We start from the raw sequence: 56,841 nt of genomic DNA on the forward strand, positions 1-56,841 counted from the left end.
TCGGTGCAATAGCCGTCGCGCACGCGCACGAAGTCGGCGCACGCGGTGGTGGGCCGGTACGGATCGGCGGATTGCGCACCGGGATAGACAACGACTACACCCGACGAAGCCGCCTCCGGCGAATCGGCCGAGTTCGACTCCGTCGACTCACCAGTCGCACCGGCGTCGGGTCGCGAACGCTCGGCCTGACGCGACTGTGCGTCGCCCTCGTCTTCACCGGCCGACGAGTCCGACTCTGCGGCAACACGTATGGGTGCCGTGCGGACAGGGGTGATGGGTTTGATGATCGCGTCGGGCCGGGCGGCGAGGTCGCGAATGTGTTCATCGGAGATGACGCCGTGACCGTCGACCCAGGCGATACCGGGCGCACCGTCGAGGGTGGCGGGGTCGGTGACGGCGTGGATCACGATCTCGGTACTCACCGACCGGACAACCTCAGCCGGGTCGGGGATGTCGGCGTCGCAGTCCTCCCGCTGGCACTGACACTCGAAAGCGGTGCCGGTCAACAGCGCGAACATGGCATCAGAGTTCCGCTGGTTCCGCGTGCGACCATCATGGGCGCAGACGGTGTCGGCCAACGCTTTCACCGCTTTCTCGGCGATGCGCACGTTTTCGGCGGCCATGACGCCGGTGATCTCGCCGGTGCCGTCGGCGAAGTTCTCCGTCCACATGCCGCGTTTGTCCAAGGCTTCGCGGCGACGTTCCCGCACCGCGTCGGGGTCGTGACGGAAGACCAGGCGATCAACCATGTCGCGCAGTCGCACTGTGGTCCACGCGCCCGTGCGGCTGCGCAGGATGCGTTCGATCTCGGCGTCGAGGTCGGCCATGATCGTGTCGTCGGAGATCAGGTCAGTGCGGGAGACGACGGTCTGGATCAACTGGCGTGAGAGGATGCCGTCGCGCAGGGTGGTCAACACCTTCGGCAGCCGCTCGCGCAGACCGAGTGCTTCGCCGACCCACTGATCGGCCTGGTAGCGGGTGATGGCGTCTTCGCGGCACACTCGGGTGACCATCTCGGTGTAGCGGTCGATGAAGAACCCGCCGCGGCTGTTGAGGACGAGTTGGTCGTAGACGGTGGCGATCGACTGGTAGCGACACCAGGCCAGGAAGGCTTCGCCGTGGCGGATCGACCGCATCCGTTCCATATGTGTTGCGGTGTCGGACGATTCGGGGTGGGCAGGATCGACCCCGGCGAAGAACTCGCCCGGTAGATCGGTCCACCTGTTCGACACGCTGCCCCCACAACGTCTACAGCCCAACCTGGATGGCTGAATCTGTTACCAACCAAGGTAGAACACCCCACCGACAAGAACAGATGTCCATCCACAGACGGCGTGACCACGGGGTTGTGCAGCAATCGGTTACGCCTGACTGACGTCGCGTGCGACCTCAGTCCGACGTGCGCTCCAGGACCTGATCGATCGCCCGCGCGGTGGCGGCGACGTGCGGTGGGCGGATCACCGAGATGTGGTCGCCGTCGACGTCGACGAACTCGACCCGGCCCGAGGTGAAATGGCCCCACAATGCCGGATCGTCGGTGTTGGTGCGGGCCCGGATGACCGTGATCGGACCGGAGTAGGGGCTCGGTCGGTGCCGTCGGATCATCTCGGTGCCGAGCCGGAAGAAGACCACCCACTGCACGGACGTGGACAACGGCACGAGTCCGGCGGTGAGCACCAGCACCTTGAGGGCGATCTGCTGCAGCGCGTGCTGCAGAGGTGAGCCGCCGGGCTTGCTGTCCTCATCGCTACCGGTCCGGTCGGGCAGGGTCTCCTTCGCGGCGGTGAGTGAGCGCAGCGAGCTGCGGATCCGCTGGATCAGGTTCGGGCGTTCGCCGGAGAGTCGCTGCGCCAGAGCGGGATCGATCACGGAGTCGAGCACCGCCACGGTGTGGCAGGTCTCGCCCGCCTTGGTGAGGCGTGCAGCCACCTCGACGGCGATGAATCCGCCCAGCGAGTATCCGCCGACCTGGTATGGGCCGCGCGGTTGCACCGAGCGGATGTCGGTGATCGCGCGGCGTGCAGCAGCACGGACGGAATGGTCTGCGCGGCCCCGCTTCTCGACGCCCCGGGACTGGATGCCGTAGACGGGACGGTCGCCGGAGAGTGCCCGGACGATGGGCGTCAGGCTCGTCGCGAGACTGCCGGCGCCGGCCATGAGGAAGATCGGGTCGCCGGTGCCCTTCCGCAACGGGATCAGAGTGGCGCCCGAGGCGTTCTTCGACCGCTCCTTCGCCGCGGCCTCGATCCGGGCGGCGAACCGAGCGATCGTCGGCGCCTCGGCGAGCATCGCGGTGTTCACGTCCAACTGGAGATGGTGTCCCACCTCGGCGAGCATCTTCGCGGCGGCGAGCGAGTCGCCACCGAGTTCGACGAAATCCTCGTTGCGTCCGATGCTCTCGAGTCCCAGGATGTCGCACCAGACTTGGTGCAACGCAAACTCGGTCAGCCCTCGAGGGGGTTCCGGAGCCGGCCGCGGCGGCGGTGGTGGTAGCTCCGCGCGGACGACCTTGCCGCGCTCGTTGCGCGGGAGTTCGGACAGCACGATGATGTCCCGTGGGATCATCCACGGCGTCAACGACTTCCCGAGCTCGAGTCGGATCTCGGCCGGCGATGGCGACCATTTCGCCGGATCGACCGCGACATGTGCGGTCAGGCGTCCCTCGTTCCGGTTCGCGGTGACCACCGCATCGACCGTCCAGGGCAGGGCGAGGAGTGCGGCCTCCACTTCCAGCGGCTCGACGAGGTAGCCGCGGACCTTGACGGCGTCGTCATCTCGTCCGAGCAGCGAGAGCTCGCCGTTCTCGTCGAGGCGGCCCAGGTCGCCGGTGCGGTAGCGCGTCCGACCATCGGGCAGCGAGGTGAATCGCCGGGCCGTCAGTTCCGGATTCGCGTGGTAGCCGGAAGCGATGTGCGCGGACTCGACGACGACCTCTCCGGTGACGCCTGTGGGCACGTCTGCGTCGTGCTCGTCGACGATGCGGACGCGTTTGTCCGACGCGGGACTGCCGACCGGTATGGCGCCGGCCTCGACGTCCCGCTCGGGCGGGAAGAGGTTGAAGGCGAGGTTTCCGACCTCCGACGCCCCTGCCCAGCAACAGAACTCGCCGCGTGGGAGGATCGTCCGGCGTGCGCGCAGGACGTCGTCCCCGTGAGCGGGTTCCCCGCAGGTGGACAACAGGCGTAGTGATCCGATGGCGTCGTCGGCGGAGAGTTCGCCCAGCCATGAGCGCAGAAGTGACGGCGTGCAGTGTGCGGTCGTCGCGCCCGTCGCGGACAGCCAGTCCCGCAACCCGGTGGTGGTGCGGCGGCGCACATCCCAGAGCAGCATGGTCGCGCCGTTCAGCAGGCTCATCGTGAGCGCGTCCAACCCGCCGCCGAAGCTCAGCGGGAGCAGGACCGCAGCCCGATCGTCGGGGCCCAGACGCAAGAACCGACGTCCGTCACGCGCATGGTTCACCGGCATCCGCTGGGGCAGCACCACACCCTTGGGGGCGCCGGTGGAGCCGGAGGTGAACAGCAGCACCGCCGGGTCGTCGGGTCCCGGCTCGACGACCGTCCGCCCGCGGGCCTCGTCCCCGGTGGGAGCCGGTGCGGTCGACGGTGTCGGCGGGTTGACCCCGGACAGTCGCAGGATGTTCGCGCGCCGATCTTCGGGCAGGAACGGATCGAGCAGGACGAGACGTCGTCCCGAGCACCAGACCGCCAGCATAGAGATCACCGAGTCGATGTCGGACTCGATCTCGACGGGGACGGCCTCGCCAGGCTCGGTGCTCGCGACGATCCGGTCGGCGAGCAGCTCCACGCGGGACGCCGCCTCGGCGAAGGTGATCGACGCCTCTGGTGTGCGGACTGCGACGGCGTCGCCACGGCTCGCGGCGACGGCTCGCCATCGGGCGGCGACGGTGCTCGACTCGGGGGGTTCCGATGATCCGGGTGTGGGAGACGGACTGGAATCCAGGTGCTTGTCGCCGTTCATGTCCTCGAACTTTCCCCCGTGCGCGCCGCTTTGTGAGGTAAACCTACCCTTTGTTCGGGCAGGCGGCACGGTCACCCCGGGAGAACGTGGCAGGGCTAACAGTCGCGAGGCCATGGCTCAGTAGGGTGGAGACGGCCGCCCGTCGGATGCCGGATGGGGCCGGGGCTCGATGAGAGGTTGACGATGCAGTTCGACGAAGTGATTCTGGGACGCCGCAGCATTCGCGGTTTCACACCGGATCCCGTGCCCCGAGAACTGATCGAGGAAGTTCTCGCGCTGGCCATGCGGGCCCCGTCCTCGATGAACACCCAGCCCTGGAACTTCCATGTGATCACGGGCGAACCGCTGGATCGCATCCGTGCGGGAAACACCGAACGCAACCTGGCTGGTGTGCCGCACTCTCGCGAGTTCCGGACCGGGGCGGAACGGTTCACCGGCGTACATCGCGATCGTCAGGTCGGCGTGGCGAAGCAACTGTTCGCCGCGATGGGCATCGCCCGCGACGACACGGAGATGCGGCAGGACTGGGTCCTGCGAGGATTCCGTCAGTTCGATGCGCCGGTCTGCGTGATCGTGACCTACGACCGGATCCTGGACGGCAGCGACGACACGCCCTTCGATTGCGGAGCGGTTTCCACCGCGTTGGTCAATGCCGCCTGGTCCCGCGGTCTGGGTGCAGTGATCAACAGTCAGGGCATCATGCAGTCGCCCGTCGTGCGAGAGCACGCCGGAATCCCGGACGATCAGGTCATCATGAAAAGCATCGCGCTGGGCTGGCCGGACGAGACCTTCCCCGCCAACGCAGTGGTCTCCGAGCGCAAGTCGGTCGAGGAAGCCGCACGGTTCGTGGGTTTCGGGGAATAGCTCAGAGCGCGAGCGCTCGGCGGCTATTCAGAGCGCGAGCGCTCGGCGGCGATTCACAGCGCGAGCGCTCGGCGGGCCGCGTCGGCGACCCTGCCGCGATACAGCGGGCCGTGACCGGCGAGTAGCAGGTCGGCCTCGAGACCGGTGAACCGCTCGACACTGCGACGAGCGGTGGGCTCGTCGTGCTGGAACGGCGACGGAATGCACTGTGGGCCGGCGATCGCCGACACCTCATGACCGCTGACCAGTGCGTCGCCGGAGACCAGCGCCCGCCCGTCGCCGACCAGATAGGCGCTGTGGCCGTCGGTGTGTCCGGGACTCGCCACCGGCACCGGCGAACCCGGCAGATCGAGCGGCTCCGGGAACGGTGCTGCCGCCGACAATCCCGACCGGCTCAACACCCCGAGGGGCAGGGTCTTCGCCAGCCACGTCCACAAACCCGGACGGACTGCGAGCGGTGCGAGGTCCAGCGGCGTGGCCTGCTGGAGGTGATGGCGCAGTGCGTGATCGACCTCGACGGGTTCCATGAACACGTCGAAGCCGTACCGCGACTGCAACTTCGCCAGCCCGCCGAGGTGGTCGACGTGCGCATGTGTCAGCAGTGCGCCGCGGATGTCCTCCGGACGCCGCCCGATCCGTTCGATCGACTCGACGACCTGACCGGCCTGCCCGGGGTAACCGCCGTCGATGAGGGTGAGCTCACCGTCCTGTTCCAGCAGTACCCAGTTCACGACGTCGGTGTGGACGAAATGCGTTGTCGACGAGTCGCCGTCGATCCGCGTGATCTCCATCGGCCGGGTGCGCATGGGTCGACGCATCGGTCACCTCCGGACGACGAGGACGAACGGACCGATCTCGGTGACCTCGAACCTCGGGTCGTCGAAGACCGTGGGGTCGAAGGTGACGGTGTAGCGCTTCACGTTCGGATCGTTCGGGTAGACGTCCTCGGCGAGACGCAGCGTGTATCCGTCGGCGCTGTACCGGAACAGGAAGACGTCGGGGGCCTTCCACGGCGACTCGTCGAGGTGCCGGACCAGCTGATCGGCGTCCTCCGACTTCGCCCACCGCGCGATGGCCGCGGCGCGCTTGTCGAACTCGGCCAGCGGATTCGCGTAGTGCGAGGTCAGTCCCTGGAAACCCCAGTACGGGTAGATCGAGAGGAATCCGTAATCGGCGGTGAGGACGACGTTCTCGGTCTGTGGTCGGCCGGTCTGCGCGGCGATGCGTTTGTCGATCTCGGCGAAATACGATTCGGCGCCGGCCGGTCGTGCATCCGCACGCTCTCCGTATCCGTCGGTGTCGGTGTACGCGGTGGTGATCTCCGTGCCGAGATGGCCCGGAATGCTCTGCGCCGCTGCGATCGCGGCGAGTACGGCCACCGCACTTACGACCACGCGTACGTCACCGAACCTGCGCACGGCCCAGTGGGCGATGTCGACGACACCGAAGACGCCCGCAGCGGCCAGCGCGCACACCAGGATCGGTTCGAGCCGGAAGGACAGCAGCGTGGTGCCCATCGCGGTCAACAGCATCGACAACAGGCAGAAGAGGTACACCGTGACGACGGTTGCGCCCATCGCCACCGCGACGGTGCGGGTTCGGAAGCGCAGCAGGATCCACAGGAGGCCGATCAGCGTGATCGCGCCGACGAGATTGACACCGAACATCGGCAGCGGGAACACCGAACCGCGCTCGGGAAGGTAGTGCTCGGCGGTCCCGCCGCTGGCCGGGGCGCTGGACAGGCGCTTCAGCAGATACGGCGCCCACACCAGTAGCGCGATGAGCCCGGCGATCACCCCGACCGACACAAGACGACCGATGACGGCGACCACGATCTCGCGCCGGTGTGCCTTGACCGTCGCGGCCGGCGTCGACTTGTTGGTCGCCGCCAGCCAGCCCTGTACGAGGAAGTAGCAGGCCAGCACAACCGCGGTCAGCGCGAACAACCCGGTGTAGAGGGTGTAGGTCGCAGCCGACACCCCGAGGAACACACCCGCGGCGACCACCGCGGGCCAACTCGTCGCGCCCCGCAACGGCCCGGCCGGTCCGTCGGCCGCACGCGTGCGGCCCCGCAGTGCGTAGGTGAGGACGATCATCATCGGCACACCGACGATCACGAGGATCGCGGCGTACGGTTCCGGCGAGGCGTACAGCAGCGCCATGGTTGTCACCGCGAGTCCCAGTGCCACACCACGATCCGCGCCGAACATCCGGTTGAACAGGACGACGCCGAGTGCGGCCGCCACCGCCATCGAGACGATGGCCCAGGGCTTGTAGGCCTCCCACCCGGGCTGGCCGAGTAGATTCGCGAACCGACCGCCCCACCAGAACCAGCCGGCCGGGTAGTACGGCGGCAGATCCGGGTAGGTCATGTCCGCAAGCCGAGGACTCGACGTCATCCGCGTCAGGTACTCGGTGCGGAACTCCTGGTCGACCGACAGGCCGAACAGGTAGAGACGCGTTGCCCCCAAGGGCATTCCGATGGTGACCGTCACGAACGCCGACATGGCCGCCGCCGACAGGACCGGGATCAATACCCGGCCCTTGCCGTAGCGGTACAGCAGCGCGACGACCACCAGCACCGCGATCGCGAGGACCTGACCGGCGGTCGTGAGCGACCGGGTCACGTTCGACGAGTTGAAGGCCGGCCAGTTGACGGTGTCGATCGCCTCGAGACCGACGAGCGACACCACCGCACCGACCACCACCGCCGTCAGCAGAAGCAGCGCCGCGTGGCCGTAGCGTTCCCCTGCTCCCTGAGGTGCGAGCGGAGCGAGCCTCGAAGGGTCGCCAGGTTTTTCAGCGGTCACAGAGGGCGTCATCACGTCGCAATCAGTCGGCGCGGGCAGTACTCAGATGGGCAGCTTGCGAAAGATCGGGCGCGGGATGTGGCGCAGGACCATCATGATGTAGCGGAAAGGTCCCGGGACCCAGACGATTTCCTTGCCCTTGGTGGCCGCCGCCACCGCGAGGCGTCCCACATCCTCCTTCTCGACGGTCAGCGGTGCTTCCTTCACATGCGCCGACAGTCGAGTGCGGACCTGTCCCGGACGGATCACGAGGACACGAGGGCCGAAGGGGCGCAACGCCTCACCGAGTCCGAGGTAGAAGCCGTCGAGGCCGGCCTTGGTGGAGCCGTAGACGAAGTTGCTGCGACGGACGCGCTCACCGGCGACGGAGCTCATCGCGATGATCTGGCCGTGGCCCTGGGCGCGCATCTTCTCGCCGAGCAGAACGCCGACGGAAACCGCTGCGGTGTAGTTGATCTCGGCCTCGGCGACCGCGAGTCCGTGATCCTGCCAGGCCTGCTCGTCGTCGCCCTGGATACCGAACGCGACGATCGCCACGTCGACGTCGCCGTCGGCGAAGGCCTTCTCGATGACGTCGCGGTGGGTGTCGGTGGCGCGGGCGTCGAAGTCGATCACGGTGACCTCGGTGGCGCCGGCGTTCTTGGCCTTCTCCACCGCGGCCGCGGCGGTGGGATCACCCGGCAGGGTGGCGAGGATGACCCGCGCCGGACCCTTGCTCAGGTACCCGGCGGTGATGGCGAGCCCGATCTCCGAGCTCCCGCCCAGGACCAGGATGGACTGTGGGACGCCGACGGCGTTCATCATCTTCGGTCTTCTCGCTTTCGGTCTGCGGCCGGTGTGCGGCAGCGGTGGTGTGGAGGGTCGGAGCCGGTTGAGGGTCAGGCGAGTTCGAGGCGGCGGCCCATGTCGGACATGAACACCCGGTTGGGGTCGATACGACGACGCGTGGCGATCCACTCGCCGATGCGCGGGTACATCGCGTGGAAGTTCGCCGCCGACGTCCGCGAGTCCTTCGCGGTGTAGAGGCGTCCGCCCATCGCCATCACACGACGGTCCAGGTCGTTGAGGAACTCGGCGAGTCCGGCCTTCACCGGGAAGTCCAGGCAGACGTTCCAGCCCTTGAACGGGAAGCTGAGCGGGGCCTTGTTGCCGTCGCCGAACAGCTTGATCACATTGAGGAAGCTGACGTGGCCCGATGCCTGGATGTGCTCGATGAGGTTGGTGAACTCGGCCTCGTTGCCCGTGGGCACGATGAACTGGTACTGGCAGAAACCACCGCCGCGGCCGTAGGCGTTGTTCCAGTCACCGAACACGTCGAGCATGTGGTAGAACTGCGCCAGATTCTTGACCTTGCCCTCGCTGGGCGGGCCGATCCGGTAATACGCCTCACCGACCGCGGAGAAGCTGAGCTTGTTGGCCAGCCCGCGCGGGAAGACGTCCGGGAACCGGACGAGCGGCTTGTTGTTGAACGACAACGGGTTGTCGCGGTACTTCTCCGGGAGTTCGTCGACGCGCGCGAGGTTGCCGCGCGAGAAGGTGCCACGCCCGAGCTTCGGCGGTGCGCTGATGGTGTCGAACCAGCCCGACGCGTACTCGTAGCCGTCTTCGAAACCGTCCTGAAGGTGCAGGTCGAGCGTCTCCTGCAGCGATCCGGTGCGCGCGGTGTCGGCGATGAAGTAGGCACTCTCGGTGCGCTTCATCTGGATCTTCGCGCGCAGCACGATGCCGGTCAGGCCGATGCCGCCGACCGTCGCCCAGAACAGTTCGCCCGTCGGGTCGTCGCCGGAGCCGTCCGGGGTGAGCGTCAGGATGCGACCGTCGGCCACGAGCAGCTGCATCTCGACGACGTGGTTGCCGAAGCTGCCCTGGCTGTGGTGGTTCTTGCCGTGGATGTCGTGCGCGATCGCACCGCCCACGGTGACCTGGCGGGTACCCGGGAGCACCGGCACCCAGAGGCCGTACGGGAGCGCGGCCTGCATGAGGGTGTCGAGGGAGACGCCGGCGTCGAGGTCGACCGTCGCGGTCTCCGCGTCGATGGCGTAGATCCTGGTCAGCGGGGTCATGTCGATCGTGAGACCGCCGCTGTTCTGGCCCGACTCGTTGTAGGAACGGCCGAGCCCACGGGCGATGACACCGCGCTTGAGGTAGTCCGGCTTGTCCGCGTTGTCGTCGGCGACGCGGGCCACCGCCTCGGCGATGACCTCGGGGTACGGCGTGGACAGGACGTGGCCCTCGATCGGGGTGGTGCGAGACCAGCCCACCAGCTTGCGGGTCGTGATCGGCAGCAACTCTTCAGTAGACATCGCTGAAGAGAGTACTCGGCCGCCGTGGGTCGACGATGAGAGACGACGTGCGAGGAGCGTCGCACCTCGGGTGCGCCTGTGGCGGCCGGCTATGGCGCGGCGGCGAGTGCTTCGACTCCCAGCACCGCGGCCGCGGCGTTGCGGCCCGGGATGCCGCTCACCCCGCCGCCTCGTCGTGCGCCGGCGCCGCACAGCAGCAGCCGCGGGTGCCGGGTCTCGACGCCCCACGTGCCGACCTCCGACGCCGTCTCCGCCCACGGCCACCGCAACGACTGATGGAAGATGTTGCCGCCGGGCAGCCCGAGCATCTCCTCGAGGTCCTGCGGGGTCTTGGTCTCGATACACGGGCGGCCGTCGAGGTCGTGGGCGATGACGTTCTGGATCGGTTCGGCGAGGAGCGCGTTGAGCGAGGCGAAGGTCGCGCCCACCGCGTGCTCGACGGCGCCCGGCTCGTCGAACACGTCGGGTGGCATGTGCAGACCGAACAGCGTGAGCGTGTGTTTGCCGTCGAGTTCGGGTCCGAGGATGGACCGGTCGGAGAGGGTGTGGCAGTAGATCTCACACGGCGGCAGTTCCGGGACCTCGCCGCGCGCGGCCTGTCGCCAGGCCTCGTGGAGCTGGCTCGCGGTCTCGTTGATGTGGAAGGTGCCGGCGAACGCCGCCTCCGGTGACACCGATTCGTCGCGCAGCCGAGGGAGACGGTCGAGGAGGAGGTTGATCTTCAGCTGCGAGCCCCGGGGCTGCGCCTCACAGACGACCGGCTCGTCGAGCAGCGTGTTGAGGACCCGCGGAGCGCACGCCGCGTGGAGCGTCGAGCTGCGCACGGTGCGCGGGCCGTGGGCCGGGTCGGTGAGTTCGACCGTGCCGTCCGCGGGATCGACACCGGTCACGGTGATGCCGGTGCAGATCTCGGCACCCGCCGACGCGGCAGCCTGGTAGAGCGCACCCGACACCGCGCCCATGCCCCCGACCGGGACGTCCCAGTCGCCCGTCCCGCCACCGATCACGTGGTAGAGGAAGCAGATGTTCTGCCGCAGCGACGGGTCGTCGAGGTCGGCGAAGGTGCCGATCAGGCCGTCGGTGGCGGCGATGCCGCGCAGCAGGTCGTCGTCGAAGTACTGACCGAGCAGGGTGCCGAGCGGCAGGGTGGTGAGCGCCTCCCACAGCTCGGCGTCGGAGGTGTCGGTGCCGACGGCGAGTTCGTGCATGTCGGCGGCGGTGCGCAGCGGCTCGGTCAGGGTCGGGAAGACGCGCTGCGCGATGGTCCCGACACGGCGGTAGAAGGACTGCCACGCCACGAAACCGGCGTTGGAGAATCCCACGGCGTCGGCTCCGACGCGGTCGGCGCGCAACACGCGGCGGAAGGATTCCGCGGTCGCCTCGTCGTCCTGTGTGTCGATGAGGATGCCGCGCGTCGGATCGGCGGGCAACGGAGTGTACGAGGAGTAGCGGCGGCGGATCAGTGAGATGTCGAGGTCGAGGTCGACGATGATCTCGCGTGGCATCAGCGAGACCAGATAGGAGAACCGCGACAGCCGTGCCGCCAGGCCGGGGAACGGCATCGCCGAGACGGTCGCCCCGCCGACGTGGTCGGAGCGCTCCAGGACGAGGACCCGGCGTCCGGCGCGCGCCAGGTACGCGGCGGCGGTCAGGCCGTTGTGTCCCGCGCCGATGATGACGTCGTCGTAAGAAGCAACTGCGGTGCCCATCGATCCTGTGCCCATCCGTTAAAGGGTCTCAGATCGACGGACACCGCAGCGGTGATTCCGGGTCAGCGCAGGATGCGGGCCACGAACGGCGTCGAGTCCTTCATCGAGGCCAGGACCGCACTGGAGTGGTCGTCCTCGGGGTAGACGAACAGCTCGACCGGCTGGTTGTTGGCCTTCATCTGTGCGTACAGCGACAGCGCCGACGGTGCCGGAACGTCGACGTCACGCAGGCCCTGTCCGAGGAAGATCGGACGGTCGTAGCCCTTGTACGGCGTCGCCATGTACTCGTGCAGCGCCGGGCTCAGACCGGGGATCGACATCAGCGGCGCGCGGAACCAAGTCCGCACGTCGTCACCGGCGAGTGCCTTCTTGAGGATCGGGTAGCAGGTGGTGCGACCCTCGGCCAGGCGCTCGATGCCCTTCGGCGTCATCACCTTGGTGATGTTCATGTCGGGACGGGTGTCGTCGAAACCGGCCAGGATGTACGCGGTGTAGGCGTTCAGGCCACCGGGCAGGTTCACCGGCGGGACGACCGGGCCCAGGTTCTGGTACAGGTATTCGAGGTTGGCCGGGATGCCGGTGGCGACGACGCCGCGGTAATCCAGACCCGATCCACGGCTGAACTCGGTGGCGTAACGCGCGCCGTTCAGCGCGGCGGCCGCACCCTGCGACTGTCCGATGATGGCCCAGCGCTTGGCCAGCGGCAGATCCATCTGATGCGATGCGACGACGATGTCGACGATCGCGTGCGCTGCGGTCACGCCGTTCAGGTAGGCCATCAGACCGGGGGTACCCAGCCCGACATAGTCGGCCGCGACCACCGCGTATCCCTGGTTCAGCCAGTGGCCGAGGTACTTCTGGTCCCGCTCGCTGCGCGGGAAGGCCGACGGAGTGCAGTCGTCGTTCATGCCGACGGTGCCGTGCGCCCAGGAGATGATCGGCCAGCCACCGGCCGGGGCGTCGCCCTTCGGCAGGAACACCGCGCCGGTGCCCGTCGCCATCTTGCCGTGCTGGTTCAGCGACGAGTACTGGATTCGGTAGGCCTTGCCGGCCGCCGGCAGGTTGAGCGACTCGGCCAGGGGGACCTGCGTGATGAGGGTGCCCGCCTTGGCCGGGATGGGACCGGCGTACTCGGTGACGTCCAGACCCGACCAGTTCGGGATGCCCACGGAAACCGCGTCGTCCGCGTGCGCCGGGGCGGTGGTCCCGAGCAGGACCATGCCGAGGCCGGCGAGGACGGAGACGAGTGTTCGCATGGTGCGTGACACAGGTGATCTGGACGTGAGGGCAGACATGTTCAGAACAGTAAGGGGAGTCGTGCGTGGCGCACAGTGCGGGTCGGCGAGGATTCGTGCCGTTCGGGAGCGCTGATTCGTGCCACCCAGGGTTGCCACTTGGTCTCGGCGAAGCGTCCGAGGGGGTGTCCGACCTATCCTGGTCAGGTGGACATCCCCTCGGTCGAGCTCAGCAACGGTTCCTCGATCCCCATGGTGGGACTCGGGACCTACAACATGCTCGGCCGGCCGTGCGTCGGTGCGGTCAGCACGGCGATCAAGGCGGGCTACCGGCTTCTCGACACCGCTCCTCGGTACAGCAACGAACTCAGTGTCGGGATGGGAGTGCACGGTTCGGGTGTCCGGCGTGACGAGGTGATCGTCCAGACCAAGCTCAGCGGTGGCGACCACGGGTTCGACGAGGCGATCACCGCCGCCAAGGAGAGCGCCCGCCGACTCGGCGTCGGCTACCTCGACGTGTATCTCATCCACTGGCCGTGCCCGAGTCTCGGACGCATGGTCGACTCGTGGAAAGCGCTGCTCACGCTCACCGACGAGGGTTACGTCCGCACGCCCGGCGTCTCGAACTTCAAACCCCATCAGTTGCAGACGCTCTTCGACGCGACCGGACGGTGGCCGGTGCTCAACCAGATCCAGTGCTCGCCGGCGCTGCCCCGGACCGAACTCCGGGAATTCATGGCCGACAAGGGGATTCATGCGCAGGCGTGGCATCCGACCGGCCGCAAGGAAGGTGTCCTCGGCGATCCGGTGATCCTGCGGATCGCCCGCAAGTACGGCAAGTCGCCCACTCAGATCGCCTTGCGGTGGGCCGTCCAGCACGGAATCAGCGTCGTGCCCAAGTCCTCGCACGCCGGCCGTCAGCTCGAGAACGCCGACCTCTTCGACTTCGCCCTCGACGACGCGGACCTGGCCGAGCTCGCCACGCTGGACCGCGGTGAACGTGCCGCTCGGGACTCGGACGTCGACGAGGAGTTCTGATCCTCGGCTAGGGTGTCAGCGTGTCTCGACGCGACCCCGGCAACGACGAACCCGCAGGCGAGTTCCCTCATGACCATCACGAGGACTTCAAGACGCGTCATGCTCCGATGCCGATCGAGTTGCCTCTCGACGACGAAGAGGCGTCGACCGATGTCGACCTGAAGACTCAGCTGATCCGGTTCGTGGTCACCGGTGCGGGTTCGGCCGTCCTGGACTTCGCGCTCACACTGTTTCTGCAGTACGTCGTCGGCACCCCCGAGGCCGTCGCCAAGGCAGGCGGCTTCATCCTCGGAACCACCGTCGCGTACCTGATCAACCGGCGCTGGACCTTCCGCGCGGAGCCGAGCGCCGCCCGCTTCATCGCGGTCGTGATCCTCTACCTGGTCACCTTCGTGGTCAACGTCGGTCTCTACAGCTGGTTGTCGTCGCTGTGGGAGGAGACCGCCCTCTACTCGGCGATCGCCTTCGTCATCGCGCAGGGCACGGCGACGGTCATCAACTTCGTGGTCCAGCGGGCGGTCATCTTCAAAATCCGCTGAGGCGGGTGGCGGTCACCGCTGGGCGGATGGCGGTCCGGATTGATGTCGCATGCGAGCTCGCTCCGGCCGCACGACCTCGGCCGACGTCGGACAGACGGATTGATGTCGCACGCGACGTGATTGGACGGCGTCGGGGCCGGGCGGTCGAAAATCTCGTCCACCTCGGGGGCTTCCGAGGGCAATATGCCCTCGGATGGTGCTCACGGGGACGAGATTTTCTGCGGCGGAGCCAACTAGGGCCCTTGAGATTGTCTTCGTGGTCCAGCGGACGGGCATCCTAGAGATCCGCTGATGCGGTTGCCGGCCGCGGGCGGGCGTAGATGTGTCGCACCGGTCAGCAAGTCCGGATTGATGTCGCATGCGACATCGTTCCGGCTGCTCGACCTCGGCCGAAGTCGTACATACGGATCGATGTCGCACGCGACGTCGTTTCGGCGTCTGAACTCCGCGCGTCACGCCCGCTGCGGGACCTCGGGCGGGATCGCGGCGAGAAGACTTCGCGTGTAATCGGTTTCGGGATCGTGCAGGATGCGCGACGCCGGGCCGGTCTCGACGACCTTGCCGTTCTGCATCACCGCGACGGTGTCACTGATCTGCTCGACGACCGCGAGGTCGTGTGCGATGAAGAGGAACGTGAGGCCCTTCTCCTGTTGCAGCCCGGAGAGAAGGCCGAGGACACCGGCCTGCACGGAGACGTCGAGTGACGCGGTCGACTCGTCGAGGATGAGGATCTCCGGCTCGGAGGCCAGGGCTCGCGCGATGCAGACGCGTTGGCGCTGTCCGCCGGACATCTCGTGCGGGTAGCGACCGAGGAACGACGAGTCGAGGCTGACGTCGGCCAGCAACTGCTCTGCACGGCCGCGCATCTCGTCCCGTCCGGAGACCAATCCGTGCGCGCGGAGAGGTTCGGTGATCGACGAGGCCACTGTCATCCGCGGGTCCAGGGAAGCGGTCGGGTCCTGGAAGACCATCGCGACCCGGCGTCGGAGAAGTGCTTCGTCGGTGCCGCGGACACCCACCGCTTCGACCTCGCGGCCGTCGACCGACACCGTCACGCTCCCGGTCACCGTCGTTCCCTGACCGGACTCGATCAGGCCGGTGACGACCCCGGCGACCGTGGACTTCCCCGAACCCGATTCGCCGACGATGCCGAGAGTCCGACCCCGGGCGACCTGTAGGTCCACGCCGTCGATCGCATGCACCACGCTGCGGCCGGTCGGCCCGCGCACCACGTACTCGACGCCGAGTCCGTGGGCCTGCAACGCAGGCGTCTCGTCGATCTGTTTCGTCAGACCCGCACCGGCGTCGCGTTCCTCCACCTTGCTCAACAGCGGTCGCGAATCGAGGAGCTTCTTGCTGTACGCGTCCTGCGGGTCGTCGAAGAGTGCTGCCACATCGCGGCTTTCGACGATCCGTCCCGAACGCATGACCATGACGCGGTCGGCGATGCGGCCGATCACGCCGAGGTCGTGGCTGATCCACACGACGGCCATGCCCCGTTTGCGTTGCAGGTCGGCGACGAGATCGATGATCTGCGCCTGGGTGGTCACGTCGAGCGCGGTGGTGGCCTCGTCGGCGATGAGCAGTTCGGGGTCGCAGGCGAGTGCGATCGCGATCATCACCCGCTGGCGCTGTCCGCCCGACAGTTGGTGCGGGTATGCGCCCAAACGGCTTTCGGGGTCGGGGAGGTTCACATCGCGCAACAGCTGCAGCGCACGCTCGCGCGCCTCGGCGCGGTTGAGCCCGAGGTGTCGGCGTGGTCCCTCGGCGAGTTGCTGCTCGATGGTGAGCAGCGGATTGAGACTCAACGACGGGTCCTGGAAGACGAAACCGACGCGCGTCCCGTGGAGGGCACGAAGCGTCGACGGGGTGGCGCCGACGATCTCGGTACGGCCGAGAAGTGCCGACCCGCGCACGTAGGCACTGGGAGCGTCGAACAGGCCCGTCGCCGACAACACACTCAACGACTTGCCCGAACCGCTCTCGCCGACGATGCCGAGCGTCTCGCCGCGCGCGACCGTGAAACTGATGCCGTGCACGATCTCTCGCGGTCCGACCCCGACGACGAGGTTCTCCACGTCCAGCACCGAATCGTCGGCGACGGCGCGTGCGGGCCTCGGCGTCACCGTCGCGACGGCGACAGACCTGCGGTCGTACCCCCGGTTGCGCAGCAGCGTGCGCTGTCGCGGATCGAGCACATCGCGCACCCCGTCGCCGACCAGGTTGAACGCGAACACGGTGAACAGGATCGCGAGTCCGGGGAACACGCCCATCCACCACGCGGTCGTGATGAATCCCTGCGCATCGAAGAGCATCCGGCCCCACGACGGATCGGGCGGTTGCACACCGAGTCCCAGGAAGGACAGCGCCGCCTCCGACAGGATGGCGAACGCCAGGGAGATGGACGTCTGGACGATCACCGGACCCGAGATGTTCGGCAGCACATGGCTGAACAGGATGCGGGACGTGCGGACCCCCATCGTCCGCGCCGACTGTACGTACTGGGTCTGCCGCACCCGCAACGTGTCCGCACGTGCGACGCGGGCGAAGATCGGGATGTAGACGATGCCGATCGCGATCATCGCCGACGTGACGCCGGGCCCCAGGACCGCGACGATCGCGAGTGCCAGGAGAAGGACCGGGAAAGAGAACACGACGTCGACGATGCGCATGAGGGCGGTGTCGAGCACACCGCCCGCGAAACCCGCCACCATTCCGAGGATCACGCCGACGGTGAGGGAGATGGCGACCGCGATCACGGCCACCCGCAAGCTCACCGACGCCGCGAGCACGACCCGGGAGAAGACGTCACGACCGAGGTCGTCGGTCCCGAACAGGTGCGACCAGCTCGGTGCCTGCAGGGCGTTCGGCACGTCGATCTCGTTGGCGCCGTCGGGCGCGATCAGCGGTCCGAAGACGGCAGCGATCACGACGATCGCGATGATGACCAGCCCGACGACGGACGCCCGGTTGCGGAGCAGCAACCGCCAGGCCGAATCCGTCGCGGGGTCCGGCTCCACAGGCTCGACGACGGCGGAGGACTCGGGAGGTTCGGGTGCGGTGAGGGTCATGACAACCGGATCCTCGGATCGATGACGGCGTAGAGGATGTCCACGAGGAGATTCACGAACAGGAAGATCACCGCGATCAGCAGGATCGCGCCCTGCAGCACCGGATAGTCGCGAGCCGCGACCGAGTCGTAGACCAGCCGTCCCAGACCAGGCCAGGCGAAGACCACCTCGACGACGATGACACCACCGAGGAGTCCCGCCAACTGGATGCCGGAGATGGTGAGGACGGGCACCAGGGCGTTGCGTCCGACGTGGTCCCGCATGATCTTCTTCCTGCTCAGCCCCTTTGATTCCGCGGTGGTGACGAACGGCGTGTTCACGACCTCGAGCACCGAGGACCGGACGTAGCGCGTCATGATCGCGCCGGTGACGACCCCGACCGTGACGGCGGGCAGGACGAGATGCTCGAACCAGCCGAGCGGACCGTCGGCGAAGGGCTGGTAGCCCGCCGACGGCAGCCATCCCAGTGCGGTCGAGAAGAGACCGATCAGCAGGATGCCCATCCAGAAGTCGGGGACCGAGATGCCGAACTGGCTGATGACACGAATGACGTTGTCGGCCAGGCGGCCTTCGCGGAGAGCAGCCCACGAACCCAGTGGGATCGCGATGAGCAGCGCCACGACGATGGCGGCGAGTGCGAGGGTGATGGTCGCCGGTAACCGGTCGAACAGCATCGTCGTGACGGGTTCGCTGTTGCGGAAGCTGACACCGAGATCGCCGGTGAAGGCATTGCCGACGTAGGCGACGAGCTGGTTGGGCAGCGGCTGGTCCAGGCCGGACGCACTGCGCAGCGCCGCATACGATTCCGGTGTGTAGCGAGTGCCGAGCGCGATGCGGACCGGGTCGCCGGGCACGATCTGGATCAGGAAGAACACCGCGACGATCACCCCGAGCAGAACGGCGACCGTGTACGCGAGCCGGATGAGGATGAAGCGCAGCAGCGGGGAACGGATCGCGGTCACGTCAGCTCCTCTCCAGCCGGGCGGACCGGAACCGGACGGCTTTGTCGGACCGGACCGTGTACCCCTGGAGGTTCTTCGAAAACGCTTGCGTGGCAGAGGGGTTGTACAGGTACAGGTAACTCACGTCATCGGCTATCCGGCGGGCGGCGTCCGCGTAGACAGCCTTGCGGGCTGGGACGTCGAGCTCGGTACGTCCCCGGTCGAGCAGTGCGTCCACCTGAAAGTTCGAATACTTCTGCGCGTTCGACGTGCCCTTCGAATGATGCTGTGCGTAGTAGAAGTCGTCGGGATCGATGTTGCCGAGCCAGCCGAGCAGCAGGGCGTCGAAGTCGCCGGAGGCCTGGCGGTCGAGCCAGGCACCGAAGTCGAGTTGCTCGATCTTGACGGTGACGCCGATGTCCTCGAGGTTCGACGCGATGACCTGCGCGGCGGTCACGGTCTCGGGATACTCGGTGGTGACCATGAGCCGCATGTCCATCGACCCGATACCCGCCTGGCGCAACAGGTCTTTCGCCTTGTCGACGGCCTGAGCACGGTCGAGGCCCGCGGTGTAGCGGTCGTAGGGCGCGAACCACGGACTGGTCGACGGGATCGCGAGTTCGTTGGGTGTCGCGGTGCCGTACCCGACGACCTGCGCGATCGACCGGCGGTCGATGGCGTAGGCGACGGCCTGACGGACGCGGGTGTCCGCGAAGGGCTTGGCGTCGAAGTTCATCGTGATGTACCAGTAGTCGTTCGCCACCACGGTGCCCACCTCGAGCGTGTCGTCCCGCGACAAGATACTCAGCTGTTGTGCGGGAATCGCGTCCGTCCAGTCGATCTCGCCGGAGCGGAGTGCCGACACCGCCGTCGTCCCCTGGGAGATGAAGGTGTAGTTCACGCCGTCGATCGCGGGCGGACCGCCCCAATAATCGGGGTTCGACTTCAGCACGATCGACGCGCCGGGGGAGCGGGAGACGAACGAGAACGGGCCGGTGCCCACGGGTTTTGTCGCGATCTCGCCGGATTGGACGTTGCGCCGGTTGACGATCGCCAGTCCTTTGAAGCCGCCGATGTTGGTCAGCAGGTTCGGGGTGGGTTCGCGGACCGTGAATCGTACGCGCCGGTCGTCGAGGGCGGTGATCGACTCGACGGCCTCGAGTTTCCAGGCGTTGGACAGTTCTTCGTCGAGGATGCGACGGAACGAGGACTCGACATCGGCGGCCGTCAGGGGATCGCCGTTGTGGAACGTGACCCCCGGTCGCAACAGGAACGTCCACTGTCGGGCGTCGGGGCTGACGTCCCAGCTCTGCGCGAGAGCCGGCTGCATCTGCAGGTTCTCGTCGGGTTCGACGAGGGTGTCGAAGACGTTCTCGAGGACCTCGAAGGTGAAGTACGAGCTGGATTTCTGCGGATCGAGCTGGTCGGGTTCGCCGGCGATGGCCACCCGCAGCGTGTTGGGCGAGACCGACGACCCGCCGCATGCGGCCAGTGCCGACGCGCCGAGGAGCGCGGTACCGGTGACCCCCGCGGCCTTGAAGAAGGTACGCCTGCTCAGGCGAGATGGACGATTCACCCGACCGGCCCCCTGCGTCGACCACGAGGCCGACCCACCGGGTGAATCGGTCATCGCTGTCCTCCCACCCGGTGATCGTGAGTGTTCACTCGCTCGGTCACACCTGGGGTCTGCATTGTCCGTGTTCTGCAGTGTGCCTCAGCGGGAGGACCCGTGCAACCGCGCCGGTCCGGGGTTGACGAACTCAGGGTTCGCGGCGAATAGGGTTGACGACCAATCGAATCAGCCGTTGACCTTCGCGATCACGTTGTCCGCGTACCAGTTCAGGTGATCGATCTTGGTCTGGAGTGGCTCGGTGTCCTGACCCATCACATAGGGCAGGCGGAAACCGACGATCACATCGGTGATTCCCTTGTCCTCCAGACGTTTACAGCCATCAACGGTGTATGCGTCCATCGAGATCACGTGGATCTCGAACGGATCGTCGATCTTGCCCTCGGCCTTGCGGATCTCGTTGATGCGGTCCAGGAGGGCATCGAGTTCCTCCGGCGGGCCGCCGCCGTGCATCCAGCCGTCGCCGCGGATCACTGCGCGACGGAGCGCGGCATCGGCGTGACCGCCCACCAGCAGCGGGATCGGCTCGGTGGGGGCGGGCGTCATCTTGATCTTCGGGATGTCGTAGAACTCGCCGTGGAACTCGAAGTACTCGCCCGTGGTGAGTCCGCGGATGATGTCCATGCATTCGTCCATGCGCTTGCCGCGGCGACGGAAGTCGACGCCCATGAAGTCGTAGTCCTCGGGCCACGGACTCGTGCCGACGCCGAGCGCGAGGCGATTGCCGGTGAGGTACGCGACCGAACTCGCCTGCTTGGCGACCAGGGCCGGCGGCCGGACGGGGAGTTTGAGCACGAACGGGGTGAACCGGATGGTCGAGGTGACCGCGCCCAGTGCGGCGGCCTGGATGAAGGTCTCGATGAACGCCTTACCGTCGAGGAACTCGCGGTTGCCGTCGGGTGTGTACGGATACTTGGCGTCCGATTCCTCGGGGTAGGCGAGGGAGTCGGGAATGGTGAAGCCGGCGTAGCCCGCTTTCTCCGCGGCCTGCGCGAGCGGCGCGTAGTACGACGGATCGGTCATGGCCTCGGCGAAGGTGAACCGCATCTTGCTCCTCGGGACGTGCAGACGGAACTCTCCCCACAGTAGAACACGTTCTAATTCGGTGGCGAAGGTTTGCACTCCCGCGCAGTTCAGGAGGGTTGGACGCCGCGCTCCCGCAGTCCGTTGAGCGGATTGTTCTCCCGTGCACCCGGACCGGGGTGGACGCGGAGGTCGGCCAGTTCGACCCGCTCCCCGCAGGCCGAGCAATGTGGCTCGACGGTCATCGTGCTGCCGCAGCTGTGGGTGGACTCCACGGGCGGACCGCCGTCGGTGGCCCACTTGTCGCCCCACTGCCGCAGTGCGGTGATCACCGTCCAGAGGTCACGCCCCTTGTCGGTGAGGCGGTAGTCGTAGCGGACCGGATTGTCCTGGTAGGGCTCTTTGGTCATCACCCCGTGGTCGACGAGGGTGTCCAGTCGCTGGGTCAGGACGTTGCGTGCGATTCCGAGCCGCATGGAGAACTCGTCGAATCGCGTCACGCCGAAGAGTGCGTCTCGAACGATCAGCAGCGTCCACCATTCGCCGACGATCTCCAGGCTCTGGGCGACCGAGCAGTTCATGTCGGTGAAAGAGGCGCGACGCATGTCCCCGACGATAGTGGGTTGCGTGAAGCAACTCAACCTGCTTGCATGAGTTGCATGAAACAACTCAGCAGGCAGCGCGATGCTGTCGATGGATTGGCAGAAGAATTCGGGGCACTACGAGTCGGCCGCGGGAAGTAGGCGGCGACGATCGACCGGAGCTGGTGGGGATGGTCGGGCCCGTTCGGCGGTGCGATCGTCGCGCTGGCGGTGCGCGTCGCGGCCGACGCGGTCCCGGGGGCGTCGGTCCGGACGGTGGACCTGCGGTTCGTCGGCAAACCGGCCGGCGGTGAGATTCTCCTGACGTCATCGGTGCGCGAGGTCGGACGTCACACGCGGATCGTCGACGTTGCCGTGACCCAGGGAACCGCCGAGATCGGGGTCGCATCGGTGACGGCGGGACGGGTCGGCGAGGCCGATGACGGCGACATCGTCGACGTCGCGGAGCTCGTGCCGGGTCCGGAGGAGCTCGCGCAGTTCAGCATCCCGCCGGAGATCGTCCCCATGGGCGGTCACCTCGACCTCCGTCCGGTCGACGGTCCGCTACCGCTCACCGGCGCGGACGAGGCGTGGATGCGCGCATGGATCGTCACGCGTACTCCCATGGCGCTCGACGCCGCGTACCTCGGTCTGCTCGCCGATTGTCTGCCGCCCGCCGTCTTCCCCACGTTGGCCGCGCCGCTCGCCATCCCGACCGTCGCCTTCTCCATGCACATCACCGCGCCGCTCGACGACCCCGAACCCGCACCGGTCCTGGTGCACACCCGCAACATCTCGACCTCGGGCGGCTGGTCCGTCGACGACACCACCCTCCGTGACCGCGGCGGCCGGCTCCTCGCCTCCGCCCGCCAGAGTCGCCGCGTCGTCGGGTGGTCCGCCCGATGACCACCACACCGACCGAAACCAGTTCGCCCGCTGCGTCATCGACTCTCGCCCGGCCCGGGCTCACACTCCTCATCTTGTCCGGCGCCGCGTTCATGGCCAGCCTGGACGTGTTCATCGTCAATGTCGCCTTCGTCAACATCAGTTCGGACTTCGACGGCTCGACCCTTTCCCAGATGTCCTGGGTCCTCAACGCCTACGCGATTCTCTATGCGGCGCTACTCGTTCCGGCGGGGCGGATCGTCGACCGTTACGGGCGTAAGGGTGGCTTTCTGTTCGGTCTCGCACTCTTCACGGTCGCGAGTGCGGCGTGCGCTGCGGCTCAGGGTGTTTGGTGGCTGGTCGCGTTCCGTGCGCTGCAGGCCGTCGGTGCGGCGATCCTGACGCCGGCCAGTCTCGGACTGGTGGTGTCGACGCTGCCGCCGGAGCGTCGTGCCCGTGGGGTGAAGATCTGGGCGGCGACCGGCGCGCTCGCCGCCGCGTTCGGCCCGGCGGTCGGTGGTGTCCTGGTCGAGGCGTCGTGGCGGTGGGTGTTCCTGGTGAACATCCCGGTGGGCATCGCGGCACTGGTCGCGGGTGCGATCATCCTCGTGCGCTCCCGAAACGACGCCGTGACAGCGTTTCCCGACGCACTGGGGGCTGCGCTGCTGGTGGTCTCGGTGGGTGCGTTGACCCTGGGCCTGGTTCAGGGCAGTGACTGGGGATGGTCGGACCCCCGGATCGCCGGCGCGTGGATCGTGGCGCTGGTGGCGTTCGCCGGGTTCGTGTTGAGTTCACGACGCCACGCCGAACCGGTCATCGACCCGGCACTGCTCCGGATTCGCACGTTCTCCTCCGCCAACATCGCCATGCTGCTCTTCTCGATCCCGTTCGCCGGCGCCCTGCTCGCCAACATCCTGTGGCTGCAACAGGTCTGGGGATTCTCGGCGATCGCCACCGGGCTGGCCGTGTCCACCGGACCGCTGATGGTCCCGATCTTCGCCGCCGTCGCCGACCGCCTGAGCTCACGGGTCCCGGTGGGTGTCATCGTGGCCGCCGGGTGCGTCCTGTTCGCCGTCGGGATCGGGATGGTCGCGCTGTCGGTCGACGCCACTCCGGATTTTGCGACCGAGATGCTACCGGGCTGGCTCATCGGCGGCGTCGGTGTCGGGTTCGCGCTCCCGTCGATCCTGTCCTCCGCGACCGCCGATCTACCGGCACATCAGGCGGCCACCGGTAGTGCGGTCGTCAACATGAGCCGTCAGCTCGGGATGTCGTTGGGAGTCAGCCTGTTCGTCGCGATCGTCGGAACCGCGGTGAACTACGACGACCTACACGACGCCTTCGTGTCGGCGTGGTGGGTGCTCGCTGCGATCGGGGTGGTCGGTGGGGTGGTCGCGCTCGGCACGACCCCGCGTGCCGGTCGCTGATTTCCCGCGCTCCCTGAGGTGCGAGGAGCGATAGCGACGAGCCTCGAAGGGCTGGTGAGATGAAGTCGCTGGCCCTTAGTGGCTCGATTCGCTCACACCTCAGGGAGCAGGGGATGTCGAGGCGTGGCTCAGGGACGCGTGAACCGCTCGCGCCGGCCCAGCCCCCGGAGTCGCACCCACTCGGCGAACCCCTTCGGATCACGTTGCTGCACAAGGAAGAACCAGCCGAAGCGGGCGTATTCCTGGGGGAGCAGCCTGCGCATGCCGGGCTGGCTCATCAGGTAACCGCGGTTGCGGTACGTGAAGTACCGCTTCACCGCGTTGTCTGGGTACTGGGTGTGCATGCGGCCGCCCAGGATCGGGCGGAACTCGGCGGAACCGTCCGGATGCAGATAGCCGGCGCGCAGGCAGGTCCCGAACTTCACACCGGAACGCACCAGGCGCCGGTGCACCTCGACCTCGTCGCCGCGGAAGAAGAGCCGGAGGTCGGGGACGCCGACCTGCTCGAGGCACTCCGCCGAGAACAGAGCGCCATTGAACAGCGAGGCGATGCCGGGCAACAGATCGTCCTCTTGCGCTTCACCGTCGGCAACATTCGACCCGCTCGCTCCGCTCCCGGCGTCGGAAAAGAGCTCAGAACGCTTGCGGCGCCACACGAGTCCGCGGCGCAGCGGGAAGGCGAGGGTGTCGGGATCGTCGAGGTTGGCGACGACCGGTGACACCTCGTCGAGGTCGTGACGCTTCGCGCAGTCGAGCAGCGTCGAGAGCACCGCCGGCCCGTCGGGCCGCCCGTCGTCGTCGGCGCACCAGACCCAGTCGGCGCCGAGAGCGAGTGCGTGGAGCATACCCAGCGCGAAGCCGCCAGCGCCGCCGAGGTTGCGCTGCGAACCGAGATAGGTGGTGGGAACCGGCTGAGCCGCAACGAGTTCGGCGACCTCGGGTTCGTCGGCGTTGTCGACGACGATGAGGTGATCGACGGGCCGGTCCTGTCCGGACACCACGGCCAGGGATTCGGCGAGCAGTTCGACGCGGCGGTGGGTCACCACCACCGCGATCACCGTCTCCGGCCGGACCTGGGTCACTGAGCCGTGCCCTCGGCGTCGGCCTTGACCTGCGCGATCACCTCGCGGACGTGAGCCGCGGCCCCCGGGCCCTCGTAGGCGCCGACGACCTCTTCGATGCCGCCTTCCATGCGGACCTCGCCCTTGTCGATCCACAGCGCCCGATCGCAGAGCTGCGCGAGGAACTCGTTGGAGTGGCTGGCGAAGACCAGGATTCCGGAGCGTTCGACGAGCGACTGCAGACGACCGCGGGCCTTGCGCATGAAGTCGGCGTCGACTGCGCCGATGCCCTCGTCGAGGATGAGGATCTCCGGATCGATCGACGTCACGACACCCAGTGCGATGCGTACGCGCATACCCGTGGAGTAGGTCCGCAGCGGCATCTGCAGATAGTCGCCGAGCTCGGTGAACTCTGCGATGTCGTCGATCTTCTTCAGCATCTCCTTGCGGGTCATGCCGAGGAACATGCCGCGGATGATGATGTTCTCGTAGCCGGAGATCTCCGGGTCCATGCCGACGCCGAGATCGAAGACCGGAGCCACGCGGCCATGCACCCGGCACGCCCCACGGGTGGGTTCGTAGATGCCCGACAGCAGACGCAGCAGCGTCGACTTGCCGGCACCGTTGTGACCGACCAGCCCGATGCGGTCGCCGTGCTTGAGGTGCAGATTGATGTTCTTGAGCGCCTCGACGACCACCACGTTCGACGCGTTGGAGCCGATCACGCCGCCCGCCGCACCGAGCACCGACTTCTTCAGCGAACGCGTCTTGGCGTCGAAGATCGGGAAGTCGACGCACGCGTCCCACGTGTCGACGCGGACCCGGTTGTCCCCGAGGTTGTTGTTTCTGGCCATCAGTCTCGTCCCTACACCCAGTACGCCACGCGGGCGCGGTAGTTGCGCATCACCAGCATGCCCAGAATCCAGCCGACCGCGGTGCAGCCCAGCACAACGGCCCAGTGGTAGAACTCCACCGGCTCGCCGAGCAGCGGTCCGCGCGCGATCTCCAGGTAGTGGAACATCGGGTTCAGCTCGACGAGCTTCAACCGCGACGACGTCTCGCCCGTCGCGCTCCCCAGGCTGGACGTGGTCCAGATGATCGGCGTCATGAAGAACACCAGCTGGACCACCGTGGTGAGGAGCTGGCCGATGTCGCGGAACCGCGTCGACAGGATGCCGAAGACGATGGACACCCAGATCGCGTTGAGCACGTAGAGGCCGATGGCGGGGATCACCAGCAGCACGGTCCAGTCGAGGGGCGGCGGGAAGATCAGGAAGATCAGGACGATGATCACCACGTTGTGCGCGAAGATGATCAACGCCCGCCACACGACGCGGTAGACGTGCACGCTGACCGGCGCCGGCAGCTGCTTGATCAGCCCCTCGTTCTTCGAGAAGACCTCCGCACCGTCGAGGATCGAGCTCTGGATGAAGTTCCAGAAGATGAACCCGAGCGCGACGTACGGCAGGAACACCTTGATGTCCATGCCGAACAGTTCGCCGTAGAGCAGTCCCATCGCGATCGCGGTGACGCCGGTCGCGATGACGATCCAGAGTGGTCCGAGCACCGAGCGGCGGTACCGCTGTTTGATGTCCTGCCACCCCAGGTGAAGCCACAGTTCGCGGCTGGCGAGGCCGTCACGGAGGTCCTTGACGCCGCGCGCGAACGTGCGTGACTCAGAACTCTCGGGACGCGCGGGTATCGCGTCGTCGTCTACTACCGCTGACACGAGGAGTCAGCGTACCCGCGATAGGAGTCGACCGGTTCAGAGGTACTGGCCTCAGAGGTACTGTCCGGGGCTGTTGCTGTGCGCTCCGCCGGGTGCGGGCATGCCCGGTGGCAGTGCGCCCTGTCGCATCTGCTCGAGCTGGGCGCGCGCGGCCATCTGCTGGGCGAACAGCGCCGTCTGGATGCCGTGGAACAGTCCTTCGAGCCAGCCGACGAGCTGGGCCTGCGCGATCCGTAGCTCGGCATCCGACGGCGTCCCCTCGTCGGAGAACGGGAGCGCGAGCCGCTCGAGCTCTTCGCGCAGCTCGGGGGCGAGACCGTCCTCGAGTTCGCGGATGGACGACTGGTGGATCTCACGCAGCCGGTTCCGCGACGCGTCGTCGAGCGGAGCGGCACGCACCTCCTCGAGCAGCTGCTTGATCATCGTGCCGATGCGCATGACCTTGGCGGGCTGCTCGACCATGTCGGCGAGGCTCGACGACTCCGACGTCTCGTCGTCGGGTTTCGACTCGTCCACGCCTGCGCCCACGACGATCACGTCGTCGGAGCCGCCGGCGCCAAAGGGGCGGCCGGGCATCGAACCGGGTCCTGGGGTGCCATCCGTTGCCATGGTCTCCATTGTGCCCATTCGCCCCGACCGGGACCTCTCGGGCACGCCGATCGTTCGAGTCCCTGCACTTGACGGACGCGATGATCGGCCCGACGACGGGCGTCTATCCTCGTGCCATGCCTTTCGACGTCGCCTATGTGCGTGGATTGATTCCATCGCTGGGCGACGGCTGGATTCACCTCGACCCCCAGGCGGGGATGCAGGTCCCGGATTCGGTCGCCACCGCGGTGACCACCAGCTTCCGGCATCTGGCCGCGGCTCCCGGCGGGGTGTACCCGTCGGCCCGTGCCACCGCGGAGGTCACCGACAGCGCCCGCCGCGCGATCGCCGACCTCGTCGGTGGCGACGCCGCGGGAGTGGTCATCGGACCGTCGCGCTACTCCCTGCTGGCCTGCCTGGCCGAGGCCCTCTCACCGCACGCGTTCCTGCGCGGCGACGTGGTGGTGACCCGGCAGGACGACGAGCCGAACATCGTCCCGTGGGTACGGGCCGCCGAACGGTATGCCGGCCGCATCCGGTGGGCCGAGGTGGACGTGGAGACCGGCGCCCTGCCCGCGTGGCAGTTCGGCGACCTCATCACGCCCGAGACCGAGGTCGTCGCGGTGACCCTGGCCTCGTCGACGACCGGGGCGATCACTGACATCGGCGAGATCACGCCGCTGGTCCGCGGTGCGGGCGCGCTCTTCGTCGTCGACGCCACCAACGCCGCTCCCTACCTGTCCTTGGACATCCATGAGCTGGGCGCCGACGTGCTCGTGGTGTCCGCCGAGCGCTGGGGCGGTCCGCGGATGTCGGCGATGGTGTTCCGCGAACCCCACGTCATCGACCGCCTGCGACTGATGTCGATGGATCCCGGTGCCAAGGGCCCGGCCCGGCTCGAACCCGAACCGCATCAGGGGTCGATGCTGGCCGGTCTGGTGGCCTCGGTCGAACACATCGCCGGGCTGGACGAGGACGGTATCGGGAAACGCCGCCGGCGCCTGGTCACCTCGCTCGACGGCGTCTACGAGTACCTGCAACGGTTGACCTATTACCTGGTCACGACGTTGACCCAGCTCAACCACGTCAATGTGGTCGGCACGGAGGAGAACCGGGTGCCGCTGGTGAGCTTCACGGTCGACGGCGTCAGTGCCGACAAGGTGGTCCGCCGGCTCGCCGACAACGGCGTGTGCGCGCTCGCCGACGTCCCCAACCGAGCGCTGGTGCGGATGGGTGCCCCGGAGTTCGGGGGTGCTGTCACGGTGGGCCTCGCACCTTATTCGACGCCGTACGAGGTCGACCACCTGGTGCGGACGCTTGGTTCGCTCGCCTGAGCAGAGGACAGTCCGCTACGCACGGTATTCACTATTGCGCGTAGCAAATTAATGCCAGTGTAGGTTGTCCTGTTGTGTCGGGAAAGAAGGAAGATCGAGCCCCGGGTCCTCCGCGGTCACTCACCTCAGCCGAGGCCGAGAGCTGGCTCAACCTCGTCGACGGGGGGTGGGCGCTGTTCGCGCGCGTCAACGACGAGTTCGTGAAGCGTGGGCTGTCGCTGTCGGACCTCCGCATCCTGGAGGCGATCGAGTTGTCGCCGAAGCTGGGGGTCAGTGAGGTCGCAGACGCCGTGCACATGCGCGTGAGCACGGTGTCGCGCATGATCGCGCGGCTCAGCGAGGTCGGCGACGTCGAACGTCTCGAATCCAAGACCGACGGCCGGCATCGACTCGTCCAGCTGACCGACCGGGGCCGCCAGACGCTCGCCGCCCACGTCCACCTCCGCGACCGGGTCATCCGGAAGTTCGTCGTCGACGCGATGAGTCCCGAAGAGTTCGCCGCGCTGGGGACGGCCTTCCGCAAGATCAGGGCGGCGGTCGACGCCCCCGACGAGGAGTCCGCGCCGGGGGCGATCTGACCTATCCGACCGTCAGCAGCACCTTCCCGATGGCGTCACCGCTGTTGAGGTGGTCGTGTGCGGCAGCCGCGTCGGCGAGCGGGAAGGTGCGGTCGACGACCGGCTTGACCTTCCCGTCCTCGATCAACGGCCACGTGCGGGCCACCGTCGCCGCCACCACGTGGGCCTTGCCACCCTGACCGTGAACCGGGCGGGCGCGCAGCGTGGTGCCCATCACCGACAGGCGTTTGGCGAGCAGCAGGCCGATGGGGAGTTCGGCCTTCGTGCCGCCCTGCATCCCGATGATCACGAGACGACCGTCGGTGCTCAGTGCCTTGAGGTTCGACGACAGGTACTTGGCGCCGATGATGTCGAGGATGACGTCGGCGCCGCCGTTGTCCTTCAGGATTTGCGCGAAATCGTCACGCGTGTAGTCGATCAGGATCTCGGCGCCGTATTCGCGGCACCGGTCCAGCTTGGCCTGGGTGCGGGCGGTGACCGCGACCCGGGCGCCCATCGCATGCGCGACCTGCGTCGCGTGGGTGCCGATGCCGCTCGACCCGCCATGGACGAGGAGCAGTTCGCCCGTGCTCAGGTGCGCGGTGTCGAAGACATTCGACGACACGGTGCACGCGACCTCGGGCAGCGCGGCCGCCGACACCAGGTCGACGCCCCGCGGAACCTGCATGACCTGCTCGGCGGGAACCGCGACCTTCTCCGCGTAGCCGCCACCGGCCAGGAGTGCGCACACCTCGTCGCCCACCGCCCAGCCGGCCACCTGGTCACCCAGTGCGGAGATCCGGCCGGACACCTCGAGGCCGAGCGTCTCCGACGCACCCGGCGGCGGCGGGTAGTTGCCGGCCCGCTGGAGGATGTCGGCACGGTTGACACCGGCCGCCACCACGTCGATCACCACCTCACCGGCAGCCGGTGACGGATCGGGCACGTCCTGCACGGACAGGTTCTCGGATTCGACGACGATGGCTTTCACCCTGTCGATGGTTCCACAGCGACGTGATCGTCCGCGGGAATCGGGTCGGGCCTGTCATGTTGCGCGGGAGAGCCTCACGTACTCTTTCCTCTCAGGGAAGCGTGGCAGAGCGGCCGAATGCACTCGCCTTGAAAGCGAGCGTGGGTAAAACCACCGGGGGTTCAAATCCCTCCGCTTCCGCCAAGAGGGCCGATGGGGCGGCGGATTATCATCTTCGCCGTGCAGTACTCGCGTTTCGTGGCCATCGGTGACAGTCAGACAGAGGGTCTGGGAGACCCTCACCCGGAGTGGGAGTTCCGCGGCTGGGCCGACCGCCTCGCCGAGCGGATGGCGGCGTTCAACCCGGATCTGCAGTACGCCAACCTGGCCATCCGCGGGAAACGCACGCGGCAGGTTCTCGAAGATCAACTCGAGCCGGCGCTGGCCCTGCGACCGGACCTCATCGCCGCACCGCTCGGCATGAACGACGTGATCGGCCGCTCCGACCTCACCCAGGTGCACGAAGACCTCGACACGATCTATCGCCGGCTCGCGGATTCAGGCGCCACGGTCATCGTGTCGACCTTCCCGAACATCGTCCGCACCATCCCGTTCGCCGCCCGCAAGGAAGCCCGGCTGCTGGAGCTCAACGAGATGAATCGCGGGTTCGCCGCGACCTACGGCTTTCTCCTCGTCGACCTCCATGCTGCACCGGTGCTGACCGATCCGCGGTCGTGGTCGTCGGACCGCCTGCACGCCTCGCCGTTCGGACATGAGCGGTTCGCCGACGCTGCCGCGCACGCCCTCGGTCTGCCCGACAGCACCGCAGACTGGGGCAGCCCACTGCCACCCGCTCGGGCACCGCACCGGGTGGCCGCCCTGGCCGGTGACACCCGGTGGGCGGTGGAGTTCTTCACGCCATGGCTGATCCGCAAGTTCCGCGGGGTCTCCCTCGGCGACGGCCGTGAACCCAAACGGCCGTCACTGACCCCGATGAACGTTCGCGATGTCTGAGGGCGGGAGAGTGTGCGACACCGGCCTGACCGTTGCGTCGTTCAACGTCAACGGGATTCGGGCGGCACGGCGCCGCGGGTTCGACGACTGGCTGATCCGGCGGAACCCGGACGTGGCCGGCCTACAGGAACTGCGGTGCGGTGCCGACGACGTCGGGGAGTTCGCCGGTTACACCGCAGCGATCGACGTCGGCACGATCCCGGGACGAAACGGGGTGGCGATCCTGACGCGCACGGCACCTGCCGCGGTGCGCACCTGGCTGACCCATCCGCCGAAGGCACGCGGGCTGAACGCTTTCGCACACGAGGGGCGGTACGTCGAGGTCGATCTGGCCGACCGGCCGCTGACCGTCGCCAACATCTACCTACCCAAGGGAGGTCTGCCCGCGGAGTTGCAGCGGCCCGGCTCGATGCGGGAGAAGCCCGACGGTGGCGCCAAACATGCACGCAAGCAACGGTTCCTGGCGGGGTTCGCCCGCGAACTGCAGCGCAACCGGCTCGCGGCACAACGCGCCGGGCGGGAGTTCCTGCTACTCGGTGACCTCAACGTCGCCCATCTCGAACACGACGTCACCAACTGGCGCGCCGCTCGCAAGATGGAGGGCTTCCTGCCCGAGGAGCGGGAGTGGTTCGGTGAGATCACCGGTCCGCGCCGCCTCGTCGACGTGGTGCGTGCGCTGCACGGCGACCGACCGGGGCCGCTGACCTGGTGGAGCTGGGCGGGGGAGTCCTTCGTCAAGGACGTCGGCTGGCGGATCGACCACCACCTCGCGACACCCGGACTCGCGCGTCGGGCGCAGCGGGTCGAGGTCGACAAGGAACCCGCGCCCGAACTGCGGCTGTCGGATCACGCGCCGCTCGTCGTCGAATACGCCGAGTGACTCTGCGAGGGCGGGGTCAGACGACGGTGAGCACCGCCTGCAGGTACTCCCACTCCATGTGGCCGTCGGTGAAGTAGCGGTCGGCGAGCTCGGCGATGGCGGTGTCGAGTTCGGCGACGCGGGTCGGGTCGTCGGCGATGTTCCGGTAGGTCACGATCGTCGGGCCGTAGTAAGCCTTGAAGAAGTCCCGGAACGCGGCGCCGTCGGAGAACTCGTCGATCTTCACCGTCGTGGTGGTGAACCGGTGATCGGTCACTCGGTCGCCGAAGAGGGAGCGCACGTGGTCGGTGCTGCCCCACAGCGGGCCGGGCTGCGCTCCGGGCGGCGGCGGTGGTGCGTACGGCTTCATCACGCCGAACAGCTCACCGATGAAACCCGTTGGCGTCCAGTTGATCAGACCGATCCGTCCGCCGGGTCGTACAACGCGGACGAGTTCGTCGGCGCACTTCTGGTGATTCGGCGCGAACATGACGCCGACGCAGGACGTCGCGATGTCGAAGTCGTCGTCGTCGAACGGGAGGTCCTCGGCATCGGCGGTGCGCCAGGTGATGCCCAGATCGCCGTGTCGCGATTCGCCGGTCTCCAGCAGCTCGGGCGTGAGGTCGGTCGCGACGACGTGTCCACCGGCCCGGGCCGCGGGCACCGCGACGTTGCCGGCCCCGGCCGCGACGTCGAGGACCTTCTCGCCGGACTTGATGTGCAGCGCGTCGACGAGTCGCCTGCCGAGCGGGGTGATCAGGTCGGCGACGGCGGGATAGTCGCCCGCCGCCCACAGTTTGCGATGGCGCGCCTTGATCTCGGCGTCGAACGGCGTGGGCTGGGTCGTGGTCATGATGTGTCCTCGTCGTGGTCGTGTCGATGTTCGTATCCGGACACCACGAGCTTCCGCCGTCGGGGCGACTTCCCTCTAGGCCAACATCTGTACCGACTCCGGTTCACATTCTGTACTGGTCATCGTGGTGCGGCGGGTGTGTACTTGGATTCATCGACGCAAGGGAGGATGCGATGACGTCGTATGGACAGTTCTGCCCGGTCGCCAAGGCCATGGAGCTCCTCGACGAGCGCTGGACGATCCTGATCGTTCGCGAAATGCTGCTGGGCAGTCGTCATTTCAACGAACTACGACGCGGCGTCCCGAAGATGTCGCCGGCGCTGCTCACCAAGCGGCTGCGCAATCTGGAGCGGGCCGGAGTCATCCGCCGGTCCGAGGTCGGTGGTCGTTCGGTGTACTCACTAACGGACATGGGTGAGGAACTGACCACGGTGGTGGAGGCGTTGAGTGCGTGGGGGATTCGCTGGGTCGGCGATCTCGGAGACGCCGATCTCGATCCGCACCTGCTGATGTGGGACATGCGCCGGACCGTCCCGGTCGATCAATGGCCGCGCCGTCGAACCGTGGTGCAGTTCATGTTTCGCGATGTGATCGGCAAGGCGCGCACCTGGTATCTGGTGGTCTCGGGGGACGACGCGCAGGTGTGTGACTTCGATCCCGGTTACGAGGTCGACGCCACCGTCGCGACCGATTTGAGAACCCTCACCGAGATCTGGCGCGGCGACATCGACTGGCGGTACGCGCTGAGCACCGATCGTGCCGAGATCACCGCCCCGGCGGAGGTCGCCCGAGAGGTGCCGGCGTGGATCGGACAGAGTGTGTCGGCTGCGATCCCGCGGCCGGCGTGACCTCGATACGGTCCTCGGCTGGCGCCTCGGACCTACTCGGCCGGCGGGACGTCAGCGCAATCCGACCGAGCGCATCAGGATCGGCCAGGACACGTGCAGCTCCTCCTTCCAGTACCCCCATTTGTGGGTTCCGCTGGGTCGCAGGTTGGTGGTGTAGGGGATGCCGAGCCGGGACAGGCGCTTGCTCATCTGTCCGGTGCAGGACCAGCTGCCGAACTCGCCGATGATGCCCTGGACGGTCTCGCCGATCGGGTCGGCGACCAGGTTGTTGTACCGGCCGGGGACGCCGTTGCCCGACGACATGTAGATGGTCTTGCCGCGGAGCTTCTCCGCGTTCACATAGGGATCGTGCGCGCTCCACTCCGGATCGCCGAACGGGCCCCACATGTTGGTCGCATCACCGCCGCCGCGGCTCACGTCCCACCGGGTGAGCAGCTGGTTCTGCGGGCTCGAGATGTTGGCGCAGTCGCTGTAACCCGCCACTCCGCTGTACAGCGCGGGCCGTCGGGTCGCGAGGGTCAGTGCCGCGACCCCGCCCATCGACGCCCCGGCGATGGCGTTGCGCCCGTTGCCGTCGAACTCCTCGTCTATCAGCGGGGGCAGTTCCTCGGTCAGGAACGTCTCGTACATGTACTTCTTGCCGACGCCGGGATCGACTGTGCGCCAATCGGTGTAATAGCTGTGCGGATCGCCGACCGGCGTCACGACTGTCAGCTTCTCGCCGGCGGCCAGCTTCTGCAGATCCGTCATCGCGTACCAGCCCGACTCCTCGTCGTGGGCTTCGGCGCCGTCGAGCATGTACAGCGTGGGCCGTTTGGTGTCTCCCGCCGGATGCTGGACGTCGACGGTGATCTCGCGGCCCATCGACGGCGACCAGACCTCGAGTCGCTCGCGGCCGTCGAATGCGGTCGTCGACACGATGCGCGCGGTGTCGTCGTCGGCGAGCGCCGACGGAACACCCGGGATGAGCGCAAGCGAGACGAGGGACGCTCCGACCGCACCCGCGACCCCGGTCAGTGTTCGGCGTCGTTGCATGCGGCATCCCCTCGTCGGCGGTCGGTCGACATGTCGAGTATGGGGCAGATGTGACTGAAGGGACAGGTGTTGTGATCTGATCGCAACGAGCGGGGCAGGCGAAGAGGTGGCCGCCTAGGCGATGTCGCGTCGCAGGGTCGTGAACCGGCCGACGACGGCGAACGCCGCGATGTAGACCAGCATCACCACGGCCCCCGCCCACTGGGGGAGGAGATCCGAGGCACCCTCGCCCATGCTGGCGAAGAAGCTCGTACCGACCAGTGCATCGGCAGCCGAACCGGGGAGGAACTTCGACACCGACGTGGTGGCGTCGAAGGAGGCCAGGGCGATCCGGGCGATCGGCTCGACGAGCTGGGTGAACGCCAACAGGATGACGATCGCGGCCACCTGGTTGGACACCACCGCGCCGAAGGCGACGCCCAGCGCCGTCCACAGCACCATCACGAGCATCGACAGGGCGATGACCTCGATGGTCGAGCCATCGCCCAGGAAGGCGCCGTCCCCGAGGAGTGCGAGGATCGGCGCGGCGGTCGCCACGACCGCGAACGTGCCGAGGATGCCGTACAGTGCGCCGATCGGAATGCCCGCGATCAGCTTGGCCGACAACAGGATTCCGCGCCGTGGTTCGACCAGGAGACTGGCGGTGATGGTCTTGTGGCGGAACTCGCCGGTCACCGCCAGGCTGCCGATGACCAGGGCGAACACGTAGCCGATCGGAGAGGTCAACGCGTAGATCGACCGCGCGAGATCGCCCCCCGACAGCAGCACCGGCTGGTTCATGGCGTTCTCCGCGGTCATCGAAAAGGCAAGGACCGCACCGATGAACGCCAGATAGCCGACCATGGCGATGAGGAGCACCCACCACATCCGGGTGGAGACGAACTTGCGGTACTCCGCGACCAGTGCCGCCTTCATCGCACAGCTCCCGTCGACGTTGTGGGCGAACCGGTCAGGTGCAGGAACACGGTCTCGAGATCGGCACCGGCGTCGGTGAGTTCATGCAGTTCGATACCGGCGCCGAATGCGGCGGAGCCGACGGTCGCCGTGTCGACACCGCGCACGCGGAAGCCGCCGGGGGCGTCCTCGATCCGCCAGTCGCGCTCGCGTGCCAGGGCCACGAACGACGCGGGGCTCGGGGTGCGGACCCCGACCGCGTGGACGGCGAGGTCCTCGAACTCGGTGAGGGTCGACGCCCGGACGAGTCGACCGTTGCTGATGACCGCCACGTCGTCGACGGTGCTGCGCACCTCTGCCAGAACGTGACTCGAGAGGAGCACCGTCCGACCTTCGTGAGCCAGCGATCGGAAGAGTCCGCGTAGCCAGACGATGCCCTGGGGATCGAGACCGTTCGCCGGTTCGTCGAGGATGATGACCCGGGGATCGCCGAGCAATGCCGTTGCCAGGCCGAGGCGCTGGCGCATACCCATCGAATAGCCGCCGACCCGGCGGTCCGCGGCCTCGGTGAGTCCGACGAAGTCCAGCACCTCCCGGCACCGCGCCGTCGACACCCCTACCTGTGGGGCCAGAGCCTTCAGATGCCACAGTCCCGTGCGGCCCGGGTGGAAGCTCGACGCCTCCAGTGCCGCCCCGACCTCCTGTGCGGGCCGGCGGATCTGCCGATACGGGCGGTCGCCGATGAGTGCGCGTCCGGCCGTCGGTTCGACGAGACCCAGCAGCATCCGCAGGGTGGTCGTCTTGCCCGAACCGTTCGGGCCGAGGAAACCGGTCACGCGTCCCGGCGCGACCGTGAAGGACAGGTCGTCGACCGCGGCGACCGCACCGAAGCGCTTGGTCAGTCCATCGATCGTGATGGCAGGAGAGTTCACCGTCGTGTCACAACCAATCGCGGCGTCGGAAGGAGATGTAAAGACTCAGCACGACAACAACTATCAAACAGATGCTCATGATGAAACCGAATGTTTTGAGATAACCCGGGAATGGCACATTCTGTCCGTAGAAGCCGGTGATGGCGGTCGGTACCGCGATGATCGCGGCCCATGCCGTGAGCTTCTTCATCACCGTGTTCAACCGTGCGTCGGCGAGCGTCAGGTTCGTCTCGAAGACGGTCGTGATCATATCCCGCAACGACTCCGTCCACTCCGACGCGCGCAGGGCATGGTCGTACAGATCCGAGAAGTGGGGATCGAGTTCGGGCGGGGCGTTGTTCTCGAAGCGACGCCGCTGGATGCCGGCGATCACCTCGCGCATCGGTAGGACCACCCGCCGCAACACGACGAGGTCCTTGCGGAGATCGTAGGTGCGGCGCTGGAGTTCCCGGCCCGGGACGCGCTCGTCGAAGAGCAGCGCCTCGAGGTCCTCGATCTCGTCGTCGAGTCGCTGGACCGCGTCGAAATGTCCGTCGACGACGACGTCGAGGAGGCCGTGGACGAGTGCGCCCATGCCGTGTTGCATCGCGCCGCTCTCCGTCCAGCGCCGGACCACCTCGTCCATGTCGAACCCCGGCGTCGGGCGCACGGTGATCAGGGCGTTCTGCTTGACGAAGATCGAGATGCGGTGCAGGTCGAACATTCGCGCGTGACCGTTCATCGACGCACGGAAGTCGGTCCCCGACACCCTCTCCGACACCTCGTCGGACGGCTCTGCATCGGCGTCGGACGAGGAGTCGCCGTCGTGCAGCGCGATCGCGTAGACCATCACGAACGTGTGGCCCGAGTACACCACCGTCTTGACCCGTTCGGCCGCCGCGACGGTGTCCTCGACCGCGAAGGGATCCAGGTCGATTTCTGCGGCCACCCGCGACAGCGTCTCGTGGGACGGGCATTCCAGGTCGGCCCAGATGAGGGTGTCGGGATCGCCGGAGTCGAGGCAGTCGGAGATCGCGTCGAGGTCGAAGCCGTCGGGGTCGAATGCACCGACGGCCTCGCCATTGCGCCAGATCTGGCCGCGTACCCGCTCGCTCGCAGAGTGTCCGGTACCGGCCGCGACGGAATCGGTCATGCGCACATCGTGTCACCCCGGACCACCGGTTGGTCCCAGGGGGAGATCACGGTCACCCAGACGTGTCGGAGACCGCGGGTAGCATCGAAGCCGGTGTCTGCAGATACGGGGCGCGGACCGATTCTTCCAGTAAGGCGGCAGTGGCATGGTCGACAAGGGCCCGGATGGGCAGGGCTCGAGAGGGCATCGGCGGATGCCCGCGCGCACGAGCGAGCAGATCCGCGAGTGGTGCGACCGGTCGTCGGTGCCGGGTGAGCGGCGCGAGCTGTCCGACACCGCCGCACTGCTGGTGGCGGCGGGCTACCTGACACCCGGGGGCCGCGCGGTCGTGGTGCGCAGGATCTCCACCGGCCGGCCGATGCCGACGGTCCCCGCCGGGTTCGGCGACCTGCGCCGCCTGCAGCGGGCGATCTTCCAGCTCGAACACCAGTTGTCCAGCCCGGTCGTGCCGAGCGTCGTCGGCGCGGTCCTGAGGAACCGGTTGAACGGGCTGCAACGGCGCCGCGACGACGCGCGCAAGTACATCGTGACCGCCAAGGGCATCCTCGCCTCCGGGACGCGGGCGATCCGCCGCGAGCGCCGCGAGAACATCTATCTCGAGATCGAGGAACGTGAGCGGCTCTTCGCCGGGCTGTTGTGCACGCCGACACCCAACGTCAACTCCTCGGGCTACGTCCGGCGCGCGGGTACTGCGGCCATCGACCGCATCGCCGGCGTCGTCGGGCAGGTCGCCGCGAAGTCGGGCAACCCGCAGGCCGGGCAGTGGGCCGATCAGCTCTTCGCGACCGGACGCGACGCGCCGGGCGGGGCCCCGCGGGCGGCGAACTTCGTCGACGGCTACGAGACCCTCCTGTTCATCGCGGGGCACTACTACGACCGCATCGTCGGCAATCCCGCATGGCGCTCCGACCACTTCGAGGTGCAGCGCACCCAGGTCAACCTGCACGCCGAGCTCGCCGAGATCGCCGCCGACGTGATCGCCCTGCGAGCCGTCCGCATCGACCTCGACCGCGCGAAACGCAACGGCGGATTCGATCGCACCTTCGCGGCCCAGATCGACCGGCGCGAGACCACGCTCCGGCCGGTGTGGACCGAACTCATCGATCGCGTGCAGGCGCTCGGCGAGGTCGCCCACGTCGTCGAGTCGGCGGCCGACGAACTCCAGGTGCTCGCCGAGTACAACAAGGCGATGACCCTGGACGACCGCATCGACGCGCTGATCGCGCGGTCGGGTGATCGGGAGATCTCGGTCGACAACGCCAAGCGTCTCACCGAACAGGTGCGCAGCGGTGAAGAGCAGCTTCGGATCTACCGAGATGTGTTGCAGGGCAACATCGCCCGGATATCCCCGGCCGTACCGCGGGAGCTACCGGCCCGCTACGAGCCGTCGTGACCAGGCCTTGAGGTAGTCCTTCTCCTCGGAGCTGAGGCGTCGAAGCGTGTGATTCTCGACGTCGACGACCGCCATCTGCGTGCTCGCCACGCACGCCGGCCGGCTGTCCGGGTCGGCGTTCGCGCCCCGGATCTCATAGCCGATGGTGAAGTCGACCGACCGAAAGTTCTTGATCCACATGCCGATTAGCAGCGGCGAGTCGTCGTGTCGGAGTTGGGCCTGATATCGGATGTCGACGTGGACTATCATCGCGCTGGTGATCAGGGGGGCGTACTCCTCGCCGGCGCTGAGAAGCCATGCGATGCGGGCCTCCTCCATGAGAGTCACCATGCGCGCGTGATTGATGTGTCCGAAGGCGTCCATGTCCGACCACCGGACCGGGATGTCGGCGACGAACGCGTACCCGTTGTCGTTCAGATCCCCGTCCTCGAGCTTGTCTTTCGGTGAGTTCTGCCCGCTCGGAGGTTTGTGCATCATCGACTTTCACTCGGGGGCACCGTTTGTGTGGTGATTGGTATCGGATCGGCCACTTTCGCGACGTCTCGACCTGCCGACCGGCAGGTAGTCTGACAGTCTAGATGTCGCCACGCGTCCGGATCGGTCGGCGCGGAGCACATGCATGGCGAACGAGGACTTCCGGTGCGGTCGGGGTTTGCCGGGTAGGGAGTTTTACGTGAGATCGAGGCGCTTGATCGCGGGTCTTGCCAGTCTGGTGATGACGGCTGCGTTGACCCCTGTGGTGGCCCATGCAGCACCGCGGGCAGTCGAACCGAAACCTGTCGCCCGCATCGCCAAGGCCGTGAAGATGAGTGCCCTGCGCACCGACATCTGGGTGTACTCGCCGGCCATGAACGACCGCATACGCGTGTCCGTGCTGACTCCCGCGGGTGCCACCTCCCCGCGGTCGACGGTGTACATGCTCGACGGCGCCGGCAACTACAAGGACGTCAGCGACTGGATCACCAAGGGACGCGCCGGCCGGTTCTTCGCCGACAAGAACGTCAACGTGGTGCTCCCCGCCGGGGCATCGGGGACCTTCTACACCGACTGGAAGCAGCGGGACGCGAAGCTCGGCAAGCCGATGTGGGAGACGTTCCTGACCAAGGAGCTGCCACCGCTCGTCGACGAGAGGTTCAACGGCAACGGCCGTAACGCGATCATCGGCCTGTCCATGGGCGGGCAGGCAGCGTTCGCGCTCACCGTGCGGAACCCGGCGATGTACACCGGTGTCGCATCCCTCAGTGGTTGTCCGCCGGTGTCGGGTCCGTTCAACGAGGCGTATGTGCGCTCGACGGTCGGCCGGGACGGCGGCGACGCGACCAACATGTGGGGGCCCTTCGGCTCCGCCGGGTGGCGTGCGCACGATCCGAACCACCATCTGGACAAACTCCGCGGGAAGAACATCTTCATCGCCGCGGGCTCCGGTGCGGTCGGTCCGCTCGACCTGCAGCGCCGGATCGAGCCCGAAGAAGGGTCTCGCGACGTCGTGACGGCGTCGTCGTCGGCTCTCGAGCTCGGCGCCTACCGTTGCTCGCTGGAGTTCGCGGTGACCCTGCGCGCCGCGCGCATCCCGTACACCGACGGCTTCCGCCTCATCGGCACCCACACCTGGGGTTACTGGGAACGCGACCTCGCCGTGGCGTGGCCGACGATCGCACGCGGTCTCTAGGCCCGCGGGCCGTCCCAGTTCTCGGCGAACCGCAGGAAGACGTCGTCCTCCTCGGCGTTGGTGACCGTCACCCGAACGCCGTCACCGTCGAACGGTCGGATCACCACACCGGCGTCGACGCCGGCACGCGCGAAGTCCATCGCCGCGGCACCCAGATCGAGCCAGACGAAGTTGGCCTGTGAGTCGGGTACCCGGTAGCCGGCGGCACGCAGACGTTCGGTGACGCGAGCACGTTCGGCGACCACGGCGTCGGTGCGGGCGAGGAGTTCGTCCCCGGCCTCGAGGCTCGCGATCGCGGCGGTCTGGGCGAGGCTGTTCACCGAGAACGGCACGTGGACCTTTCCCAGCGCGGTGATGACCTCGGGGTCGGCGATCGCGTAACCGATGCGGAGGCCGGCGAGGCCGTACGCCTTGGAGAAGGTGCGCAGGATCACCAGGTTGGGGAACTCCCGACGGAGTTCGAGTGCGTCGTAGGCCTGGTTCTCCGGCAGGCGCAGGTACTCGAAGTACGCCTCGTCGAGCACGACGAGGACATCCGACGGCACGTTCTGCAGGAACGTGCGGAGGTCGGCCTCCCCGACGACCGTGCCGGTGGGGTTGTTGGGGTTGCACACGAAGATGAGGCGGGTGCGTTCGGTGACAGCTGCGGCCATCGCCTCGAGGTCGTAGGTCAGGTCGTCGGTGAGCGGCACCTGAACCGGCGTCGCACCCGCGACGCGAGTGGCGAGGGGATATGTCTCGAACGAGCGCCACCCGAACACCACCTCGTCGCCGGGTCCGCTGGTGATGAGGATCAGGTTCTGGCAGAGGATGACCGATCCGCAGCCCACCCGGACCTCGTCCTCGGTGACGCCCAGCTTCTTGGACAGCGCGGCGGTGAGTTCGACGATCCCGTTGTCGGGATAGCGGTTGACTCCCGCCACCGCTGCGGCGATGGCCTCGATGACGCTGGGCAGAGGACCCTCGGGGACCTCGTTGCTCGCGAGCTTGACGGACCCGGGAAACGTCTTGCCCGGTACGTACACAGGAAGGTCGTCGAGATCGGGTCGGATTCGCAGGCTCACCAGACCAATGTAGGCCGCACCGCGGAACGGGCAAAAACCGGCTCTGACCAAACGGTTTGCTTGTGGACGCGAAGGGTGTGTAACCTTTCGTCCGGCAGTTCGAAAGGACTCCGCCAAGGAGGCGTGCCAGAGCGGCCGAATGGGACTCACTGCTAATGAGTTGTCTCGCTAAAACGGGACCGGAGGTTCAAATCCTCTCGCCTCCGCCACCGCAGTCGGCCGACGGCGGTACAACTGAATAGCACGCGCCCGTAGCTCAACGGATAGAGCATCTGACTACGGATCAGAAGGTTTGGGGTTCGAATCCCTACGGGCGCACAGAGAATCCCCAGGTCGACATGGCCTGGGGATTTCTACATGTGGGCGATGGTAGGTGTCCACTCCGCTGACCCGACCGGCCATGCGCTCGGCACCTCACCCCGGCCGGGACTGCCTATCGTCCGGGCCGAACACCTTCGATGACGTCGATGAAGACCGACAACGGCATACCCGCCAGCAGCGGGGTGCCGTTGATCCAGAACGCCGGCGTCGGAGGTATGAACAGACTCTTCGCGAGGCGGAGGTCGGACTCGATGTCGAGGTCGAAAGTGTCACCGCGCATATCGCTTTCGAACCGTTCGAGATCGGTGACCCCCGCTCGCCGGGCGAACGCTGTGAGTGACTCTTCGGTGTATTCGGGTTGCCGGTCTGCCGGGGCGCCCTCCATCACCACCCGTACGAATTCCCAGAACCGGTCCTGAGCGGCGGCCGCTCGGCCGGCACGCGCCGCCAGCCAGGATTGCGGCCCCGCCATCGGGGCGTCGCGCCACTCGACGCGGAGTATCCCGGTGTCGACGTAGCGGTCGACCAGTGCCGGCTGGATCTCCCGGGTGAACACGATGCAGTACTCGCAACGGAAGTCCTCGAAGACCACCATGGTGACGGGGGCGTCGGCAGCCCCGAAGACGAGTGGGTCGTCGTCGGTGCGTCGGGGGACATCCCCGGCAGGGCCCAGGTTGGTGTTCATCGTCGCCGCCGGTGCTGCGATCCCGGGGTCCTTCGGCTTCTCCCAGGGCCGCGTGAGCGCAAGGGTGACCAGTGCTGCCACCAGCACGACGCTCAGCGCCATGACCCATCGCGAGCGTCGGGTCGTGAGTTGTCGTGGTCGCCCCCCTTCGGGGCCCGGGGTTGCGGTCGAATCGCCAGAAGTGCTCACGCACCCACTATGCCCGACAATCGACTAAGTCCCATAGTCGATTACTATCTGTCTTAGTAATCGACTCGAAGCGGAGGCATTGTTGACCGAGAAGCGTTCTCCCGTGACGTTCTGGCTGGTGGCGGGCGTCATCGTCGCAACAGCCATCGCCCTGATCGCCTTTGTGGTGGTCATAGACTCCGACGACTCGCAACCGCCTGCGCGGGCCGGTACGGACAGCACCGGGGACTACCTCTACGACATCGGCCTCGAGCGACGCGACCCGCAGGATCCACTGGCGTTGGGCCGGGCGGATGCTCCGGTCACCTTGATCGTGTTCACCGACTACCAGTGCCCGTACTGCGCCAAGTGGTCGCACGACACGCTGCCCACGATGATCGAGCGTGCCGAGGCAGGAGAGCTGCGCATCGAATTCCGTGACGTCAACGTCTTCGGTGAGGCGTCCACACGAGCCGCCCGCGCCGCGTATGCGGCTGCGCTGCAAGGGCATTTCCTCGACTATCACCACGCCTTGTATCCCGACGGTCGGCCGCGGAAGGGCGACGGGCTGTCCACGGAGGGCTTGACCGCGACGGCGGCGGAGCTGGGGCTCGACGTCGACCGCTTCCGGTCGGACCTGGAGTCGACGGAGACCCGGAAGGCGATCGCGGAGAACCAAGAACTAGGGGCTGCCGCCGGCGCCTACTCGACCCCGTCGTTCATTCTCGGCGGACAGCCCATCGCTGGTGCCCAGCCGACCGAGGTGTTCGTCGACGCGCTCGACGAATTGACCACCGCGGAGGGCAACTAGCGTGGATGTGGGCTTGATCGCCGCCTTCGCCGGCGGCGTGCTCGCATTGTTGAGTCCCTGTGGCGCACTGCTGCTCCCGGCGTTCTTCGCGTCCTCGGTGGGTGCGCGTGGGCGACTGGTCGTGCATGCCGCGATCTTCTACGCCGGGCTCCTGATCACACTGTTGCCGGTGGGCATGGGCGTCGGGGCGCTGGCGTCGAGACTCACCGAGCACCGGTCGACGATCATCGCCGTCGCCGCGCTGCTCATCGTGATGCTGGGTGTCTTGCAGCTCTTCGGTCGGGGCTTCGACCTGGGCCGGTTGGTTCCGGGGATGTCCCGCATACAGCAGCAGTCGATGGCACGCACCGGCCTGATGAAGACGTTGTTACTCGGTGCGGTCAGCGGGGTCACCGGGTTCTGCACCGGACCGATCCTCGGTGCCGTGATCACGATGGCCGCCTCCCGCGGAATGGGCGGGGCCGCATTGCTGCTCGCGGTGTACGCGCTGGGAATGGTGGTGCCGCTCCTGATCCTCGCCGTGCTGTGGACACGGATCGGCGAAGTGGGGCGCGCGCGACTCCGTGGGCGCGAGGTGTCGCTCGGACGTCTGCGGTTACACACCACCCATCTGATCGCCGGTGGTCTGTTGATCACCGTTGGCGTCGTATTCTGGCTGACCGACGGGTTCGTCGGAACCCCGGAACCGATCGGGCTGGACGCCCAGGACCGGCTGCAGAACGCGGCGGGCATGCTGGCCACGCCGGCCGTCGACATCATCGCGATCGCGGTGCTGGCACTGGTGTTGCTCACGTGGTGGTGGCGACGATCGAGGGTAAATCGCGAGGCCCTCCGGGCGGACGCCACCGGTCACGACGAACTCCCGTCCGCCCGACCACTCGCCGAGGACGCCTGAACGGCGACGACACGCATGCAGGCAGGTCACCGGATGCAGGCGTTGGCGGCGATCAGGTAAGAGGCGTAGATGCCGGCGGTGACCAACGCCGAGAACACCATGCATGCGACGATCGCCGCCACGGGGACCGCGCCGCGGCGGGATCCGTCGGCGACCCCCACGAGCTGCGCGATCCGGTCGGGTCCACCGGCGTGCAGTGCGCCCGGGACGTGGGTACGGTGCCCGCCGAGTTTCAGGAGCGCACTGGCGAGCGCCGGGGTGCTGACGGCGTGGCGGGCCGCGTTGTCGGCGGCGATCTCGAGATAGTGGGGCACCGCCTCGACGATCGAGTCGAGCAACGGTGACCATCGCAGTGGGGCACCGAGCGCGCCGACGACGAGTGCGATCAGGTGATGTCGCTGGCGCAGATGGGCGCTTTCGTGTTCCAGCACCGCCCTCAGCTCCACGCCGTCGAGGAGCTCGACGGCACCGCGAGAGATGATGATCCCGCCACGGCGACGGGGTAGCGCGAACACGATGGGCGTGGCGTCGTCGAGGATCCGGACGCGATGGCCGGCGATCTCCCCGCGGGTGGTCACGGCGGCGACAGCGGCTGCGGTGGCGCGCGTGCGCGTGGTCGAGCGGTACGCATACCGGGCGCCGACCCAGCTTGCGGTGAGAGCGATGACCAACGGTGCGAGGAGAAACAAGACCGTCGGTAGCGCCGTCTCGACGGTGCCGGTCGACCACGGGCTCGCGCTGGCCAGGCAGCGCTGGCACACCTCGGCCGCCCCGGACGGCAGGATCTGGGGGCCGCGGAGCACCCAGGCGAACATCGGTCCGATCGCGAGTAACGCGCCCGTCCACAGCGCGGCGCAGACCATCAGCAGGCCGGTTGCCACGCGCGGCGCCCGGGACAACGCGGGCGCCGCGCGACGTAGAGCGCGCGGACCCAGCCAACCTGCAGCGACGAACGCGGCCACCACCACCGCCACGGTGAACAGCATCAGCTCTGCTCCGGCGGGTCGTCGGCATGTTCGGTGACGTATCTGCGCAGCACCTCGATGTCGGTCGGCGAGAGCGCCTCGACGAAGTGCAGCATCGACGACGCGCGGTCTCCGCTGGTGGTCAGCGCATGCTGCATCAGCTGAGCCGCGTACTGGTCGCGGTCGTGCACCGCCCGGTGGCGCACCGATCCGCGCCGACGGCTGGCGGAGGTCATCCGCTTGCGCTCGAGATTGCGCAGCACCGTCGCGATCGTGGTGTACGCGGGCTCACCGGGCAGCTTCTCGATGATCTCGCGAATGGACTGCGGGCCATCGGCCCAGAGGATGTTCATGACCTGCTGTTCGAGCGCACCCAGACGCGCGGGTTCGGGCGCCGGACGGTCGGCGGCACCGGAGTGTTTCGTGTTCATCGCGGTACGGCCGCGACCGGGTCGGACCCTGCAGCGTCGAACCTGATCCGGCACCCCTTCTGTTGCGCGCGGAGTCGCTCGGTCAGCGCCACCGCCGACAATCCCACTGCCGCGACCGCCATCACCGGTTGCATGGGCGCGAACCAGGTCATCGCTCCCGAGGAGCCCAACGTCAGCACGACGAGTTTGTTGCAGACCGGACAGCCCACGGCGAACCAGGTCAAGAAGCCGCCGGCCATCCCGAGGCGACCGAGACGGTCCGCGTCGGTCGCCGTTCCTGGGCTGCGAACGTAACTGGCCACCAGCAGTCCGCCGAGGACCGCGCTGAGAACGAGCACCGGCGCGTTCCACCACTCGGGACCGATCGACCGGACGAAGACGGGATTGGGGATGAGCGCTGTGGCGAGGGCGATGACCACGCCGATCACTGCGCCGGCGATCACTGCCACCACCATGTGCCGTACCGACCACGCGGAGAGGCCCTGCTTCAGGACCGACGGCGCCTCGCGCAGGTAGCGCTGCGTCGGCATCAGGAATCGCACATCGGCAAGTATGCCTCATCCTCGACTAAGCATCGTAGTAACCAACTAGACCCGATAGTCGACCCCGATAGTCGATGGATCTGCCGCGTCGAACCGGCCGGCTAACGGAGCACCACCAACTCTTGCGTCGCCCGCGACATCGCCACATACCGGTCCACGGCGCCTTCGATCCCCTCACCGAAGGACTCCGGATCGACGAGCACGACGAGATCGAACTCGAGCCCTTTGGCGAGGGTCGGGGTCAGCGACCGAACCCGGTCGGCGTCGGCGAAATCCGGGGCGCCGATGACGCAGACCAGTCCTTCGTCATGCGCGGACAACCATTCGTCGACGATTCCGGCGAGTTCCGAGCGATCGCCGTGCCGGACGGGAATTCCCGTGCGGCGCACCGAGGTCGGGACGTTGGCGTCGGGCAGCGCGGCGCGGATGACCGGTTCCGCCTCGTTCATGATCTCCTCGGGGGTGCGGTAATTGATCGTCAACCCCGCCACGGTGACGCCGTCGAAGCCGACCCGCTGCAATCTCTCCGACCACGACTCGATGAATCCATGGCGGGCCTGGGCGCGATCGCCGACCACCGTGAAGCTCTTCGACGGGCACCGGTGCAGGAGCATCTGCCACTGTGCATCGGTCAGTTCCTGCGCCTCGTCGACGACGATGTGCGCGAACGGACCGGCCAACCGGTTCGGGGCGTCGGTGTCGGCGACGACCCCGTCGTCGAGCGCGTTGCGCAGGTCCTCACCGCGGAGCATGGTCATGAGTCCCTCGCCGTCGTCGTGCACCTGCGCCGCGATGAGGTCCTCGACCACCTGGCTCATGCGCTGGTGCTCGGCGTCGACCGTCGCCCGCCGACGGCGTCTGCGCACGGCGGCTTCGGGGTCGCCGATCCGGCGTCGCGCCGCGTCGAGCAGCGGGAGGTCGGCGTCGGTCCACGCGTCCGGGCGGTCGCGCTGCAGGGCACGCACCTGCTCGGGCGTCAGCCACGGCGCGCACCGGCGCAGATACGCCGGCACCGACCAGAGGTCGCCGACGATCTCCGCCGGCCGCAGAACCGGCCATGCGCGGTGGAACGCGGACGTGAGCTCCGGGTTGGACGCGAGAGCACGACGCAGTGCTCCGAACGGGACGTCATCGTCGTGCCGGGCGGCGATGATCGACACGAGTTCCTCCCACGCCTCGTCGCGACCGTCGTTGTGCGGCGTCCCCGGCTCGGGCACATCGAATGCCTCCGCCCAGTCCGCTGCGGTGAGAGTGACCTCAGCCCAGGGGGTTTCGACGACGAGCGGCGTCGTCGGTGGTTGTTCGTAGAACGCCACGGCCGGCTCGATCGCCCCGACCATGCGCGCCGACGACTTCAGCCGTGCGACGCGAGCATCGGATTCCGTTGTCGCCGAGGCTCCTTCGACGACCAGGTCGGACAGCGTGCACGTCTGTACGCTGTCCTCCCCGAGGCTCGGCAACACGTCGGCGACGTAGGCGAGGTACGGGCGGTGCGGACCGACGACGAGGAGTCCGCCGCGATTCCCGGCGAGTCGGGGATCGGAGTACACGAGATACGCCGCCCGATGCAGCGCCACGACCGTCTTGCCCGTTCCGGGACCACCGTCGACGACGAGCGCTCCATGGGAACCGGCGCGGATGATCGCGTCCTGATCGGCGGCGATCGTACCCAGCACATCCCGCATCCGCGGCGAACGGACGGCCGCGAGATCGGCGATGAACACCGACTGGTCGTCGAGTGCGGCGTGACGGTCGAGGACCGCCGGGTCGTCGACGAACACCTCATCCCAGTAGTCGGTGATGCGGCCTCGGGTCCATCGGTAGCGGCGTCGGCTCACCAGGCCCGCGGGGTCACGCAGCGTGGCGGCGAAGAACGGGGCTGCCAGCGGGGTACGCCAGTCGACGAGCAACGTCGCGCCGTCGGACCCCGTCAGGCCGAGGCGACCGATGTAGAGGACCTCGCCGTCGGTGCCGACGATACGACCCAGGCATGCCTCGAGGCTGAAGCGTTGCAGAGCGCGTACGCGGGAGAGGGTCTGGTGGATCTCCAGATCGCGATCCAGTGCTCGTCGTCCACCACCGCCTTCGGACCGTCGGAGGACCTCGATCCGGGCGGTGGCGTCGTCGATGCTCTCGGTGAGACTCGCGGCGAGCATGGCCAGGTGGCGCTCGTCGTCCGCGATGAGTACGGGGTCGGCCTTGGCGGACAGCTTCGTCGGGAGGTCGAAGACGCTGCTGGGTTCGGGGATGAGCGGGGCGGGCGACACGGACAAAGCGGCTCCGATTGGGTGATGCGGGTGAGACTCTCGGCAGGTGGGAAGGCGATTCTGCACCCGGTGAGGGGGCTTGCCGCAAGGCCCCCTCCAGCGCTTATGGTGAAGAGGGCAGAACGATCGGCCCAGGCCCGGCTGTCACATGCCCCATCTGCTGCACGCCTCCCATCTGTTGCACACCGTTGTCAGATGTGTGAGGGTGTCTTCAGTTCACCTGGTGAACGATTTCGGTGGGGTCTGTCAGGGGGCTGCCGCCCCGCGAACCGGGGGTAGGGGCGGCAGCACGGCACCGGACCGGGACCCCATTCGTTCAATCGATTCCACACCGGGTTGCCCACCGCGCGACCAGCATTTCCGGACCGCGCGGGCTCACCGGCACAGACACCCGCCGTAAGGTCGAAGACAGACAACACTTCGACCGGAGGCCGACGATGGGACAGCCGTACGGCGGACCGAACCGCGACGCCCGCGACCCGCGGGATCGTGGCAGCGATCCGTATGGGCACACACCCGGGCCGCAGCTGTACCCGCCGCTCGGATACGCCCCGGACGGCACCGCCCTGTTCCGGCCCGGCCAGCCCACCAACACCGAACTGCGCATCGCCGAGCAGGCCGAGCGGGAAGAGGCGCGTGCCGCCGCCCGATCCGCGGCCGTACCGGACGACGAGTCACGCATCACGAAGGTCTCCACCTCGACGCTCATCGTGTGTCTCGGACTCGTCGTGCTGGTGGCCGTCGCGATCGTCGGGTTCAGCGGGATTTTTCGGAACGAACCCACCGAACTGCCCCTCGCCGACCCGCCGACCACCATCGACGTTCCGCTTCCTCGCACATTCGAACCACCGCAACTGACTCCCGACGATCCCGGCCGGCCCGTGCCCGGTGGACCCGACCAACGCGTCAATCCCCAGGACAAACCGGTGACCTACGAGGTCGCCATCGACGGCCAGGCCACCATCCTCTACGTCGACGCGATGGGTCTGAGGTCGGAGTTCGCGCCGTCCAATCCATGGAGTGTCCAGTTCACCGGTGGGGACAATCCGTTGCGTCTCCTGGTGATCGCCGGGACCGGGAGCGGCGCCAAGTGTTCGATCAAGGTCGACGGCAAAGTGGTGGTGGAGGACACGGTGACGGCGTCGTCGGCCCGACGCACCGCCTCGTGTATCGCGTGACCGCCAGAGATTCGCGCCGCCACGTCGTCCATCTGGTCGAGTGACCAGCACGTCCGATGTGTGATCGGCGGGTCGGCTCGCTACCGTAGTCGTGTGAGTTCTCCGCAGACAGCCCCCGAGGGTGAGCAGTCGTCCGCCGCCACGGACGAGTTCAAGACCGTGCTGACGTGGCGTGGCGAGGACACCGATCGACTCGAACAGGTGCGCCTGGTCGTCTCCGGCGCACGCGTGAAGGCCTATGGCCGGATCATCGCCGCCGCGACCGACGACCACGAGCCGTTCTCCGCGTCGTACGAGTTACAGACCACCGACACCGGCATCACCAGACGTCTCACGGTGCACCTCATCTGCGACACGGGGGAGACCCAGTTCGGAATCACCCGCGACAACGAGGGCACCTGGCTCATCCGCCGCCCAGACGGAGAGATCATCCAATCGGACTTCGAGGGTGCCGAGGACGTCGACCTCGCGCTGTCGCCGATGTTCAACGCGCTCCCGTTGCGCCGCAAGGGGCTCACGCCGGCCGACGGCACCGTCGAGGTACCCGTCATGTACATGTACCTCCCCAGCGGTGAGGTGAAGCCGGCCACGATGTCCTACACCGCCACCGCGGACGGCGTCGACCTGGTGTCGCCGCTGGCCACCACGACCATCACCCTCGACGGCAACGGCTTCGTCGCCGACTACCCGGGACTCGCCCGCCGGGTCTAGCCCACCCACACCCGGCCCTGATGCGCCTGGCGGCGTAATTCCTCCTGCCAGCCTGGCTCGCCGATCGTCACTCCGCTGATGGGCTCCGGGCTCCCGTCGTGCAGTCGTTCGTACGCGGTGCGTGCTCGATGTCCGTCGTCGACCAGGACCTCGGCCGTCCCGTGATCACGCAACTCGTCGCGCGCGGCGATCAGACGGTCGATGGTCTCGCTGAGAACGTTGAGGACGGCGATGCCGTTGGCCTCGATCATCGCCCGCTGCAGCGCGGGTGCCGTTCCGGCGACCCGGGTGCCGTCGCGGAAGCTGCCGGCGGCCAGGCGCAGGGCGAGGTCGCTCTCGCCGGCGCCCACCGCGGCGGTCGCGGCCGCCGTCAGATGCGGCATGTGGGAGATCGCGGCGACGGCACGGTCATGCGCATCGGGCGCCACGGGCACCACCTGCGACCCCGCCAGCCGTGCGATCGACGCAACGGCCAGCCAGTCGTCGGCGTCCGTGTGATCGGTCGTGGTGACCGCCCACATCGCATCCCGGAACAGTGTCGGATCGGTTGCCGGCCACCCGGACCGACTGGTCCCCGCCATCGGATGCCCGCCGACGTAGCGCGCGCCGGGGTGTGCCCGCGCGATCACCTTCTCCACTTCCTGCTTGACACTGATCACGTCGGTCAGCAGGGCGCCGGGTGCGTGTTCGGCGATGTCCGACACGATGGGTTCGATGGTCGTCACCGGGGTCGCCAGGACGATGACGGCTTCCGTCTCGGCCGCACGGCGCAAGGTTGCGACGAGATCCGTCGACGCCCGGTATCCGTCGGAGGTCGCTGCGTCGACCGTCGCCGACGACCGGTTGTAACCGAACGTCTCGTGCCCGGCGTCGTGCAGGACCCGCAACAGCGAGCCGCCGATCAGACCCAGGCCCAGCACGCACACCGGCGTCGAGGGCGCAGAACGCGAGGACGACGAGTCAGCAGTCACGCTGACAACGTTCCCATACCTCGATCTCCGCTCGTTCCGGGACTTGGGACTGCAGCTGATAGCGGCTACGGTTTGCTGCATGGCCGGTGCCGGATATGGGAAGTCGGGTTCGAACACGCAGGACGTGGACGAGGACATCGACGGTTTCGCTGTTGCGGTGGTGCGCGACGAGAGCGGATGGAAAGTCACTGCGCTCAAGCCGTCGGCGCTCTCTGATCTCGAGGACGCCGAGCGACAACTTCGCGAGCTCCGTTCGGCCGGCGCCGTATTCGGGCTGCTCGACGTCGACGACGAGTTCTTCGTCATCGTCCGGCCCGCGCCGTCGGGTGCGCGGCTGCTGCTCTCCGACGCGACCGCGGCGGTCGACTACGACGTCGCGGCCGACGTCCTCGACGCCCTGAACCTCGACGTGCCCGACATCGATCCGGACGAGCTCGACACCGTCGAACCGTGGGAAGAGGGCGACCTGGCGGTCCTGGCCGACCTGGGCCTGCCCGACGCGGTCATGAGCGTCATCGTCGGCGACACCGACCTCTACGCGGACGAACAGCTCGGCATGATCGCCGCCCGGCTCGGTTTTGCCGATGAACTGGGCAAGGTTCTCGACTCACTCGGCCACTGACCGGCGCCGGCGCACGATGAGTGCCCCCGCCTGGGAGAACATGGTGCGCGCGGCACTCGACGCCGCCTCGTCATCGGGAACCGACGACGTCCCGATCGGTGCCGTGGTCTTCGACCCCGAGGGCGTCGAACTGGCGCGCGCGGCCAACCGTCGGGAAGCCGACGGCGATCCGACGGCGCACGCCGAGGTGCTCGCCTTGCGTGCCGCAGCCCGCGCCTTCGGTGACGGTTGGCGACTCCCCGGCTGCACGATCGCGGTGACGGTCGAACCGTGCACGATGTGTGCCGGCGCCATCACGCTGTCTCGCGTCGACGCGCTGGTGTTCGGCGCGTGGGAACCCAAGACCGGGGCCGTCGGGTCCCTGTGGGACGTCGTGCGGGACCCGCGGCTCACCCACCGCCCCCAGGTGAAAGGTGGCGTCCTCGAGGCCGAGTGCCGCGCGCTGATGGTCGATTTCTTCGCGACACGGAGAGTGCGCTGAACACCACTTTCAGGGGTGTGAGACGAAAAGATCGGTGAGATCTCAGGGTCGCGACCGGTGGTCGGTACCGCGCTGCTCTGGCAGATTGGAGATCGAGTCCCGACCCGATCCTCGAGGAGTAGCCATGTCCGATCCGGCCGACAAGGTCACCGCTGCGTTCGACACCGCCAAGGCCAAGATCAACGAGCTGGCCGAGAGCGGCAAGGTGCAGGAGGCACTGGGCACCGCCCGTGACAAGATCGACGAACTCGTCGAGAGCAAGCAGGTCCAGGATGCTCTCGGCACCGCCAAGGACAAGCTGAGCGAACTCGCCGAGAACGAGAAGGTCCATGAGGTCGTGACGACGGCCAAGGACAAGATCACCGAGGTGGCGCAGAAGTTCAACAGTCGGTGATTCTGGCCTCTGACCTGAGGTTCTGCACGACGAGGACGGTCTGTGGCACGGTGGAAAGCAGGAGTCAGCTCCTGCATGGCGACGCTCGCGTCGAGCCACCGGCATGATCGGTCGCCGAGTTCTTCCACCTCGGCCGGCATCGGGCCGCGCCGAACCTCATCGAGGAGGCTTCATGGGAACCACTGACGACGCCAAGAACAAAGCCGAAGAGTTGAAGGGCCGTGGCAAGGAAGCCGCCGGCAGCCTCACCGACGATCAGGATCTGAAGAACGAGGGCAAGGGTGACAAGGCCCAAGCCCAGGGCAAGCAGAAGATCACCGACGCCGCCGACGCCGTGAAGGGCAAGGTCGACGACGTCAAGGACAAGCTGACCGGCCACTGATTGCCCGCTGCATCCGGTTTTATCGCTCTGACCAGCTGATTTAAGACTCACCGCCTCGCTGCGGTACAGTCTTTCGCGGTGGCGTGTCCGAGCGGCCGAAGGTGCAGCACTCGAAATGCTGTGTGCGGTAACCCCGTACCGAGGGTTCAAATCCCTCCGCCACCGCCAGGAATGGCCCCCGTCTTCAGACGGGGGCCATTTCGCTGTCTGGGCCCCCTGTTCGCAGAATCGCTGCCTGGCGAAGAAGCTCGATCTCCAACCAAGCCGGGCCCAACGGTCTCGCCGCTGCCCTGCACCTAGCGGCTGTCCAGATCAGCCGATCGCGATCTCGATCTCGTGTCCCTGCGGGGCCGTCCGCTGTGTCGACCCGACTGGAGACAGGGCCAAGGCGATGGTGCCGGTCACCACCAGGTATGACGGGATCTCGGCATGCAGGGTACGGCGGTGCCGGGACAGGTCGACAACGGTGATGTCGACCATCGACCCGTCCGAACCGGCCCCGGGGAACGCGACATCGAGAATCGACGAGTGCAGCGGAAGCGCGGCATCGACGGAGACGACCGCCCGTCCATGGGAAATGACCACCGAGGTCATCCGGGTCACCAGCGTCGAATACCACTCCGACGGCGCGCACGAGGACTGGCACACGGGAAGTCCCTCGTCGTCGAGGTAGAACGCGACTTTGCGCCGCAGGGATTCCTCACGCAGTGAGACCTCGCCGGCGAGGACGTCGTCGCCGGCGGCGCAGAGCTCGGCCCCCCAGGTGGCTGCATCGAAGATTCTGGTCACGGTGACCCCTCTCGGCGAAGGCTGGTGTTCTCCCAGTGTGACCGATGGCGGATCGTTCTGCACCTCGACGCGGCGGAAAGCCGTTGGACAACAGTAGATTTGAGGATCCGAACGCGAGGAGAGGGCACACGCTGGAGCTGGCGTCGATCCGACGCGCACGACGATCGGGTGTTCGGGCCGCTGATCTCGGCGTGTGCATTCGATGATGACGCAACACTCCCGCCTGCGCATCTCGGACACGCCGTTTCCGGTCACTCGGTGTGGCCACCATCGGCGCGCCAGGTCACCGTCGTCGGGACTTCGTCGTCCCACGGCTGGCGGGTGACGAGGTCGGCGACCCGGACGTAGCCTCGTTCGAAGACGCCGATCGCGGGGTCGATCAGGCGGTACTCCTGAGTCTGGCGATGAATCGGCTGGGCGTCGAGTAGGACGATCCGCACCTCGCCCGGCTCGAAATGGCAACGCCGCTGCAGTGATTCGATGAGCTGTTCGTTCGAGAGGTGGCCGTCGCCGAAGTTCCAGCCCATCGCGGTGCTGCAGATCCGCTCGCCGTCGGTGAGTACGTACTGATCCTCGTGCGTGCGGTCGACATCCGTCCCGCTGTCTCCGCTCCCGGCGACGGACATCGCCCGGTGGGCCAGCGTGAAGAGTGCACGCCCGTGACTGTTGAAGGAGCGAAACGCATATCCCATGTAGAGCGGGATCTGGGCGGCCTCGGGGCTGCCGTAGAACCGTTCGAGCTGGGCAGCTGGCATCGACGCGATGGCGACGATTCCCTCTTCGATCTTCGCCGACGCCGATGGCTTGATGCACCACAGGCCGGTGTCCCAGTTGCCCGCGTAGTACCGCATGCCGGGCAGGAAGGAGACCTTGCGGGGCATCAGGTTTCCGACGACGACCGTCGTCGCCGACACGGCGAACAGCAGTACCGGCCAGGGGGATTCGAGGTCGGTGAGTCCGATGCCCGGGTGCCCGACGAAGATCGCGAGGATGCCGAACATCATGAAGACGTTCCACTCCAGCGGGACGCCCATCGGGATCGACGACAGGATGCCGAAGTGGAAGACGAGCATGATCGCGGCGGCGATGGCAGTGACCCAGCCGCCGTGGGAGAAGAACAGCACGATCGGGACGAGTCCCTCGACGGCGGTGGAGAAGTGGGCGATCCAGCGGGACCGGCGTCCGGGGCGCAGGTCGTCGGGGAAGTCCTCGAAGAACTTGCGTTTGATCTTCGGCGACCGCCAGATCGGGTTGTTGGACATCATCGTCGCGATGACGAAGGGGAAATGCTTGTTGAGCTTCGACGTCGCCGCGCCGAGCCAGATGCACAGGAACAGGAGTTTGGCTCCGATGATCATGTCCACGCCGCTGAACAGGAACGTCACCGTGAGTGCGCCGTACACCTCGCCGCGCGCCGCCAGGAAGACCGTCTTGTCGCGAAGCCCGATCGCGGCGAGGAGACCGAGGATCGTCCAGATCTGCCACACGGGGAGTACGCCGACGGTGGTGTCGAGTTCGGGGATGGCGCCGGAGCCCGGGCTGAAGAGAGCGATCAGCACGACGACGATCAGCGCGCCGTAGAGCAGGACGTCGGCGGGGGTTCGGGTGTCGCCCGCGGTCAGCGGGATGCGTGGCCACGGTGGTTGGCGAATCGTCTTGGGGCGCAACCAGTAGAGGATCGATCCGAACGGCGGGAAGAAGCGGTTGTTCAGCGGTCCGAACCCGCAGCCGAAGCCCACGACCTCGAAGAGCATCGTGTAGAGAACGACCTTCTGGAAGACGATCGGCTCGTTGTACCAGCCGGCGACGTCGAAGAAGCCGTCGATGCCCGGCGTCGTGATGACGATCGCCCAGCCGATCAGGATGAAGGCGAGGATCTTGCCGACATAGAACAGGTGCAATGCCCCGGGGGTCCCGAACCCGACCTCGGCCCAATGTCGCGCCATGGGCCGGATCTTCTCCGCGCGTGTGCCCTGGCTCCAGGTCGGGAAATCGATGTCCGGCGTGGTCTGCTTGAGGAATCCCATCGTTGCTGAACGTAACAAACCAAGCGATTGCTTGGGGCGGGATCAGGCCTGGTTGGCGTCGTATCGCTCTCGGCTCGCGTACACCGCGTCCATGTTGGCCTCGGCCCACTCCTTGAAGGCTGTCATGATGCCGTGCAGCGACAACCCGAGGTCGGTGAGTTCGTAGGTCACGGTGATCGGGACCGTCGGAGTCACGGTGCGCGTCAGCAGGCCATCGCGTTCCATCGAGCGCAGC

General features: G+C 67.4%; 54 protein-coding genes and 4 tRNA genes (1 of these 58 only partly in view). 24 read left to right on the top strand and 34 right to left on the bottom strand.

Annotated elements, in window-relative coordinates; all coding sequences use genetic code 11:
* A partial coding sequence (locus NWF34_RS19515; RefSeq protein ID WP_258325863.1) for a DUF222 domain-containing protein occupies positions 1-1,232 on the bottom strand: 1,232 nt, incomplete at its 3' end.
* Positions 1,233-1,389: 157 nt separating this feature from the next.
* Positions 1,390-3,978 (bottom strand): non-ribosomal peptide synthetase, encoded by a 2,589-nt coding sequence (locus NWF34_RS19520; RefSeq protein ID WP_024498787.1) that lies wholly within the window; start codon positions 3,976-3,978, stop codon positions 1,390-1,392.
* Positions 3,979-4,161: 183 nt separating this feature from the next.
* Between NWF34_RS19520 and NWF34_RS19525 the strand changes: the two genes are divergently transcribed.
* A complete protein-coding gene (locus NWF34_RS19525; RefSeq protein WP_258325864.1) occupies positions 4,162-4,842 on the top strand; it encodes a nitroreductase in 681 nt (226 codons plus the stop codon).
* A 53-nt stretch (positions 4,843-4,895) separates the two neighbouring features.
* On the opposite strand, the gene NWF34_RS19530 is transcribed toward NWF34_RS19525, so the two are convergent.
* From NWF34_RS19530 to NWF34_RS19555, 6 genes are all read right to left on the bottom strand, one after another.
* Complete coding sequence (locus NWF34_RS19530; protein WP_096272769.1) at positions 4,896-5,660, bottom strand: MBL fold metallo-hydrolase; 765 nt, start codon at positions 5,658-5,660, stop codon at positions 4,896-4,898.
* A gap of 3 nt (positions 5,661-5,663) precedes the next feature.
* The gene (locus NWF34_RS19535; RefSeq protein ID WP_232513157.1) at positions 5,664-7,664 is read right to left on the bottom strand and encodes a galactan 5-O-arabinofuranosyltransferase; all 2,001 of its coding nucleotides are present in this window, start codon (positions 7,662-7,664) and stop codon (positions 5,664-5,666) included.
* Positions 7,665-7,694: 30 nt separating this feature from the next.
* Complete coding sequence (locus NWF34_RS19540) at positions 7,695-8,456, bottom strand: decaprenylphospho-beta-D-erythro-pentofuranosid-2-ulose 2-reductase (protein ID WP_096272771.1); 762 nt, start codon at positions 8,454-8,456, stop codon at positions 7,695-7,697.
* Between the two features lie 74 nt (positions 8,457-8,530).
* Positions 8,531-9,955, bottom strand: a complete 1,425-nt coding sequence (locus NWF34_RS19545) for an FAD-binding oxidoreductase (protein ID WP_096272773.1) — start codon at positions 9,953-9,955, stop codon at positions 8,531-8,533.
* An 89-nt stretch (positions 9,956-10,044) separates the two neighbouring features.
* Positions 10,045-11,664 carry an NAD(P)/FAD-dependent oxidoreductase gene (locus tag NWF34_RS19550; RefSeq protein ID WP_096272775.1) on the bottom strand — a complete coding sequence of 540 codons (1,620 nt, stop codon included), beginning with the start codon at positions 11,662-11,664 and terminating at the stop codon, positions 10,045-10,047.
* A 62-nt stretch (positions 11,665-11,726) separates the two neighbouring features.
* Positions 11,727-12,959: a S9 family peptidase gene (locus tag NWF34_RS19555; protein ID WP_232513048.1), complete on the bottom strand. Its 1,233-nt coding sequence runs from the start codon at positions 12,957-12,959 to the stop codon at positions 11,727-11,729.
* A gap of 147 nt (positions 12,960-13,106) precedes the next feature.
* Between NWF34_RS19555 and NWF34_RS19560 the strand changes: the two genes are divergently transcribed.
* Together NWF34_RS19560 and NWF34_RS19565 are read left to right on the top strand one after the other, a co-directional pair.
* Complete coding sequence (locus NWF34_RS19560; RefSeq protein WP_258325865.1) at positions 13,107-13,937, top strand: aldo/keto reductase; 831 nt, start codon at positions 13,107-13,109, stop codon at positions 13,935-13,937.
* Positions 13,938-13,957: 20 nt separating this feature from the next.
* On the top strand, positions 13,958-14,476 hold the full coding sequence (locus NWF34_RS19565; RefSeq protein ID WP_258325866.1) for a GtrA family protein: 519 nt from the start codon (positions 13,958-13,960) through the stop codon (positions 14,474-14,476).
* A 452-nt stretch (positions 14,477-14,928) separates the two neighbouring features.
* Here NWF34_RS19565 and NWF34_RS19570 read toward each other — a convergent pair whose 3' ends face one another.
* From NWF34_RS19570 to NWF34_RS19590, 5 genes are all read right to left on the bottom strand, one after another.
* Positions 14,929-17,547, bottom strand: coding sequence for a dipeptide ABC transporter ATP-binding protein (locus NWF34_RS19570; protein ID WP_258325867.1), 2,619 nt, complete (start codon positions 17,545-17,547; stop codon positions 14,929-14,931).
* Positions 17,544-18,509: an ABC transporter permease gene (locus NWF34_RS19575; RefSeq protein ID WP_258325868.1), complete on the bottom strand. Its 966-nt coding sequence runs from the start codon at positions 18,507-18,509 to the stop codon at positions 17,544-17,546. Before NWF34_RS19575 ends, NWF34_RS19570 begins: the two co-directional genes overlap by 4 nt.
* Before the next feature lies 1 nt (position 18,510).
* On the bottom strand, positions 18,511-20,118 hold the full coding sequence (locus tag NWF34_RS19580; RefSeq protein WP_258325869.1) for an ABC transporter substrate-binding protein: 1,608 nt from the start codon (positions 20,116-20,118) through the stop codon (positions 18,511-18,513).
* Positions 20,119-20,286: 168 nt separating this feature from the next.
* Entirely contained in the window at positions 20,287-21,165 is an 879-nt protein-coding gene (locus NWF34_RS19585) for a TIGR03619 family F420-dependent LLM class oxidoreductase (protein WP_024498776.1), read from the bottom strand.
* 86 nt (positions 21,166-21,251) lie between these two features.
* Positions 21,252-21,746 carry a helix-turn-helix domain-containing protein gene (locus tag NWF34_RS19590; RefSeq protein ID WP_024498775.1) on the bottom strand — a complete coding sequence of 165 codons (495 nt, stop codon included), beginning with the start codon at positions 21,744-21,746 and terminating at the stop codon, positions 21,252-21,254.
* 147 nt (positions 21,747-21,893) lie between these two features.
* On the opposite strand from NWF34_RS19590, the gene NWF34_RS19595 reads away from it, so the two are divergent.
* Complete coding sequence (locus NWF34_RS19595; RefSeq protein ID WP_258325902.1) at positions 21,894-22,628, top strand: acyl-CoA thioesterase II; 735 nt, start codon at positions 21,894-21,896, stop codon at positions 22,626-22,628.
* A complete protein-coding gene (locus NWF34_RS19600) occupies positions 22,625-24,034 on the top strand; it encodes a DHA2 family efflux MFS transporter permease subunit (RefSeq protein ID WP_258325870.1) in 1,410 nt (469 codons plus the stop codon). The genes NWF34_RS19595 and NWF34_RS19600 overlap by 4 nt, the downstream gene beginning before the upstream one ends.
* A 128-nt stretch (positions 24,035-24,162) precedes the next feature.
* On the opposite strand, the gene NWF34_RS19605 is transcribed toward NWF34_RS19600, so the two are convergent.
* From NWF34_RS19605 to NWF34_RS19620, 4 genes are read right to left on the bottom strand one after another with little or no spacing between them, the layout of a single operon-like run.
* Positions 24,163-25,116 (bottom strand): glycosyltransferase, encoded by a 954-nt coding sequence (locus NWF34_RS19605; protein WP_258325871.1) that lies wholly within the window; start codon positions 25,114-25,116, stop codon positions 24,163-24,165.
* Positions 25,113-25,949 (bottom strand): ABC transporter ATP-binding protein, encoded by an 837-nt coding sequence (locus tag NWF34_RS19610; protein ID WP_006438631.1) that lies wholly within the window; start codon positions 25,947-25,949, stop codon positions 25,113-25,115. The genes NWF34_RS19605 and NWF34_RS19610 overlap by 4 nt, the downstream gene beginning before the upstream one ends.
* A gap of 11 nt (positions 25,950-25,960) precedes the next feature.
* Positions 25,961-26,824, bottom strand: a complete 864-nt coding sequence (locus NWF34_RS19615) for an ABC transporter permease (protein WP_024498774.1) — start codon at positions 26,822-26,824, stop codon at positions 25,961-25,963.
* A 51-nt stretch (positions 26,825-26,875) separates the two neighbouring features.
* On the bottom strand, positions 26,876-27,433 hold the full coding sequence (locus NWF34_RS19620) for a bacterial proteasome activator family protein (RefSeq protein ID WP_024498773.1): 558 nt from the start codon (positions 27,431-27,433) through the stop codon (positions 26,876-26,878).
* A 116-nt stretch (positions 27,434-27,549) separates the two neighbouring features.
* Between NWF34_RS19620 and NWF34_RS19625 the strand changes: the two genes are divergently transcribed.
* Positions 27,550-28,746, top strand: a complete 1,197-nt coding sequence (locus NWF34_RS19625) for a cysteine desulfurase-like protein (RefSeq protein WP_006438628.1) — start codon at positions 27,550-27,552, stop codon at positions 28,744-28,746.
* Positions 28,747-28,820: 74 nt separating this feature from the next.
* A complete protein-coding gene (locus tag NWF34_RS19630) occupies positions 28,821-29,324 on the top strand; it encodes a MarR family winged helix-turn-helix transcriptional regulator (protein WP_006438627.1) in 504 nt (167 codons plus the stop codon).
* 1 nt (position 29,325) lies between these two features.
* Here the strand turns inward: NWF34_RS19630 and NWF34_RS19635 are convergent, their stop codons facing one another.
* Positions 29,326-30,294: an NAD(P)H-quinone oxidoreductase gene (locus tag NWF34_RS19635; RefSeq protein ID WP_006438626.1), complete on the bottom strand. Its 969-nt coding sequence runs from the start codon at positions 30,292-30,294 to the stop codon at positions 29,326-29,328.
* 95 nt (positions 30,295-30,389) lie between these two features.
* On the opposite strand from NWF34_RS19635, the gene NWF34_RS19640 reads away from it, so the two are divergent.
* From NWF34_RS19640 to NWF34_RS19650, 3 genes are all read left to right on the top strand, one after another.
* Positions 30,390-30,477 (top strand) — tRNA-Ser (locus tag NWF34_RS19640).
* Between the two features lie 9 nt (positions 30,478-30,486).
* On the top strand, positions 30,487-31,287 hold the full coding sequence (locus tag NWF34_RS19645; protein ID WP_006438744.1) for an SGNH/GDSL hydrolase family protein: 801 nt from the start codon (positions 30,487-30,489) through the stop codon (positions 31,285-31,287).
* On the top strand, positions 31,280-32,167 hold the full coding sequence (locus NWF34_RS19650) for an exodeoxyribonuclease III (protein WP_024498771.1): 888 nt from the start codon (positions 31,280-31,282) through the stop codon (positions 32,165-32,167). Before NWF34_RS19645 ends, NWF34_RS19650 begins: the two co-directional genes overlap by 8 nt.
* A gap of 16 nt (positions 32,168-32,183) precedes the next feature.
* Here the strand turns inward: NWF34_RS19650 and NWF34_RS19655 are convergent, their stop codons facing one another.
* Positions 32,184-32,999 carry a class I SAM-dependent methyltransferase gene (locus NWF34_RS19655; protein ID WP_006438747.1) on the bottom strand — a complete coding sequence of 272 codons (816 nt, stop codon included), beginning with the start codon at positions 32,997-32,999 and terminating at the stop codon, positions 32,184-32,186.
* Between the two features lie 173 nt (positions 33,000-33,172).
* Here NWF34_RS19655 and NWF34_RS19660 point away from each other — a divergent pair, with 173 nt between their 5' ends.
* A complete protein-coding gene (locus NWF34_RS19660) occupies positions 33,173-33,847 on the top strand; it encodes a helix-turn-helix domain-containing protein (RefSeq protein ID WP_006438748.1) in 675 nt (224 codons plus the stop codon).
* A gap of 51 nt (positions 33,848-33,898) precedes the next feature.
* On the opposite strand, the gene NWF34_RS19665 is transcribed toward NWF34_RS19660, so the two are convergent.
* The 4 genes from NWF34_RS19665 to NWF34_RS19680 form a co-directional block, all read right to left on the bottom strand.
* Positions 33,899-34,882 (bottom strand): alpha/beta hydrolase family protein, encoded by a 984-nt coding sequence (locus NWF34_RS19665; RefSeq protein WP_258325872.1) that lies wholly within the window; start codon positions 34,880-34,882, stop codon positions 33,899-33,901.
* Positions 34,883-34,996: 114 nt separating this feature from the next.
* Complete coding sequence (locus tag NWF34_RS19670; RefSeq protein WP_258325873.1) at positions 34,997-35,797, bottom strand: ABC transporter permease; 801 nt, start codon at positions 35,795-35,797, stop codon at positions 34,997-34,999.
* On the bottom strand, positions 35,794-36,708 hold the full coding sequence (locus NWF34_RS19675; RefSeq protein ID WP_258325874.1) for an ABC transporter ATP-binding protein: 915 nt from the start codon (positions 36,706-36,708) through the stop codon (positions 35,794-35,796). Before NWF34_RS19675 ends, NWF34_RS19670 begins: the two co-directional genes overlap by 4 nt.
* Before the next feature lie 7 nt (positions 36,709-36,715).
* A complete protein-coding gene (locus NWF34_RS19680) occupies positions 36,716-37,840 on the bottom strand; it encodes a magnesium transporter CorA family protein (RefSeq protein ID WP_258325875.1) in 1,125 nt (374 codons plus the stop codon).
* Between the two features lie 145 nt (positions 37,841-37,985).
* On the opposite strand from NWF34_RS19680, the gene NWF34_RS19685 reads away from it, so the two are divergent.
* Entirely contained in the window at positions 37,986-39,233 is a 1,248-nt protein-coding gene (locus tag NWF34_RS19685; RefSeq protein WP_258325876.1) for a hypothetical protein, read from the top strand.
* Here the strand turns inward: NWF34_RS19685 and NWF34_RS19690 are convergent.
* Positions 39,207-39,707, bottom strand: coding sequence for a thioesterase family protein (locus tag NWF34_RS19690; RefSeq protein WP_258325903.1), 501 nt, complete (start codon positions 39,705-39,707; stop codon positions 39,207-39,209). The two genes, NWF34_RS19685 and NWF34_RS19690, sit on opposite strands and share 27 nt — an antisense overlap.
* A 241-nt stretch (positions 39,708-39,948) precedes the next feature.
* Here NWF34_RS19690 and NWF34_RS19695 point away from each other — a divergent pair, with 241 nt between their 5' ends.
* On the top strand, positions 39,949-40,902 hold the full coding sequence (locus NWF34_RS19695) for an alpha/beta hydrolase family protein (RefSeq protein ID WP_258325877.1): 954 nt from the start codon (positions 39,949-39,951) through the stop codon (positions 40,900-40,902).
* Here the strand turns inward: NWF34_RS19695 and hisC are convergent.
* The gene (gene hisC / locus NWF34_RS19700) at positions 40,899-41,966 is read right to left on the bottom strand and encodes a histidinol-phosphate transaminase (RefSeq protein ID WP_258325878.1); all 1,068 of its coding nucleotides are present in this window, start codon (positions 41,964-41,966) and stop codon (positions 40,899-40,901) included. The two genes, NWF34_RS19695 and hisC, sit on opposite strands and share 4 nt — an antisense overlap.
* A gap of 117 nt (positions 41,967-42,083) precedes the next feature.
* Between hisC and NWF34_RS19705 the strand changes: the two genes are divergently transcribed.
* Positions 42,084-42,175, top strand: a tRNA-Ser gene (locus NWF34_RS19705).
* Between the two features lie 36 nt (positions 42,176-42,211).
* Positions 42,212-42,284, top strand: a tRNA-Arg gene (locus NWF34_RS19710).
* 115 nt (positions 42,285-42,399) lie between these two features.
* Here the strand turns inward: NWF34_RS19710 and NWF34_RS19715 are convergent.
* A complete protein-coding gene (locus NWF34_RS19715; protein ID WP_258325879.1) occupies positions 42,400-43,161 on the bottom strand; it encodes a DsbA family protein in 762 nt (253 codons plus the stop codon).
* Positions 43,162-43,264: 103 nt separating this feature from the next.
* Here NWF34_RS19715 and NWF34_RS19720 point away from each other — a divergent pair, with 103 nt between their 5' ends.
* Both NWF34_RS19720 and NWF34_RS19725 read left to right on the top strand, forming a co-directional pair.
* Positions 43,265-43,951 (top strand): thioredoxin domain-containing protein, encoded by a 687-nt coding sequence (locus NWF34_RS19720; RefSeq protein ID WP_258325880.1) that lies wholly within the window; start codon positions 43,265-43,267, stop codon positions 43,949-43,951.
* A 1-nt stretch (position 43,952) separates the two neighbouring features.
* Entirely contained in the window at positions 43,953-44,846 is an 894-nt protein-coding gene (locus NWF34_RS19725) for a cytochrome c biogenesis CcdA family protein (RefSeq protein ID WP_258325881.1), read from the top strand.
* Positions 44,847-44,872: 26 nt separating this feature from the next.
* On the opposite strand, the gene NWF34_RS19730 is transcribed toward NWF34_RS19725, so the two are convergent.
* The 4 genes from NWF34_RS19730 to helR form a co-directional block, all read right to left on the bottom strand.
* Positions 44,873-45,832 (bottom strand): M56 family metallopeptidase, encoded by a 960-nt coding sequence (locus NWF34_RS19730; protein WP_258325882.1) that lies wholly within the window; start codon positions 45,830-45,832, stop codon positions 44,873-44,875.
* Positions 45,832-46,242 carry a BlaI/MecI/CopY family transcriptional regulator gene (locus NWF34_RS19735; RefSeq protein WP_258325883.1) on the bottom strand — a complete coding sequence of 137 codons (411 nt, stop codon included), beginning with the start codon at positions 46,240-46,242 and terminating at the stop codon, positions 45,832-45,834. Before NWF34_RS19735 ends, NWF34_RS19730 begins: the two co-directional genes overlap by 1 nt.
* Positions 46,239-46,784 (bottom strand): hypothetical protein, encoded by a 546-nt coding sequence (locus NWF34_RS19740; RefSeq protein WP_258325884.1) that lies wholly within the window; start codon positions 46,782-46,784, stop codon positions 46,239-46,241. Before NWF34_RS19740 ends, NWF34_RS19735 begins: the two co-directional genes overlap by 4 nt.
* A gap of 101 nt (positions 46,785-46,885) precedes the next feature.
* Positions 46,886-49,057 carry an RNA polymerase recycling motor ATPase HelR gene (helR, locus tag NWF34_RS19745; RefSeq protein ID WP_258325885.1) on the bottom strand — a complete coding sequence of 724 codons (2,172 nt, stop codon included), beginning with the start codon at positions 49,055-49,057 and terminating at the stop codon, positions 46,886-46,888.
* Positions 49,058-49,488: 431 nt separating this feature from the next.
* On the opposite strand from helR, the gene NWF34_RS19750 reads away from it, so the two are divergent.
* Positions 49,489-50,229, top strand: coding sequence for a hypothetical protein (locus NWF34_RS19750; RefSeq protein ID WP_258325886.1), 741 nt, complete (start codon positions 49,489-49,491; stop codon positions 50,227-50,229).
* 60 nt (positions 50,230-50,289) lie between these two features.
* Positions 50,290-50,940: a putative glycolipid-binding domain-containing protein gene (locus NWF34_RS19755; protein WP_258325887.1), complete on the top strand. Its 651-nt coding sequence runs from the start codon at positions 50,290-50,292 to the stop codon at positions 50,938-50,940.
* Here the strand turns inward: NWF34_RS19755 and NWF34_RS19760 are convergent.
* The gene (locus tag NWF34_RS19760) at positions 50,937-51,911 is read right to left on the bottom strand and encodes a prephenate dehydrogenase (RefSeq protein WP_258325888.1); all 975 of its coding nucleotides are present in this window, start codon (positions 51,909-51,911) and stop codon (positions 50,937-50,939) included. The two genes, NWF34_RS19755 and NWF34_RS19760, sit on opposite strands and share 4 nt — an antisense overlap.
* A 79-nt stretch (positions 51,912-51,990) precedes the next feature.
* Here NWF34_RS19760 and NWF34_RS19765 point away from each other — a divergent pair, with 79 nt between their 5' ends.
* From NWF34_RS19765 to NWF34_RS19785, 5 genes are all read left to right on the top strand, one after another.
* Positions 51,991-52,533: a tRNA adenosine deaminase-associated protein gene (locus NWF34_RS19765; RefSeq protein ID WP_258325889.1), complete on the top strand. Its 543-nt coding sequence runs from the start codon at positions 51,991-51,993 to the stop codon at positions 52,531-52,533.
* 16 nt (positions 52,534-52,549) lie between these two features.
* Entirely contained in the window at positions 52,550-53,014 is a 465-nt protein-coding gene (locus tag NWF34_RS19770; RefSeq protein WP_258325890.1) for a nucleoside deaminase, read from the top strand.
* Positions 53,015-53,138: 124 nt separating this feature from the next.
* The gene (locus tag NWF34_RS19775; protein WP_258325891.1) at positions 53,139-53,408 is read left to right on the top strand and encodes a hypothetical protein; all 270 of its coding nucleotides are present in this window, start codon (positions 53,139-53,141) and stop codon (positions 53,406-53,408) included.
* Between the two features lie 172 nt (positions 53,409-53,580).
* Complete coding sequence (locus NWF34_RS19780; protein WP_258325892.1) at positions 53,581-53,790, top strand: CsbD family protein; 210 nt, start codon at positions 53,581-53,583, stop codon at positions 53,788-53,790.
* Between the two features lie 77 nt (positions 53,791-53,867).
* A tRNA-Ser gene (locus NWF34_RS19785) sits at positions 53,868-53,958 on the top strand.
* Positions 53,959-54,102: 144 nt separating this feature from the next.
* On the opposite strand, the gene NWF34_RS19790 is transcribed toward NWF34_RS19785, so the two are convergent.
* From NWF34_RS19790 to NWF34_RS19800, 3 genes are all read right to left on the bottom strand, one after another.
* Positions 54,103-54,579, bottom strand: a complete 477-nt coding sequence (locus tag NWF34_RS19790) for a hypothetical protein (protein ID WP_258325893.1) — start codon at positions 54,577-54,579, stop codon at positions 54,103-54,105.
* A gap of 251 nt (positions 54,580-54,830) precedes the next feature.
* Positions 54,831-56,606 carry a DUF3556 domain-containing protein gene (locus tag NWF34_RS19795; RefSeq protein ID WP_258325894.1) on the bottom strand — a complete coding sequence of 592 codons (1,776 nt, stop codon included), beginning with the start codon at positions 56,604-56,606 and terminating at the stop codon, positions 54,831-54,833.
* 42 nt (positions 56,607-56,648) lie between these two features.
* Positions 56,649-56,841 carry the end of a helix-turn-helix domain-containing protein gene (locus tag NWF34_RS19800; protein ID WP_258325895.1) on the bottom strand. 248 nt of this gene lie beyond the right edge of the window, so the window shows 193 of its 441 coding nt (coding positions 249-441); its start codon lies beyond the right edge, outside the window; its stop codon occupies positions 56,649-56,651.

Origin of the sequence: Gordonia sp. GONU, from assembly GCF_024733855.1 — a bacterium.
Taxonomy (GTDB): Bacteria; Actinomycetota; Actinomycetes; order Mycobacteriales; family Mycobacteriaceae; genus Gordonia; species Gordonia amicalis.

Bases quoted from the DNA above. Each gene is read 5' to 3' on its own strand.
- NWF34_RS19520 (WP_024498787.1), bottom strand. From the start codon at position 3,978: ATGAACGGCGACAAGCACCTGGATTCCAGTCCGTCTCCCACACCCGGA.
- NWF34_RS19525 (WP_258325864.1), top strand. From the start codon at position 4,162: ATGCAGTTCGACGAAGTGATTCTGGGACGCCGCAGCATTCGCGGTTTC.
- NWF34_RS19530 (WP_096272769.1), bottom strand. From the start codon at position 5,660: ATGCGTCGACCCATGCGCACCCGGCCGATGGAGATCACGCGGATCGAC.
- NWF34_RS19535 (WP_232513157.1), bottom strand. From the start codon at position 7,664: ATGACGCCCTCTGTGACCGCTGAAAAACCTGGCGACCCTTCGAGGCTC.
- NWF34_RS19540 (WP_096272771.1), bottom strand. From the start codon at position 8,456: ATGATGAACGCCGTCGGCGTCCCACAGTCCATCCTGGTCCTGGGCGGG.
- NWF34_RS19545 (WP_096272773.1), bottom strand. From the start codon at position 9,955: ATGTCTACTGAAGAGTTGCTGCCGATCACGACCCGCAAGCTGGTGGGC.
- NWF34_RS19550 (WP_096272775.1), bottom strand. From the start codon at position 11,664: ATGGGCACCGCAGTTGCTTCTTACGACGACGTCATCATCGGCGCGGGA.
- NWF34_RS19555 (WP_232513048.1), bottom strand. From the start codon at position 12,959: ATGTCTGCCCTCACGTCCAGATCACCTGTGTCACGCACCATGCGAACA.
- NWF34_RS19570 (WP_258325867.1), bottom strand. From the start codon at position 17,547: ATGACCCTCACCGCACCCGAACCTCCCGAGTCCTCCGCCGTCGTCGAG.
- NWF34_RS19580 (WP_258325869.1), bottom strand. From the start codon at position 20,118: ATGACCGATTCACCCGGTGGGTCGGCCTCGTGGTCGACGCAGGGGGCC.
- NWF34_RS19585 (WP_024498776.1), bottom strand. From the start codon at position 21,165: ATGCGGTTCACCTTCGCCGAGGCCATGACCGATCCGTCGTACTACGCG.
- NWF34_RS19590 (WP_024498775.1), bottom strand. From the start codon at position 21,746: ATGCGTCGCGCCTCTTTCACCGACATGAACTGCTCGGTCGCCCAGAGC.
- NWF34_RS19600 (WP_258325870.1), top strand. From the start codon at position 22,625: ATGACCACCACACCGACCGAAACCAGTTCGCCCGCTGCGTCATCGACT.
- NWF34_RS19610 (WP_006438631.1), bottom strand. From the start codon at position 25,949: ATGGCCAGAAACAACAACCTCGGGGACAACCGGGTCCGCGTCGACACG.
- NWF34_RS19620 (WP_024498773.1), bottom strand. From the start codon at position 27,433: ATGGCAACGGATGGCACCCCAGGACCCGGTTCGATGCCCGGCCGCCCC.
- NWF34_RS19625 (WP_006438628.1), top strand. From the start codon at position 27,550: ATGCCTTTCGACGTCGCCTATGTGCGTGGATTGATTCCATCGCTGGGC.
- NWF34_RS19645 (WP_006438744.1), top strand. From the start codon at position 30,487: ATGGGGCGGCGGATTATCATCTTCGCCGTGCAGTACTCGCGTTTCGTG.
- NWF34_RS19650 (WP_024498771.1), top strand. From the start codon at position 31,280: ATGTCTGAGGGCGGGAGAGTGTGCGACACCGGCCTGACCGTTGCGTCG.
- NWF34_RS19655 (WP_006438747.1), bottom strand. From the start codon at position 32,999: ATGACCACGACCCAGCCCACGCCGTTCGACGCCGAGATCAAGGCGCGC.
- NWF34_RS19660 (WP_006438748.1), top strand. From the start codon at position 33,173: ATGACGTCGTATGGACAGTTCTGCCCGGTCGCCAAGGCCATGGAGCTC.
- NWF34_RS19665 (WP_258325872.1), bottom strand. From the start codon at position 34,882: ATGCAACGACGCCGAACACTGACCGGGGTCGCGGGTGCGGTCGGAGCG.
- NWF34_RS19670 (WP_258325873.1), bottom strand. From the start codon at position 35,797: ATGAAGGCGGCACTGGTCGCGGAGTACCGCAAGTTCGTCTCCACCCGG.
- NWF34_RS19680 (WP_258325875.1), bottom strand. From the start codon at position 37,840: ATGACCGATTCCGTCGCGGCCGGTACCGGACACTCTGCGAGCGAGCGG.
- NWF34_RS19685 (WP_258325876.1), top strand. From the start codon at position 37,986: ATGGTCGACAAGGGCCCGGATGGGCAGGGCTCGAGAGGGCATCGGCGG.
- NWF34_RS19690 (WP_258325903.1), bottom strand. From the start codon at position 39,707: ATGCACAAACCTCCGAGCGGGCAGAACTCACCGAAAGACAAGCTCGAG.
- NWF34_RS19695 (WP_258325877.1), top strand. From the start codon at position 39,949: ATGACGGCTGCGTTGACCCCTGTGGTGGCCCATGCAGCACCGCGGGCA.
- NWF34_RS19730 (WP_258325882.1), bottom strand. From the start codon at position 45,832: ATGCTGTTCACCGTGGCGGTGGTGGTGGCCGCGTTCGTCGCTGCAGGT.
- NWF34_RS19735 (WP_258325883.1), bottom strand. From the start codon at position 46,242: ATGAACACGAAACACTCCGGTGCCGCCGACCGTCCGGCGCCCGAACCC.
- NWF34_RS19750 (WP_258325886.1), top strand. From the start codon at position 49,489: ATGGGACAGCCGTACGGCGGACCGAACCGCGACGCCCGCGACCCGCGG.
- NWF34_RS19765 (WP_258325889.1), top strand. From the start codon at position 51,991: ATGGCCGGTGCCGGATATGGGAAGTCGGGTTCGAACACGCAGGACGTG.
- NWF34_RS19770 (WP_258325890.1), top strand. From the start codon at position 52,550: ATGAGTGCCCCCGCCTGGGAGAACATGGTGCGCGCGGCACTCGACGCC.
- NWF34_RS19775 (WP_258325891.1), top strand. From the start codon at position 53,139: ATGTCCGATCCGGCCGACAAGGTCACCGCTGCGTTCGACACCGCCAAG.
- NWF34_RS19780 (WP_258325892.1), top strand. From the start codon at position 53,581: ATGGGAACCACTGACGACGCCAAGAACAAAGCCGAAGAGTTGAAGGGC.
- NWF34_RS19795 (WP_258325894.1), bottom strand. From the start codon at position 56,606: ATGGGATTCCTCAAGCAGACCACGCCGGACATCGATTTCCCGACCTGG.